This window comes from Paenibacillus sp. 2KB_22, assembly GCF_052115745.1.
Taxonomy (GTDB): Bacteria; Bacillota; Bacilli; order Paenibacillales; family Paenibacillaceae; genus Paenibacillus.
In genome coordinates this window covers 519,043-576,713 of the sequence record NZ_JBFRHG010000003.1, presented here as the reverse complement: position 1 = coordinate 576,713, position 57,671 = coordinate 519,043, and the positions used below count along the sequence as shown (strand labels likewise).

Genomic DNA, 57,671 nt, shown 5'->3' with positions numbered 1-57,671 from the left:
TCCTGCTTCCTGTTCTTCAACAGGCAGATCCGGCAGATGATCTCGGCATTTTCAATCCAGCCACCGGGAACGCCGGTTCCACGCTCATTTTTGTCGGACAACAGATATACCAGATCAAACAACGGTGAAGCGTGATGTGTAACCGGAATGGAGATCCCATCCTCCGTCACCAGCAGATTACCGCTGAACGTGTAGTCCAGCGACTGCATATAATCCAGCTCCCTTAGAAAAGCAAGGCCTGCTGCGCTGGCATAACCGAAGGAATCCACCTGTTCCATCTCGCTGACCAATACATGCAGATCCGTCTGCACCGACTTGAAGGCTTGAGACAAAATGGTCTCCGTCAGCTTGGTGAGCTCTGGCAACAATACATTCAACGGATCATCCGCTCTGGTTACCACCGTAACGTAAATCCGATCAAATGACGAGTACAGCCGACCATATTCGGCAATGCGGTTACTGACCCGACGAAGCGTACGATTCAGGTCAAAGAGCGCCTGATCCGATTCGTGGAAACTGCGGTGTACATCTTTACGCCTTGTTTTGGACGGTCGCTCCGTCTGCCCAGCAGACAGAGGCAAGCGATGACGAGTTACCTGACCATCATCGGACGAGCCACCATTCCTCGTTTCACCTGGACCCGCTTCCTGATCATCAGTCCCAATCTGGATGTAGACCACACCGTCTCCGTTATCCCATTTCAGCCGATTGATCTCCTGCACGGCAGACACGGCAGGTGCAACCAGATCACCCACAAACAGGAACAGCGCCGGGTAATGGATACTGCTGCGTCCATCACCCAGGCTGCCTTGACGCTCCTGCTCTATTGCATACTGTGTTGCATACTTCTCCAGATCACGCTTCAGGGTATTGTTCGAATTGAACTCCATCCCGGCCGCCACCCTTACTTCAGCCTTCTGCGAATGTCGTTCAGCTTGGACGACATCGTTCTGTAGAACTGATAGATGTCTTCTCCGTTAGCCAATTCTACCCGCTCATATTCGAGGCGATCACGTGATTCCATGAACAGCGCAGCCAGATCATCCAGCTTCGTCAGCAATGGAGTGATATCTTCTGAAGCCGTCAGATCATTATCGCGGCGGGAGGCTTTGCGCAGCAATGTACTGCGATCCTTCTCCGCCAGACCGCGGAAGTTGCCAAACACTTCATATTCGGCAAAATTGCGGCTCTTCATCAAGTTCGCGAATGGCTCCCATGCGTCTTCTTCCGGGTCACGGTCATAGACGTAGAGCGCACCTTTTTTGACGATGGTGTCGGTATATAACGCTTCGATGAAGCGGTCGTACCACTGCTCTTCGTCTTGGTACTGGGCAAGAATGCCTTCGAGTTCTGCGACCTTGGCCGAGATGGCATTCATCTTCGCCAGTTCCTCACGTACACGTGCGATCAGCTGCGGAGAGCGTACCAGGTTTTCTTTGGCCATATCTTCATTAATACTGCCGAAAATATCCTTAACCCCTACACGCGGCAACCCTTCGGATTGCAGACGTTTCAGTTCAATCACGGCCCGCTTCACTTCGCCGAGGTTCGGCGTGGTGGACGTCAGACGCATGTCGTAGGCTCCCAGTTTGACGGACAAGTCAAATGCTTCTGTTGTCACAATCGCATACCGGTTGCTTGTATTCTCATCAATGGATTTGGCTATCACGATGTTGTATCCGAGCGCCTGCTCGAACTCGTTACGCACACGAGCATTATACTGCTTCACACGGGCGTTCTCGTACACATCTCCCCATGATTTCTCTGGAATCGGAGACGGCAGATAGGTCCAGTTGTTTTTCTCCGTTTGCACCAAGTGTCGACCAATGCCTTCTTTGTCCAGAATGGTACGTTCATAGCTTTCCTCATATACTTTGAGCGGAGTATACACAAAGAGCGGTACCCCGTTGCGGGTATTCAGCCAGAAGATCCGGTTACGCACTTCACTTTCCTTGACGGTAAAATGGGACTTGCCCACCGCATTGTTCTGATAATTACGTATCCCTTTCAGAATGCCCGGCGCCTGTGCCGGTACCGATACAAATCCCCATGAAGGGAAATGCAGACTGCCCGTACTGTTGCTCAGATTGAACACCGGAACGGCCTCATCATCCAGCTTGCCAGCAATGAAACGTTCCACGAATTTCTCGACCGACTCATCCTGACCGTATTTGATCACCAGGAAATCTTCCATGGAACGGGTAATCAGATCACCGAATTTCTCACTCAGGAAGTCGGAGATGGAGCTGACGATATCAATCTCGTTCTCTTTCACCCACTGGCTGGAGTTTTCCAGCAATTCACGGGAGAAGTCGCGGATCAGATCATCTGTATCACGCTTATCCAACAGCCCATCCACCACGCTGACGATATCCGGTACACTTACGACGTTCCAATAGTATGTCTTGTTGCCTTTGTGATCGGATTGTTCCTCGCCGCGTGTCAGCAGGTCGCCGTTCTTCGCGAATATCGAGCTAAGGGCGTTCAGCGTCTCGGTAAATACGTTATAAATGCGGCTGTTTTCCTGATTCAGCAACTCATACAGATCTTCATAGAACTCGATCATCTGATCGTTGCGTTCCACGTCGGCGTGAAGCCAGTACTCATGAATTTTTGCTTCAATATAAGCATTCTTTTTCTTCTCTTTGGAGACAAAAGCACTCTTAGCATCGCCCAGTTTCTCTTCGGACTGCTCCTGAGCCGCTTCAATATCACGCGGAATACGGAAGGCATTCTCACGCAGGGTTTCGATGTATGACTGAATCATCTTCAGTACACAGAATCCTTTTTCTGTATATATTAGACGGGAGACATAGAACGGACCTTGTTCGGGATGTAAAAACATACGCCGGATCTGTTCGGTGAACTGACCTGCAATCTCACCTGGCAGTTGTTTCTTCGCCTTGATATATTCTTCACGGGCACGTGCCAGGAAGTTCTGTTCCAGTTCGGTGTCCATATTCACAACCTGGGATTTCACCACGTTGCCATAGGATAGGCGCTCGCTGTTCTGATAACCAGGCAGCGGCTCTGGCACGCGCGCTTCAAAGGACTTGACCACACCTTCGAGATCAATACCCAGCTTGCGGGCAAACTTCTCGGTATCCTCCTGGTTCGGTGCTTTGGAGAACATGGTGTTCATTTTGTCGAACATGCGATACGCCAGATACGTGGTCATCTCTTCGATCGGCAGTACAGCCGAAGAGGCACCAATGATGTTGTAATCATAGTTGGCCGGGTACACCTTGTTCATCTGTGCAATATTGGTTCGAATGTTGCTGATATAGTCATGGATCGCGAACTCCTCACCTGACTGCTTCTCCTCACTTGCCATGAAGTTGGTAATGTTCTCGGCCGTGACGTTCATGCAGTAATCGTAGGCGTTCTCCAGCAACTTGCCTTCGGTATTCGTCGCAGAGATCAGATGACACAGGTTAAATGGCGGCAATGGTGAGTTGACGGTTAAAATATTGCCGTACTTCTGCGTAAACCGCTCGCCGCGGCTATCCACGTTCATCCAGTAATCCAGCTCTTTGAGTGCCGCATAACCGTTCTTGCGAATGTATTCGCGCGTGTGTTCGCTCAAGCTTTTGTTGGACAAGTTCACGTCTGGCGTGAACAGGTAGCCCAGCGTATTCACGCGGTCAATCCCGGCAGAGCCGTGATCCCGTTCGATAATGCCGCGCACGATATAGGAAATATCGAGGAAGCAACCGCTGCCTGTACCGCCAGACAGACCTGTCAGCAGGAACACCATCAGTTTTTTGTTGGTGCCTACAGATAAGGTTTTAATCTTTTTGTCGATGGCCTGCACGACCTGATTAATTTTGGTGAACAGGAGCAGACGTCCAGCCTGACGCACACCTGCGGCGCCGTTCATGCCGTCCGTGATGCTCAGTTCCGGAGACAGCCAGTCCGTAATATACGGCTCCAGCACGCTGCGATTCTGAAGAAGTCCGCCAATCTCGGCATTGGACAGCAATACGAATTCATTGATCGGATCGAGTCCGATTCCTTTATACTTTTTAGCGCGATCCTGTTCGTTTGTTTCAAAAGCCAGAAACTCCACATTGTCCGGCTTGTCCATTTTTTTCTTGGACACCGGGTCCTGTGGCAGCTTGAAACGACGGTTGATCTGATATTTCAGTCGCAGCAGTGCATCAATTCCCGTTCCTCCCAGACCAATAATCAGAATGGGGTTATCAATGGTATCGACTCTGATCTTCTCACTGACAATACCTCCGCCAAGTGATACATCCAGTTGCTGAATATGTTCTCTAACAATCGGTTTCATTCCATGTCCTCCTTTGATTAACAAAGTTGGAACTACAACTTCATTACACTTGCCACTCCGATGACAGAATAACCTTCCGATCGCTGTTATCCCCAGATTTTTTCGATTCACTTTTACAAAGTGAAAATCCGGGGATAAAGGCGAACGCTTCCGCTTCTTCACGTTATTTCTGTCCTCTGCGTTCTCGTGTAAACAGTTGGTCCCAAATTTTATTGGCATTCCTTTTAAACCAAACAATCAATTTAAATCAAATAATCCTTCACACCAGATACTCAATTAAAATGGTCTTGTCCGCCTGTTGCAGCGGGATGCTCAGTCGGTCACCGTTCTTCAGTTCAACGCCTGAGCTTGCATCGACTGCACGACCGGATTTCTCCAGGGTACCGCCTGCGGTGTTACGAATTATAATTCGATCCCCATTGCTGGGCGTAAATACATATTTTTCGGTTTCCTTCAGCTCAGGGTCTAGCTGCAATAACTGATGCAGATGGAATCGGCCCCGGAAGGATACCAGCTTTTTATATTGTGGATATGACTTGTCGCCCGTGTTCTCATCACGAATCTCAACGATCATCTGACCGACAAAGCCCCGGTTTTTGCGTTTCAGCCAACCCATCAGGAACCAGACACCAACACCGACCACAATCAGGGCTACAACACCCAGAATGACAGGTAACCATGGGAACTGCTTGTCCTGTTCACCGCCTGGCGTGGTCGGTTGAGCACCACTTCCGGTTGCTCCGCCTGCGTTAATCGTGATTGGCGCACTTTCACGGTAGAAGCTGTCTTCTTCCGCACGGATGACCAATTCATAGTTATGATTGTCCGGTACTTCAAACGTTCCGGCAAAACCAGAACCTGTATTGTCCAAGGGTTGTTCTTCACTCTTGCCTGTATCCAAATCTTTCACGACCAGCGTGGCCTTCATATCTGCATACAGATCATTATCCTGAAGTGGCTGACCGCCATTCTCCAGTTTGGCAGCAAGATCAACCTTGTCCCCTTTGGTATAGGACTTGGTCTTAATCGGGTCCACAACGAGCTGAAGATCATAGTTGAACAGCAGGTTGATATCGATGCTGTCTTTCGGAGCCCCTTTTACCCGAAGTTTCCAGTCTCCCTCTTGGGGTTTCAACAGCTTCACGAGCGAATAACTCTTCGATGTCGAGAGCTTGGCTGCATCCGAGTTCAGGTCCACGGCTTGTCCGGAAGGGTCCGTCAATTGCACTTCCACCGGCTTCGAGGACATGATCGAGATGTTTGCTTCCAGCACACTGTCATTTGGCACGTTCACGGTAACTTCCTGATAACTGCCGTTTCCCGTTACAGAGGGCAGCTTCACCACATTGAGTTTGGCATGATCGGCGAAGATCTCACTCAGAATCTGTGGCAGATCATCCGGCGTATCAGTAATGAATGACTTGCCTCCGGTCTGCTTCGCGAGGTCTGCGAGTGCATCCTTGTTCAGCTTGCCATCCGCGTTCAGTCCAATCGTATACACCGGGATACCCTGATCCTGTGCTTCCTTCACGGATTTCGCCAGATCAGCGTCCGATTGAGCCTGTGTACGGCCTTTGGTTTTGTTAAAGTCATTGTTGCCATCAGCCAGCAGCACGATCATTGGCGAGTGAGACGGGTCTGCACCATGATTCAGTATGTTGACGGCTTCGGCGACACCAACTGAGACGTCCGTATATGGCCCCCGGCCGAGCTGATCAATAAAGTCCTTCAGGCTGCTCTTGTCCGCATCGGACTGAATCGTAAGCATAGCCTTTTCCCGCTCCACCTGATCGGTATAAGCGACAATCCCTACCTTGTCCCCTTGAACGGGCAACATATCAATAAACATTTTCATGGCTTCATTACTGATCTTGTCACGGTCACTTGTATTCATTGAATTACTTACATCGGCTACAAGTACCGCATCGATTCCGCTCGTCTGTGCCTGAGCCGCTGCAGCGTGTGGCAGCAACGCCTGAGGTAGCAGTAGCGTTAGAATGGCCAGCAGAACCATCGTTCCGCTCAGCCAGCGTATTTTGCGTGTCCGCAGCATTGGGTGTACTCCTTCACGTTTGAGATTAAAATGGGAATAGTTTATTATAGGCGTCAAGCCTTAAGGAAATCTTAACAGTCTACTAATAAATTCTGAAAAGCACCCCTATCTTGAGTTACAGTTTTGTAATGACTGACAAAAATCGACGATTTCATGCCTTGAACTGGCACAAAAGTACCAACTATGGAAATATGATATAGTTATTGCCAGCAAACTGCAATATAACAGCGCTTGTTCACCAAGCCATAGAAGGGAACGGATTATGGTTACATACGGATGCCTCGCCATATTGTTTCTTTTTGTCATTATAAAGGTAATTGCACTCCAGCTTCATCGGCGGAAACCGGTCTCCCGCGAAGACACAGATCGTACCCTCTACACTATTCTGAATGGTGAGCGTGATTGAGCATGAGTACTAAACTAGTCGTATCCATAAGACCATTTCATCGAACGACCTATGCCTATGAAAAGTTGCAAGTCTGCACACGTTGTGGACAGTATACCTGCCTGTGGGAAGATGAGTGCACAGCCTGTGGCAGGGGTACCCTGATTTCCGTTCAGGCGAAAGCGACTTCCCGTGTGAAACGTCGAATTGCACGCGACCTGTTCATTACCCTATTGTTCGGTACAGCGGCCACCTATTTTGGTGAGACCATAGATCAGACCATGGCGGCAGCCAGCGTTTCCCTGTTGCTTCTGGCATTACTGATCTTCATGCAGAAACGTTCGTTCGAGGTAGAACAGCAGCGCGAGTTGAAGCGCACGTTGCAACAGGATGAGGAACTCATCCGTCAGGGCATCAACCGCAACTGGGCCCTTGTCGCTGAAGCCCGAAAGCAGGATGAAGCACTGGCCTATGAGATGCTTCGCGAGATCGGCTCACTCGTCTACAATGACCGGATTCGACTGCAACAGGTTGCGCTGTTACAATCCTTTGTCCTGCGCAGTGATATGGATTTGCAGCTCAAGCCCTTGCTGCTGCACAGCTTCGAGCGGCTGCTCGCTGAATATATCGGTGAGATTGCACGGCTCAAACCGGATTTGATCCGAGAAGACGCGATTCGTTATATCGCTACCTATGAAGTGAATATTTTACAGCTACACAATGGAATTCAGATTCTTACAGCCGTTGCTGCTGCTGCCGTGCGTAAGAGCAAATATATTGAGTTATTCCCTAGTCTTATTACCCGCTACGCCCGCTTTATGCCCAAAGATCGATTCATGAGACTTTATCACACGATTGAACGCTATCCGAGCAAAGCACGCGGAGGACTGGCGGAGTCGGTGGGCCGGGTGTATAACGAGAAATATCGAGATCAATACGCAGATGTTCAGCTGTAGGGATGATACATTGAGAACGAAAAACGTAGTTTAGTGCAAACTCATTCCCTGTATATAGACGAGTGCAATTTCATCCACCCCTGCATGCACTCAGCATCACAGATTCGAGGGTTATGATTCTAATGATATAAGAATTCATCCAAAAACACCCCATCCTTAGGTCTAGGATGAGGTGTTTTGTAATTTATGGCAGTCTGCCGAGTGCTGTCCGCCTTACATGGTCAAAAAGAAAAAAGACCCGAATGGCATTTCACATGGAATAAACAGGCGTGCAAACAGGTCCTCGGAGACGACCAAAACAATAAGTGCAAACGATCATCTGTCCTGTTGAAAAAGGGTCGCGACGTGGTTCCGTCGCGACCCTTGATCTTGAGGGTTCGGTACATCTGTACCCGAACCCTCTCCTACGTGCCATGCCAAACGCTGTGGCATGGCATAGTGCCTGCGCAAGTGCGGCTATATCGCCGCTTGCGCCAGAAGCTTTACCGTCCGCGACGAGAATCGCGACGGTCGCCCTTCGCCGGTCCGCGTCCTGCGGATTCCGGACGGCGAGAGCCTTCGCTGCTGCGCCCGGAGGTGCGCTTGTCAGCACTACGGCCTGCCCAGCCGCTGCTGCGCTCATCGCCACTGCGGCCCGCACTGCGTCCGCCTTGGCTCGCACCGCGGCTACTGCTGCGGCCACCTTGGCCTGCTGCACTGCGACTGCTGTCGCTGCTGCGCGCCGAACCACGGCCTGCGCTGCGCTCTTCGCCACTGCGGCCGCCGCTACGACCACCACTGCGTCCGCCTTCACTGCGGCCACCTTCGCCACCGCGGGAACCACGACCCCCACGTCCGCCATCTCTGCGATCGTTACGGCCTGCACCGCGACGGGCGCTGCCTGTTCCAGAAGAGCGTCCGCCTCGTTCGTCATCCCCCTGACTGTTGATGGAACGTCTAGCTGCTCCTGTTGAAGCAATTGGACCTTCGCTCGTCCACTGGATACGGGACAGCTTCTGGTCAATACCTTGTTCAATACGCGCAAGTTCAGGTCTGTCGTGCTCTGTTGCAAACGTTACAGCAAGACCAGTACCGCCTGCACGGCCCGTACGACCAATCCGGTGGATATAACTTTCCGCATCATGCGGCATATCGTAGTTAAATACATGCGTTACGCCTTCAACATCAAGTCCACGTGCAGCTACATCTGTAGCAACCAGCACTTGCAGTTTGGCATCGCGGAACGCTTTCATTACGTTCTCACGCTTGGATTGGGACAGATCTCCATGAAGTTCATCACTTGCATAACCTGCTTCACGCAGATCTTGGTTCAACTTGGATGCACGACGCTTGGTCCGGCAGAAAATAATCGCCAAGTATGGGCGATACGTATCAATCATGCCGCGAAGTGCTTCAAGCTTGCCGCGATCCGTACATTCCAGCACCTGCTGGCGAATTTGTTTGATCGGGATAACCGATTGGGAGGATACTTTTACATCTTCCGGATCTTTCATGTAGGTCTTTGCCAGGTGGCGAATGCCCTTCGGCATCGTTGCTGAGAACAGCATCGTTTGGCGTTTGTGTGGCAGCTCGCTAAGAATCGTCTCCACATCGTCCAGGAAACCCATGTGCAGCATTTGGTCGGCTTCATCCAGCACCAGTTTTTTGACATTATTCAGCTTCAACGTGCCCCGGCGCAGGTGATCCAGGAGACGACCTGGTGTACCAATAACGATCTGGGTGCCGTTCTGCAATTTACGCAGTTGCTTGTCCACATCCTGCCCGCCGTATACGGCAAGCACGTGCAGTTTATCGTCGTTTGCCGTGAGTTTCTTCGCTTCTTCCGTAATTTGCAGCGCAAGCTCACGCGTAGGCGCGATAATCAACGCTTGCGGCGAACGGTCAGATACATTAATTTTCTGAATAATCGGCAGCAAAAAAGCCAGCGTTTTCCCTGTGCCTGTCTGTGCCTCGGCGATAATATCGCGTCCACCCAGCAGTACCGGAATCGAACGCTCCTGTACCGGAGTCGGCACGGCGATGCCCTGATGTTTCAGGATCTCGCACCATTCCGGGCGAATGCCCAGTTGTTCAAAGTTTGCCAATCGTTACACCTCTGTATATTCATTTAGATAAGTCCATTTCATAATGACTTCAGTATCAGTATCTGCCATCAAGACTAGTTTTCCTTATATCAATCATGATTATGAAATGAATTTTTTAAAAAGCAATCCACTCGTTGCTCTTCTTCTCCATACCCTGTAGTTTACACGTTAGTCAAGCAAAACAAAAGGGGATACAGCGTTACCCCCTAACTTGTAGCACAAAATCCCAAGATCAGCGCAACTTGTATCGACCAAGTGACTTTAAGTCGGGTAGTAAGAGACTCTAAGTCTGCCTTCAGGTTGCTGATCTGTGGATATGACCTAGCATGCCTCAGGCTCTAATAAAAAACAGCGATGCCCTCTCCCCGATTTCCGGAAAAAGTGCGCCGCTGATTATAAATTATCTTTTTATGTTATCTATTCGCTGTTTACTTCGTTCCAACCAAGTTACGAACCGTGCCCACTCGCTGTGGCAAACCCACTCCGTTCAAGAATACGGGAGCTTTCCTCGTTTAACCCGCGTAGGTGCACGGTTTTGCCTAGCTTCGCGTATTTAAACTTCACTTTGCCAATAGCCACAACCGCAGTGTTATCCCAGATATGTGAACCTCCGAAATCAATCGTGATCTCCTTCGGGTCAGCCTCTGCATCAAACTCATCCACGAAGCGGGACGAAGAACCGAAGAAGAACGGTCCGTGAACCCGGTACACCTTCTGTCCTTGTTCCTGGCTCGCCTGTACGCGGATTTTGGTCTGTTTCCAGCCAAAATGCAGTACACTGAGCACAACGCCGACCATGACCCCAATCGACAGATCGTGGGTATAGACCACAATTGCCACCGTCACAATCATGACAAAGGCTTCCGCTCGCGGAACACGGGCAATATTTTTGATGGAACTCCAGTCGAACGTTCCGATACACACCATAAACATCACACCGACGAGCGCACCCATCGGTACCTGCTTCACCACACCGCTGAACAGCAGCAACAGGATCGCAAGAAACGCACCCGCAGTGAACGTGGACAATCTTCCACGCCCACCAGACTTCACATTAATGACAGACTGCCCGATCATCGCACAGCCGCCCATACCGCCAAACAAACCGTTCACGAAATTCGCAATACCCTGACCACGCACCTCACGATTCTTGCTGCTCTTGGTCTCAGTCATCTCATCCACGATAGTTGCGGTCAGCAGAGATTCCAGCAAACCAACCAGTGCCATGGTAAATGAATAAGGCAGCAGAATCATTAGCGTATCCCAAGTCCATGCAATATTCGGCAAGTGGAACATCGGCAGAGTGCTCGTTATATTCCCCATGTCGCCGACCGTTCTTACGTCCAGATGAAACACCAGGGTAATAATCGTCATCACGATGATTGCAATCAGCGGAGCTGGAACGCCTTTGAAGAACCGCGGCAAAATATATACGATCGCCAGCGTGCCCGCCACCATCGCATACATAATCCAGTTCGCTCCCGTGAAGTGAGTTAACTGCGCCATAAAGATCAGGATAGCCAGTGCATTCACGAATCCCGTCAGTACCGAATGAGGCACAAACGTAATAAATCGCCCAACCTTAAATATGCCTAGCAGAAACTGGATAATGCCCGTCAAAATCGTAGCGGCAAAAAGATATTCCACCCCATAATCCTTGACGAGTCCAACCATCAGTACCGCCATCGCACCGGTTGCCGCCGAGATCATACCGGGTCTTCCACCTGCAATCGAGATCACAATCGCAATGGTAATCGAAGCGTACAACCCGACCATGGGATCGACTCCTGCAATGATGGAAAAAGCAATGGCTTCCGGAATGAGCGCCAGCGCTACCGTAATCCCTGCTAACACATCTCCGCGAATGTTGCCGAACCATTGTTGTTTTAAAGTATTCATATGTTCTCTGCCGTTCCTCCTACATGTCATTACTCGAATTGGAAGATGACCCTGAAGCGTAACGGAAGCATTCACCACTGATCAATACTCTCAGCAATTAATGAAAGTGTGTGAGACAGCACAAAATAGCGGATTCTTCTCCGCACAATTGTCTATGCATCTAAGTTACATGCTCATTCACCACTCCTATCGTATGGATAGTTGGATGAACCATCATGTCTGTTTTCCGTTCCAGTGTTTTTTGCTTCTGTTCCGTTACAACGATCAGTTATCTTCCTTGTGTGACATCCTGGTCTGCTCCAGATGCCCATGGGTTTCCCTCTCTCAGAAAAACCGGGTCCGTTATTCTACTGACCTATTATTATAGTCAGAGTATGTAATAATCACTAATACAATTTCACTGGGAAAACATTCACTTATCTCTAATTATCTTAATTTTCCTATCATTTACTCTCCCATGCTATACTCATAAAATTTTAACAGCTATACAGCAATATAGTTTTCTATTTTCTCAACAGTGTTATACATGCCTATCTTTAGGTGCACGAGCTTTCTTAATCCAATAAAGCGCCAGATATACCATCGCTACAAAGACTGTTGCCGATAAACTAACGAATACCGCATCCAACGTTATTGTCCGAGTCAGAACATAATAAGCCAATAGACCGGTTAGAAACGTTAAGACCAGGTTGATGATCATTTTTCGCACAGTGAGCCCTCCGATTCTCTTCAATCATTTCGTTTTCTCAAAAAATAACCCGCAAAGATCCTTTGAAGAAAGTCTCTTTACGGGTATTCTCGCGATACTATGCTAGAATCTTCCTGATTTGAATATCGAATAGAGCAGGAAAGCCACCATCAGAATCGCCACCAGGAAACCAATCTCAATGACCGGAATATCCCACAGCATCGTGGACTGATGACTGATCGACGAACCGATAATTAAACCCACCATGATGATACAAAAGGCAAGTAACACAATACTGAAGGACAGCCGATTACTAATCTGGTCCATTCTGCGCATGAGTGCATCCAGTTCAGGGACACTAATCTCCAGCCTCAGCTTGCCTTTGCTAATAATGGATGATAACTGCCTTAACTGCCCTGGCAGACCGATGACACTTTCGGCCATATCAGCCGCACTGCGGAACAACCGATTCTTGATTCTTCCTGCGCTAAAACGTTCCTTGATCAGCTTCCGCCCAAAGGGCTCGGCCATATCTACGATGCTCAGGGAAGGATCGAGATGTTCGATCACACCTTCCATCGTAAGCAACGATTTGCCAAGCAGCAGAATATCGGCAGGCATGACCACCCGGTGCCTCTGGGCTACGCCGAACAAGTCGTTTAACGCCTGACCCACACTAATCTTGGAAAAGGGAATATCGTAATATTTGGTACGCAACTTGTCCAAATCCACATGAAGCCCACGCAGATCCATGTCATCCGGCATCATGCCGAGCTTCTCAATGGCCCGGATCATACTGTCCGTATCTTTGCGCATTAACCCAATAATAAGCGTAGCAAGCTGCTGTTTCATCTCATCGCTCAGACTGCCCACCATGCCGAAGTCTATAAAGGCAAGACGTCCATCCTTCAATACCATCAGGTTACCCGGATGTGGGTCAGCGTGAAAGAAACCATGAATAAAGATCTGATTCAATAATGAGTCCACCAGCCGCTCAGCAATATTGTTCAGATCATGGCCGCGTCTGACCAGTTCTTCACGATCATTGAGTTTGATACCTTCGATATACTCCATAGTCAGCACACGTGACGACGTCTGATCCCAGTAGATTGCCGGAATTTTCACCTTGTTGTCCTGTTGGTATTGCTGTGCAATCTTTTCCGTATTTCGGCCTTCGACCGTATAATCCAGCTCGGCCATCAATGCCTGAGCGTATTCTTCTACCATTTGCGGAATCTGATATTGCTTCACCCAATCCCAGCGCTTCTCGGCCATGGCTGTCAGCTCACGCAAAATATCCAGGTCACGCTGCACAATACGCGATATACCCGGCCGCTGGATCTTGATGGCTACCGATTCACCGCTTCGAAGTTTGCCCAGATGCACCTGTCCAATGCTGGCCGCAGCTACAGGGGTATCCTCGAACCGGGAAAAGATCTCCTCCAGCGGTGTATCCAATTCCTGTTCCAAAATACCCCGTGCCGTCTCGGAAGAGAACGGCGGGACCTGATCCTGCAACTTCACCAGCTCGCGAATGACAGACTCAGGCAATAGATCTGCCCTTGTACTTGCGAGTTGCCCCAGCTTGACGAAAGCTGGCCCCAGCTCCTGCAGCACAAGCCTGATGCGTTCACTCAGCGTTTTGGTGGTATGTGCTTCACGCGACATCCACCGTCTGGGCAGAGCCAGCAACTGGAACAAGCCCAGCTCCTCGACCATATAACCGAAGCCATGACGCACAAGCGCCATGGCAATTTCACGGTATCTGCCGACATGTTTGATTCGCACTGCCATCTACTCGATCTCGTTTCCTTTGAGAGGAGGAGGAACTTCAAGTGGAGCCGGGGATTCATCAGGTTGAAGCTGTGGTGAGTGGCCCAGTTCGGCAAGTTTTTTCTCCAGAACGGCAACGCGCTGTTCCAGACTGGTTACATCGCTTTCGGATGCCACACCCGCTTCCTGAAGCACGCGCTTGACTTGTTCCTGAATCACTCTTTTGAACTGGCCTTGCTCTTCATCGCCCCGTTCCATCAGGCGTGCAACCAAAGCTTTGGATTCACCGGGCGCAAGTTCCCCGCGCTTGACCAAATCATCCACGGTTTTCTCAATTTTTTCTTTGCTTACGACAGTAAGTCCAAGCCCTAACGAGATCGCCTTTTTGAACAAATCGCTCATTTTTGTCATCCTCCTCTTCGTTGATCTCTATATTATACCCCTTATACTCCGCATGCAAAAATGTCAGTCCGATCAGACGTAACGTGCAGCCCATTTACCTGCCTGCAGAAGTAACTTGCGGTACGTTTCGTGTGCAAAAGACGGTACATGGTGACCCGGCATAAGATAAACAATACGTCCAACACCATATCGATGAGCCCAAACCGCAGGCTTCGGTCCATCTTCGGATTGATATTCCAGCAATATCTTCGTTTCGGCAAAAGAACCAAACTCGAACTGATACGGCTCTTCTTCCATTGTGAAATTCGTAATGCCCTCCGTCACTGGATGGCTTTCTCCCGTTACAGTGAATTCAAGTGGTGCATAAGCCGGATGATGCAGGAACTTGGCACCGATCATCTGTTTGAGTTCATAACGATTTTGGAGCGAAATGCCATTATGTATAATGACCAGTCCACCCCCATTACTCACATAGGACAACAAACCTGCTGTCTGCTGTGGAGAGACTTTACCCTTCCAATCGTCCATGTATGAGATACACACATCAAATCCGGTTATATTTTCTTGCAGCAACATATTTCGATTCTCACTGCATTGTACAGTCATCGTATCATGGAAAATCCGGCTGATCTCCGCATCCACACCCTGAAGCGGGTGCCAGTCCGGATGTGTATAATCGCCTAGTAGCAATGCTTTTTTACGTTGATCCATTCAATCAATCTCCTTTCTTGTTCACCTCACTGTATAAAACCAACTACCAGGGGAGTTTCTCTCCCTTGTAGTCCACATATGCGGGTTGATCTCCTTTAAATTGTTCATGGCGGTCGATAAGTACTGCGATATGCTGTGCAGATTGCTCGGGCGTGAGATCCGCAGAAGCATCCAATTCGCCCCGCATATAACTCTGTACCCAACCGGGATGCACAAGCATCACTTGTCCGCCTTCATCCTTCAGACCATTGTGCACAAGACGGGCCTGCATGTTCAAAGCAGCTTTGGACATACAATAGGCATACCACCCATCCCGACTGCATTGCTCTATACTTCCAGCCTCAGAAGAGATATCAACAATCAGCTTGACCTGTCCTTGAAGAAGGAGGGGTAACAGGGAATGAGTCACACGCAGTGTACCTAAGGCATTCACATTAAATACTTCAGCCATCTCCGCCATATTCAACGGCCCGCGGATATGATCCGTAATACTCCCTAGTATAGCCGCATTGTTGATCAGCATATCCAAATGATTCGTATCCAGCTTCAATGTCTCCGTGAACAGAGCCACCGACAGGTCGTCCGCTATATCCAATTCGATGGCGCGCAGATGGCCAGGGTATCCTTCTGCAAGCATGCGAATTCCCTCGGAATCTTCCACGTCCAGACCAGCCGCATACACGAGATACCCTCTCTTCAGCATCTGTGCCGTCAAAGCGAGACCCAATCCCCGAGCAGCTCCCGTTACACATACGGTTCTCATCATGATGTCCCTCCCTCGCAAAATGATTCTGTCTTTTATTCATTCCACATATTCATCTGAAAACCTTTAATTCAGAATGGGATCGCCAACTTCACGACCAAAGACTCATGAGGTAAAAGAAAGATTAGAGCCATTCTGCTTATTGAATTGAGCGGTTTATTGCTCTGTTATTATTCCTGACCCATATCGCTCCTGCCGAAAGGCCACACAATGTTCCACCCACCTTCGAGCGGCTGCCGGGTAAGAGCCCAGATGAACGTGCGTATACCCGGCCACGATGTTGCCTGCGGCATATCCCTCTTGCTTCAGGCCACGTAAACCCTTGGTCTCATACGCATAAGGGATCGTTTCTTCATCACGATAGGTCATCGTGGAATAATGAAATTCATGACCTCGAAGTACTTCACCCTTTTTCAGCAAAAACGAATCCTGAATGCTACTGGCTTCACGGTATCCAAGCGCAGCCCGCTTCTTCTGCATCTGCACCTGTGCGGGGATAATACCCGCCATGTGGAAGGTGGCACCCTCACGGTCGGTTAACGTTTCCCCGAGCACCATGTAACCGCCACACTCGGCAAATAAAGGCATGTTAGATTGTGCCGCCTGTCGAAGTCCTTCCAAGAACCCTTGGTTACCAGCAATCTCTGCTGCAAATTCCTCAGGAAATCCACCACCCAAATAGATGCCATCGACATCCGTTGGAATATCTTCACCAGCGAGCGGACTGAAGTATTGTAATAGAGCCCCGGCTGCTTCGAGCAATTCCAGATTATCGGGATAATAGAAATTAAATGCCGCATCGCGCGCAACGGCAATAACAGGCTTTACTGCATATGATACATGTCGATTATTAACGTTGGTCACTGAAGCGGAATGTGAATCGTAATACAAGCCTGATTCAGCATGATCTGAATTCGTGTAGACAGTGGTTGAAGGGCTCATTTCTTCTGCAATGAGCGGCGGGGCACTTGCTGCCAGATCCAGCAGAAGATCCAGATCCGTGCCTTCCATCAGCACATCGGCAGCCCGTTGGAATAATGGCTCCAGTTCACCGCGTTCAATGGCAGGCACCAGTCCCAGATGTCTCTCCGGGATGGACATGTCCTCGTCCCGCTTCAGCCAGCCAACCACCGGAATGCCGCACATCTGCTCAATGGCTTTTTTCACAATGGTATAATGACCTGCACTTCCACAACGATTGACGATCACTCCGGCAATATTTAATTCAGGCTCCAACTGTTGAAAACCCAGTACAATCGCGGCCGCACTGCGAGCCATGCTGCGTACGTCCACCACCAGGATCACAGGGGTCTGCGTGACCAGAGCAATCTCTGCAGTTGAGCCTGTATTACTGAGCGGATCTTTGCCATCATAGAGGCCCATAACGCCCTCGATAATGGAAATATCATGTCCGGCTGATGCCTTCTCGAACATATCTCTCACATACTCAGGCGAGGTCATCCATGCATCCAGATTACGTGACGGTCTGCCCGTAACGGCGGTATGATAGGTCGGATCAATATAGTCCGGGCCGCATTTGAACCCTTGTACGCTCAATCCACGTTGGGCGAGTGCTCTCATTAGCCCCAAGGTTACTGTCGTTTTCCCTGCACCACTTCCGGTGCCTGCAATGATCAGTCGGGGTCTGGCGTTACGATTTGCAATGCTCATTGTCATCTCCACCTTTATGTCTTTTCTTCTATATAACAAAAGCTTCTAATCGAAGCACTATCAAGGATGAACCATTCGTGTTTTAGTTGTTGCTTTTCTTGCGATTATCGAATCCTTCAGCTCCGCTGAAAACGAATAAATTCTATAATCTAAACAAAACCGCATCATATAGCGATGCGGTCAAGATTAATGTGCACTCTTTATTCATGAAATGAACGTTGACACAATAATGGAGAGGACAGAAATAACCTGAAGAAGCAACGCCAAAAGCTTGCTGAAAGAAAGCTGCTTCGTAAGCATCATCTCGCCTAAAAACTTTCTGAAAGAAAGCCACATCGGAAGCATACGCTTATCACCGGATTTTACCCTTTGAAAAGGGAATCAAAAAAATCCGGGGATAACCGTGATCGAAAGGTTGTTCTGTCATCGCAGTACCTGTGTAAAGTAAATTTACTTCATACTTATGTCTATTCGAATGAAACGCGAGCTACGGAGATCGTCAGATTACCGCTCTTTTTCTTCTCTAGCAGCCAATGGTCGGCTCCCGAGGAGAGCAATGCCGCAGGTTCACTCACGCCATAGGCTCCGGTATATTTGAATACCGTCTCGGATGGATTGGCAAGCTTCACTGTATTCAGTTCCGCAGGGGTGTAGGTCACGAGTTCCCAGCCGTATTTGGCGCAAAGGGCCAACAGGCCTTCTTCATCTTTTTTCAGATCGATCGTGGCAATGTTGCGCACGCTCTTTACGGAAAGGGATAACTCTTCCAAGGTAGCAAGAACTTCCTGCTCCAATTCCTCGATAGATGTGCCGCGATTACAGCCTATGCCGAGCACGAGGCTTTTCGGACGATACAATACACCATTGGTGAGAAAACGTTCCTCTTCTTCTGCCGAAAGCAGGCGGTCGCTGACGACCAGCGCAGCATTGAACGGGAAGGATTCCGTTTCCTCCAGGCTGTTGAAGACACGGATATGATCCGGCACGGGCTTGTTATATCTCCACCAGTTTCGCTCCCCCGTCTCCTGAATAAGAGCTACAGGCTCTTCATTCACAACAGCCGCACTGACAGGTGTCGCCTTGTCGAAGCTGTCTACGATCCAGCCCAACTCCCGGCCAAACATGTCCACAGGGATAGTGCCTTGCACGTCTGAAGCTGTCGTGATGACAGCACGTGCGCCGAGTACTTCTGCGACCTGACGAGTTAACTCGTTCGCACCGCCGAGGTGACCAGAGAGCACGCTAATGACATTTTCGCCGCGGTCATCAATGACCAGGACGGCAGGATCGACTTTTTTGTCCACCAGGATCGGAGCAATCATCCGCACAACTGCACCCAGTGAGATAAACAGAATGATGCCATTATATCGTTTGAACAAATCAGGCAAAATCAGCTTCACCGAGCCTTCAAACAGCTCATAACCCAACTGCTCTTCATCGCCACGAGCAAACTTGCTCATATAATACACGTCCGTGCCCTGGAACTGCCCTGCCAGATTACGCACCATCTCCACACCATGCTTCGTGATGGCAACGGCTGCAAACGGATTACTCACCAGACTTCACTCCCTTGCGATAGCCATGGGTGAAGGATTTATCGTACAACTTGGAACGGTGGGCATCCCGGTTCACAAGATCCGGGTCTAGCGCCCAGCCTGCCAGAATCATTGCATGCATTGTAATGCCGGCGGCACGCAGATCCGCTGCCAGATTGGCAAGCGTGGTCCGTACAATCTTCTGATCAGGCCATGTCGCCCGCTGCACGACTGCCACAGGTGTATCTTCGCTCCAGCCTGCGGCGAGGAATTCAACCACGACTTTTTTTGCCAAAGTTGCACTCAGGAAGAGCGCCACCGTACAGTGATGGGATGCCAGATCACGCAGTTTCTCCCGTTCAGGCACTGGGGTACGGCCTTCTGCACGTGTCAGAATAACGGTCTGTGTGAGTTCCGGTACAGTCAATTCAGCTCCTAACGCAGCGGCCGAAGCAAAGACCGAACTCACACCCGGAATGATCTCATATTCCACGCCCTGCTGTTTCAGCAGTACCATTTGTTCCAAAATTGCGCCGTACATCGCAGGATCACCCGTGTGCACACGAGCTACACTACGACCCGCACGAGTCGCTTCACACATCAGCTCAACCTGACGTTCCAGATCCATGCCAGAGCTTTGCAGTACTTCTGCTTCGGGCTTCGCGGTTGCAATCAGTTCATCATTCACAAGGGAATCCGTATACAACACCAGATCCGCACTTCTAAGAATGTTGGAACCCTTCACCGTAATCAGTTCCGGGTCACCCGGACCTGCACCTACGATATAGACTTTCGCTTCCAATGTCTTCATTTGCTCACCACCATCAGGCTTAGATATTCCAGCTCCTGCCCCTTCAGTTCACGGGCATCGCGCCAGACCAGTTCATATGGAGAAGTGACCTTGGTGACAACCGACGCTTTGCCGCCGAGTCCCATCTCGTCCAACAGTTCCAGCATCGGGTCAAGCACCTTTGCCACTTTGATAAATACAATCGTATCGTGATGTTCAATTGCCTGTCGCATCGCTTCTTTATCTGCCGTAGCCGGGATAATGCCTACCTGCTCATCTCCATCTGCCAAATGTATATCCAGCGCTGCCGCTGCACCCAATACGGATGAGATGCCCGGGATCGAACTAATCGGCACTTCAGGATGCAGCTCTCGCATCAGCCGGGCCAGATGAATAAATGTGCTGTAGAGGTTCGGGTCACCCTCGGTTACAAAGGCAACATCTTTGCCTTCCTTGAGTGCACCCCAGCACGCTTCAACGGTCTTGCCCCATTCGCGTTCAAGCACAACCGGGTCCTTGGTCATCGGGAAGATCAGGCCAAGCATCTCTTTTTCTTCCGGGTTCACATACAGTTCCACGATCTCATGGGCGTATGATTTGCCACCTTTACGTTTCTTTGGATAAGCGACTACGGGACATTCCCGGATCATCCGGAACGCTTTCACGGTAATCAGTTCCGGGTCTCCCGGCCCGACACCCACGCCATACAGCGTGCCTACTGTTTTACCGCTCAACGACACATCTGTATCTGTGATTTCCCCTGTCATACTTCCTGTTGTTGTACTGATGCTATTCTCCCCCTTGTTCGTTCATTGAAAAATCACTCTGCTCCGTCTGCGGATTCCGCTTCTTCGGTTACTGTGTGCTGTCCTGTGATCACGTAAATCGGATTTAATCCGTCAAAACGCGTCATGTTCAGGATCGGCTTGCTGCGCGCCGTCTGAAGTAACGTCACAGAGGCCATCAGGCCCGCTTCGCGCATGGCCTTCATGCTGTCATGCAGCGTCTCGATGGTCGCTGCATTCACCACAATGCGTCCCTCCGGGCGTAGCCGGGACGCACACAAAGCGATCAGTTGGGCGAGTTCACCGCCGCTGCCGCCAATGAACACCGCATCCGGATTCGGTAGTTCGTCCAGCCCTGCTGGAGCTTTGGCATGAAGGACGGTAAAGTCTGTCCGGAATTTGATCCGGTTGGCCTCGATGTTCACGAGGTCCCCTTCGTTTTTTTCAATGGCGAAGACCTGACCCCGCGGCGCCAGCCGCGTGCACTCCACCGCCACCGAGCCTGAACCTGCACCGATATCCCACACAATGCTGTCCTCGCCCAGTTTCAGCTCAGACAAGCTGAACACGCGGACTTCACGCTTGGTGATGAGGCCTTTTTCGGGTTTGCGCTGATGGAATTCCTCATCTGCAAACCCGAAGCCTTTGCGCGGCGCAGGTGCATCCTTGCGGCGCAGCAAAATCACGACGTTCAGCGGGCTGCATTCTGCTGCCGCCAGCTCGTCGAGGGTGTAATGGCGGGCACGTTCGTCTGCCCCGCCCAGGTTCTCTGCAACGTAGGCATCATACTCGGTCATGCCGAATTGTTGCAGATAAGCCCCGATCGCAGCGGGGCTGTTGTGCTCGTCCGTGAGCAGCGCCACTTTGGCTTTGCCATCGATGCGCTGTGCGAGGCCCTTGAGCGGGCGACCGTGCACGCTTTCGAGCACGGCATCATGCCAGCTCTCGCCAAGTTGGGCAAATGCCAGCTGCAGCGAACTGAGATTAGGCCGGATCTCCAGTTGATCCGGGCCGAGTTTGCGCGCTAAATACCCGGCGATGCCGTAGAACAGCGGGTCACCCGAGGCAAGCACAACAACGTTGTGTGTGGCCTGTAACGCTTTTATTTTCACAACGAGATCGCTTAAACCGCTCTTAATCGCTAACCGTTCACCTACAAATGCAGGGAAATACTCTAGCTGGCGCTCTCCGCCAACGAGTACATCTGCCTCCTGAATGAGATTCAGGCTATCTGTTGTTAATCCTGCCGCGCCTTCTTCACCTACGCCGATAATGCGGATTTTACGATTGTTTGCTCCAGTTGCTGTCTTCGAGTTCACTGATTTCCGCCCTCCCCAGTTCCATTCCTTTCATCGTTACCAATACCACTTCTACCGTCACGCCGCCTCCAGCATGTTCCAAACAGTGCCGACAGGCGTATGTACATAACTTTTCAAAATAGGGCAAATAGCCCGCTTCAGTCATCATATCCGCCACCTGAGTCGCCGTGTTGGCTTCCTCGATCGCTTGCGCCAGTTCATCTCCAGCTCCGGTCTCGCGGGCAACGGACGCAAGAAATCCAAAATCCACCGGCGCACTCTTGGAGTGCACCATCATGACGCCTTGAGCCACTTTGGCAAATTTGCCTGGCATCCCAACCAGAGTGATGCGTTTCATGCCCAACCGTTTACCGTGTTTGATCGCAAAGCCGACAAAGTCCCCCATCTGGATAAAAGCTTCCTCCGGCAGTTCGGGCATCATCTTCATGGCATATTTCTCACTGCTGCCACCCGTTGTCAGCACAATATGTTCACAGCCGGATGCCTGAGCAACTGAGATGGCCTGCACCACACTGGCTCTATAAGCAGAGGTGGAGAACGGAACGACCACGCCTCGTGTACCTAAAATGGAGATGCCGCCCAGAATACCGAGACGGGAATTCAGTGTCTTCTTCGCCATCTCTTCGCCGTCCGGCACGCTGATCACAACCCGTACCCCTCTGGCTGTGCCGTGTTCGGCGAGCACCTGGGTGACCGCCTCGGTAATCATGCGGCGCGGAACGGGATTGATTGCCGCTTCGCCTACAGGCACGGGCAGTCCAGGCTTAGTGACTCGGCCTACGCCGATGCCCCCATCCAGTTCCATGCCCGGCTCGTCCCGCCAGGACACATGTGCGATGATCTTCGCCCGATGTGTGGCGTCCGGGTCATCCCCGGCGTCTTTGATGGTGGCACAGGTCGCTACGCCATCGGTCAGTTCCTGCTCGATCAGTTCGAACGAGTGGTCAAAGCCCGCGGGCAATGAAACCACGGCCTGCTCAGGGACATGGCCCGTTAACAGGAGTTGCGTCGCTCCTTTGGCAACGGCTGTGGCACACGCTCCTGTGGTGAAACCGGAACGCATTGGTTTGTCGGGGTCTGGTGTATTGCCGCCTATCATGGGTTTTGAACCTCCCGTCCTTGGTTAGTTAGATGGCATTACGCTGTGTGCGGGGTGGTGGCTTTGGCGCTTGGGTGGCCGCTACGGGTACGGATCGTTCTTATGATCGCTGTTGTCTCCAGATTTCCTTGATTCCCTTTTGTAAAGGGAGAAATCCAGAGACAAAGGCGACCGCTCCGCTTCTTCAGAATCGATTCCGTCCCCTTCGCTGCTACCTGCTTCTGCATCCACCTGGCACAGTGCATAATGCCGCCTCTTGGGCTAAACAATGCCCTGAGGTTTTTTTTGTGGTAACTGATCATTCCATGCCAGTAGGACTTGGCATGGAATGTAGTTACGCGCTTTTGCCCTTGTGTAGATTTCTATTGATTATCTACATGGCTTCGCTTGAACTCATGGCATCAGTGTGCGCCACTGACAAAGGGTTAGTGCCACCTCTTGGGCTAAACAATGCCCTGAGGTTTGTTTGTGGTAACTGGGCATTCCATGCAGTAGGACTTGGCATGGATTGTAGTTACGCGGTTTTGCGTCTATGAATGGATGCCTTTTGATAACATCTACCTTTTAACAAACCGAGGACGCGTTATTGCGGCTACATTCCACAAATGAAAATGGTAACGAATCGTAGAGACGTTCTTTCGTTATACAGATGCTGTTTTCACTACTTTTTGGCGTGTTTTACCGGAATAGCGTTACTTAGGTTCGTTAAAATGTGAAACGGATGATACTCGGCAATATAAGGCCTGTAAGGTTCGTTAAGTTTCGTTAACGCTTGTTTCCGTCACGATTGCCTTTACTAACCTCTGCTCGTTTATCCAAACGACTACGCCTTCACTGCCATCAGGGAGATGGCGTTCAGGGCGGCTACGACGATGGTACTTCCGCCTTTGCGGCCGATGTTGGTGATAAACGGGATGTCGAGTTTGCGCAGCTCGTCTTTGGATTCTGCTGCGGATACGAATCCGACCGGCATACCGATGATCAGGCCTGGTTTCGCTTCGCCTTCTTTGACCAGACGGATCAGTTCCAGCAGTGCTGTTGGTGCGTTACCAATGGCGTAGATTCCGCCTTCGTATAATTGATTAGCTTTACGCGTCGAGATGATGGCCCGAGTGGTGTTCAGGCGTTTGGCTTCTTCCATCACATCGGGATCGGAAATATGTACATGTACATCTCCGCCAAAACCGCGAATGCGATCCTTGCTTACCCCAGCCTGAATCATCTGTACGTCAGCGATGACGGATTGGCCGGCGCGAAGCGCTGCAATTCCCGCTTGAATGGCATCCGGGTGGAACACCATGCTCCGGCCCAGTTCGAAGTCAGCCGAGGCGTGAATGACCCGCTGTACCACGGGATATTGCTCAGCCGTGAACGGATGCTCACCCAGTTCCTCCGTGATCATCTCAAAGCTCTTACCCTCAATCTCCTGTGGTTGTACGGTCAACGGTTTAAATTCCGTTTTGAAATCCATGTGCATTTCACTCCTTCTACTAGTGGTGTCATTCAAAAATTCATTATTCAAATTAAAACTATTGGGGTGCTCTACTGCACCAATACACGATTCAACTCATCCAACACACCTTCAAAATGGTCAAACACCGTTCCAAATTCAGCCTCGGGGCGTGAAATCAACACGACATGAATGCCCAGCTCCAGTGCAGATTGGATTTTCTCATCCACCGCTCCGGTCTTGCCGCTCTCCTTGGTCACCATTACTGTCGTCGCATAGTGCTTGTACAAGGCTTCATTCATTTCACGGGAAAAAGGTCCCTGTATCGCAATAATATTGCGCTGTTCAACGCCAAGCTCACCGCATTTCTCCATATTATCGAGACGTGGAAGCATGCGGGCAACGAGACGAATATCCGGATCACCGAGCAGGTGCTTGGTGAAAATCTGTAACGTTTTACTACCTGTCGTCAGCATGACCGAGCCCTTCAGTTCTTTGGCCTTGAGTGCCGCTTCATCGTAAGAAGACACGACATGCAGCAACGCATGATCATCGTACGCGAGACCCGTTCGCTCGTAACGAATGTATGGAATACCCGCCTGTTTGGCTGCTTCCATCGCATTGGCATGTGCTTCTTCGGCAAACGGATGACTTGCATCCACGATGGCACGGCTACCTTTTTCACGCACAAGTTCCACCATCGCTTCCACAGTCAAACGGCCTGTCCGAACAGGTAATCCGGCCTCTGTCAGGCTATGGGCAGCACTGTCGGTTACAACAGAAGTCAGTACGTCTGTACCTTGCTGCTGGATCTGTAGAGCCAGTTCCCTGGCATCACTTGTACCACACAACATGAAGATCATGGACGATTCACCTGCTCCGAAGTTGCTGCAACCTGTGACTGATCGGGAGAAGCCACTTCTTGTACGATTTCTTCTGCGTCATCTGAGTTGTTCCGATGAACTTCTTGCTCGTGATGCGTATGATGCAACTCTTCGTCGTGATCATGATGATAATCGAGTGATGTTTGACGATCGACGGCAGTATGCGTGTGATCATGATCGTGTTCATGCTTATGCTGGTCATCGTGTGCATGTACGTGCTGATGATCATGCTCGTCATGATGATGCGAGTGATCATGGTCCGAATGATCGTGGTCGTGATCGTGGTGATGATCGTGGTCATGCCCATGGTCGTGATCATGATGGTGGTGATGGTGTTTGGCTGCTTCAAGTCTGAATTGGCAGTTATCACAGTTGGCTGTTACACGTCCATATAACCCCTCATGAGCCCGCTCCAGTACCAGTTCAACTAGCTTCGGGTGGAAGCCAAAATATCCGCCAACCTCGACCTGAATGTCTGGATGTGCCGCTGCAAATTCTGCGGTCATTTCATCAATACGCTTGATCAGTACACCTGTGAACAGGAAATAAGGCATGATGATGATTTTCTTCGCGCCAAGCAATAGACAACGCTCCAATCCATCCGGGAAAGAGGGCTGAGTCACGCCAATAAAGCTGCTTTCCGTCCACTTGTACGGCAGTTTCTCCCATAACATCCGGGTCATTTTGAAAAAGTCACTGTTGGCATCCGGGTCACTGCTTCCCCGTCCAAGCACCAGTACGGCGGTCTCTTCATCCGTCACCGGAGCAGGTGGAGCCGCTACGGCTGTACCGCCTTGGGATGCGACAAGTACAGGTTGTGCTTCTTGCAGACGGGTCTGCATGATCTGAACAACTTTCTCATGAACACCGATGGGACGACCATATACGAATTCCACCTGCGGATAACGTGCCTTGGCGCGGTCAATGGCGTTAGGAATATCAATCTTGGCATGACCGGCAGCAAACAGAATGATCGGCACCAACACAACACGTGTTGCACCTCGGTCCACACAAGCGGTAACACCTTCAGCAATACTTGGTCTCGTTAATTCCAGAAAACAGGTCTCCACCAACGTATTCTCTGGTGCCTTCGCTGCTACCTCATGTGCAAACTCCTTCAATTCCCGGTTCCCCTCAGGGTCACGGCTCCCGTGTCCCACCAACAATATTGCATCCATCTTTCGTTATTCCTCCCCCGTCTGACCCACAGATCAGACTTTTCATATTCATTTGGCATTCCAGTTCATCCGGCTAAAACTACGCCAAACCAGTCATTCCATCCATTCACCGCATTAATCGTAAAAATTAATTCATCTATGTCAGCTGAAATCCAGCGAATATTGCGAAATATTAGATAGGTCCTGACAGGCTACACCATCACGTCTCCACGAAAGAAGCCATGCAGGCAAGGACTCAATTAATACTTACTCAAGGCTTAGTTAGGTATTTAGTAAGGAATTAAGTATGGAATTAGTCACCACATATCGGGTTTACTTCCACAGTGACTGGTGCATCCACATGGCGGAAGCCCTGAATTACACCAACTCGTTTGAAGAACTTGTGGAATCGCTCATTCGGATGGCCTTTTTCCTTGTAATCGGCCACAATTCGTTCCACAATTCCACCAATCTGATCACCCGGGATTCCCTCCGCTACGGGCTGGGCAGGGTGAGCATTGCGGCCGAATTTCTTGCCACCGAGGAACAGGTCATATGCACCTTTGCGATACACGATGCCGATATCCTCCAGCACTGCCCCGTAACATGCCATACCGCAGCCATTCAGCGCCACACTTGTTTCTTTCGGTGCACCCAGTCCGCCTATCACGGCCTGTAAATGGTTAGCCATCGGGACAGCATCGTCCTTCTCCATATTGCAGAAGTCACAAGCCTTCACTTTGATGACATCGCCAATCGGTACAACGATAAAATTCGCTGCACGCAGCTCTTTAACCAGCGAGTCCGGTTCAAATGTCGGCACTCTCAGAATAATCTGGTGCTCCGGCGTGTACTCCAGTTCGCCGTCTTCACTTGCACACTGCGCCAGCAGCGCCATCTGGGCTGCGGTGAATTTTTTGTTGCCCACGCCGGGCGACACGCCGACTTCAAACAGCGGCGCCTTACGCCCAGGCTCGGGCACGGTGCGTACCGCCGTTGCGGTCGCAGCCTGCGGTGCACTTGCCTCTCGGCTCGGCGCTGCTGCATCCAGCCAGCGGCTCGCCGATTCGCCCGCTAGCGCGCCACCTGCCGCGAGCCGTGTCAGCGCCTCGGCGGCAAGCGCAGCTGCTCCGGCGCGTGGCGCTTCGGCGACTCCGCCCGGAGCGGCCTCTGCCGCAACGGGCGCAGGTCGCTCGCCAGCAAGCACGGCGGTGCCAGCGCTGCTCGCCGGGCTTGCCGCAGGCGTAGCGGCAGCTGCCCCTGCGACAGCGGGCGGCTGCCCTTGCGGAGCCGTGCCCGCTCCGGCGCTTGCGCCGCGCAGGGCTGGCTCCGCCTGTGGCTGCGCGGCCGATGCATCGCTGGCCGGGCTCTCGCCCGCTGCCTCGCCGGAGGCGGCAGAGCGGGCTTCCCTTGCGCCGAGCGACCATGGCTCGGCTTCTGTGCGTAGTCGCTCATGAGGTCTGAGCGACTGTTCCGCGGTGTTCAGCGTATATTTCCGCTGATACCCGCGCGGGGTGACCATGAGTCCTTCGTACATCATGGTCGAAGAGTTGCCGATAATCACGGTCGTCAGCATGCCGATATCATGATTCAGCATATCCTCCAGTGTGGTCATGACAACATCCTGACGCTCACGGTATGCACTTTTCACCAGACCTACCGGGGTCTGTGGGTCACGATAACGCAGAATCATTTCCTGTGTCTCCACGATCTGGCGTGTGCGCCGTCCACTGCGTGGATTGTACAGGGCAATGACAAAATCAGCGGACGCTGCGGCTTCGACCCGGCGAATAATGGTCTCCCACGGCGTAAGGTGATCACTAAGGCTGATCGTACATGCATCATGCATAACGGGGGCACCAAGCAGTGATGCACAGGACTGAATGGCCGATACGCCCGGAATAACTTCGACGGCAACACCCGTATCCGGCTTCCAGCCTTGCTCCATCAGCACCTCGTACACCAGTCCAGCCATACCATATACGCCTGCGTCACCGCTGGAAATTACGGCAACAATTTTGCCCATCTCCGCTTGTCTGACTGCTTCTTGTGCACGGCTTACTTCCTCCGTCATACCTGTGCGCACAATCGCTTGCCCGTTCAACAGAGGGCGAATAAGATCCACATAAGTGTTGTATCCGATAATTACCTCGCTCTCCTGAAGTGCTTCGAGTGCCCGCTTGGTGATATGTTCCATTGCTCCTGGACCGAACCCGATAATCAGCAGCTTGCCTTGATCTTGCATTACTTCTCCTCCTTCATCACACTTGTCGTACTGATCTAAACAGTGAAGAAGGGCGGCTATGCCGACCTTCTCCCCCACTGTACTGCATGTCCAACTCGTCAGCTCTGTTTACTCAGACTATCAACAAGGCTCTTACATCACCTGTTATGATCCAACTAATCTATTCTTCTACCTGCAATTTCCCTACATAGGGCAGGTATCACAAGGATGTACATTTATCTATAAAAACAAAAAAATCCCATCCTTGTAACGGATGGGATACGCATGTACGTACACTCAAGAACATAGTCCAGACTCCCTGAGGGTAGTCCTGTGACTATGTGGCCCAAGGGGGGCCAGCCAGGCGAACCGCTTGTTCGCCCATTTCCTGATTCTTCGTACACCACTCCTTTCCGCGAAGGGTTCGGTGACACATGCAAGGTAGGTCTCCTGGCTTTGGATCATCAGCTTCCTTTTCTGTCTTCCCCGGCTTTCCGAGTGACTTGGATCAAAAAGGGCTTCACCATTACAGTGGCGGGACCGCTCGGGACTTTCACCCGATTCCCTGTTACCTCTTGCTGCACGCAAGAGCACCTTGCTTGTTTTCATTCAATATTGTTTTCATAATAACACCGCGCAGGAAATAATGTCCATGCTTATGATACTTGTCCGTTCTTCTATTTTCAGACAAAACAGAAAAAAGTCCTGATCCAAAAAAACGGATCAGAACCTGATGTAACATATACATATAAGATTCGTTTTAAACCATGCATCTACCTAATGATTAAATACATCCATAGTCATTGATAACTATGATTGCAGGCCACTACTCTTGGCCGCACGCCCCGCAGCGAAGTAACGTCCAAGCTCAACGATGAGTGCTCCCATCTTCTCTTCCTCCGGAATGACCAGCGCCTCAATGCCTTCTTCACGCATGGAGTTTGCTGTAACTTTACCTACAGATGCAGGAATTACGCCTTGTCTGAAGGCAGCAAGCATCTGCTCAAGCTTGTCCTGGGAGGCCGCGTATTGCGTCAGGAATCTGACCTGAGGGCCACTTGTGAACGCAACGGCATCTACCTCGAACTTTAGAATTTCATTCAACAGCTGTTCCAGCTCTGCCTCTTCCGGCGGTACATGCCGGTAAGGGAGCACTTGTCTGACGATTGCACCTTGTTCTTCCAACCATGCGACGAGTTTGGGAGCTGTCTCCCCATGAAGCTGCAATATGACCTTTTTCCCTGCGAGATCATGTGGGGCGAATTCTCGAATGAGCCCGTCCGTGCTACCATCATCATCTCGTACCAGTGGTGTTAACTTGCGCTTTTTGAGCGCATTCACCGTCTTGTATCCCCTCGCTGCAATGGAGGATTCCGATAATACATCCAACAATTGTCCTGCGACTTCCATATCCTCAGCCATTTCAAACAATGCATCCAATCCCATACCCGTCGTCAACACCGCCCAGTCTGGCGGGTCTGAGATCCAGGATACCAACCCATCCCTGATACTCCGATCATCCAGGAATACAGTCCCTTGTGCCGGTCGCACAAGTGGGATTCCCCCCATTTTTTCAACCAGTATGGACATTTCTTTCGATTTTCGTGGTCCTGTCAATGCTACACGCACACCTGCCAAATGTTGAGCCATTCATGTTCCCCCCGTTAGTCCAGCCGAATGTTCATCAGTCTGACTACAGTATACAGGGTACTTCTGTGTAGGGAAACTGTGCTTACCCTATTTTTGCCCGTTCAGCTATAAGGATTTTTGATGAAATGTATCAGGAAGGCTGGAGTTCCCCACCATGAGAATCCTGCCTTCTTTTCTCTCCGTTCTTCTCCGAATCAGTGGATTCTTGTCCCTGTTCATGCTTCTCTTTCTTGGACTGCTCTCCCGACCTCTGGTGGGCAGATTCTTTTTTATCCTTTTTGCGAGGACGAAGGAAAAGAAACAGCACAATCGGGAACAGTACTTCAAAAACAATGGCAATCCATGTCCATTCCCGGGTAAAACGATACAACTGAATGGCGTTTCTGAAAAACCAGAATGCACAAACAAAGCCTAACAGTGCCACCGGACCAGTCAGGACCTTTCCGGAAACGTTTGGAATCATTCGCTTCAGTCCCCAACAGACAAAGTACAGATCAAATGCAATTTTGGTAATCATGGTAGGCAAGGTTGCCGCTGCCAGCGCCAGGTCAAACCGATCCAGGAAATCACTAATTTGCAGCTGCCTTGCAAGTTCATACGAAGGGTATACCAGTCTGGAGGCAATGGGCACACCAATCGACGTGATGGTTTCCACAAGAATCAACATCATCAGCAATCCCGAGATTATTATGCCCCATAACACAGACTTGAAGCGAAAATCACTGCCCTTGACGACAAAAGGCAAGGCGATCATCTCGCCGTAAAAAGAAAATATGTACCAACTCCCTTTGCCTACACCTGCCGTATCGACATGAAAATAGGGCATCAGATTGTCCATATTGATCTGCTTGATAAGCATGAAAGGCACAATGATAGAGTTCAACAGGAACAGGGTAACATAGAGTTCCGACATTCCGATCAACGAACCAAGCCCACCTCGGACGATAAATACCGCCATAATCATGAGGGACAATACCACAATGGATATCGGTGTTGTCTCCAGCAAGGTTATACTTACATAATCGCCAATTAATCGGATATCTCTTGCGAATATGAAGAAAAAAAACAAAATGTACATTACACCTGCGAGTCTTCCCATAAAGGGGAACCGGTCAGCAAGGGCCTCAAATAGATCCTGATTCGGAAATCTCCGCTGGATTCGGCTTACCATCCACATGGATATAATCATCACGAGAATAACTGGCACATACGAGAGATAAGCGTGCTGTTCCGCATAATAAATAGCCTGCGCATGGGGTTGAATCAACGTGCCCGTAATACTGAGCAGTAGCACGAGTAGTACAATCTGTCGAGAAGTCACACTTTGATTCATACCATACCTCCCTTCCATCATTCAATCTGTACTTCGCACCACCCCCAGTCCCCATCTACGGTAACGGTAAGAATCGCTGGATGAAATGACTGATCCATACCGATACAAAAAAGGTTTTACTTAAATGGGTTACATAGAGCCAAAGGCCTGTTCCTAATGCAATCAGACCGTAGGATAACCAGCGATTAATGGCTGCGGCCTGCTTCAGATGTCTAAAGTCCATCACAATGACAATGATGACCATCCCCAGATAGGTGAATAAAAGTGGTTTAATCATGTACGATATCCTCCTCAACGACACCGATCGGTTTATTGATTACCCCTACATTTTCAATAATGACGTGGGGAATAACGTTTACCTCAACATCAGGATAGATATCATCCCATCGATCTTTCATTTTGTCCCACTCTTTAGGCAATTGTTGATGGATCGACCGGCCGATCCCGAGAATATCGGCATGATATTTTTGCTGTATTAACCGAACTCCTTCAACGATATCCTCTTTTATTTTTTTGTGGATCGCGTCACTTAATTTCAGAATCTCTTTTTCACGCAGATCACCGTAATTCGATTCGTTATCTACTATCACGCCTTTGGCGTACAATTGAACGGTCACAGTAACCTTGTCATTCTTGACACTGGGGTGCAGTGAAGAATTGTTCTCGTTCAGCTTGATGAATATATCTCCTTCTCCGCGTGGAGCCTTGACCATAACTTCGGGCGCATTGGCTTCCCCCATAGCGAGAATTAAGGCATCGGCGGGAGCCTTGTCAATCATGCCAACCAGCTTGTCTTTCTTGAACACGGCCAATCCATCCAGCTTGATGTTTGTTTTCGCGTCCTTCCAATTTTTTGGAACATTTTCCACTTTTGAAGCAACAGGCAGGAATGGATCTACCCCATCACTAAGGATGGAATCGATGAACGTTTTAAGGGAACGTGGATTACGCATATTTAGAAAGCACAACTCTCTCACCATCTCAGATGGAAACTTCTCTATAGGTGCATCCGTATCCATGACTTCATATGCTGCGCCTTTCGTAACAACTGGTAATGCAGAGAATCGGTTGAGCGGGTACCGTGTGAACAGATCGAGCATCGGAGCCACGCCATCCCGGGCAAGTTCCTCTCCAATAAGCATGGTACGACGGTGCGCATAATAAATCTTGCGAGATAGTGCTTTTTGGCCTTCAAGTGTTGTCCCCCTCAGTGTCTTTGCGGTATTGGATAACATGAACCAGGATTTGTCCCCGCTTGTACCCCCACCACCTCCCGAACTGCCGGTAGAACCGGATTGTCCAGGCAGAGCGATCTGGAGACTGGATCTGTAGTTGTCCTCCTCCTTATCAACAGCTATGCCAATCACAAAGGCAATATCATTAATTTCCTTACGATCCCAACATCCTGCTATGAAGATGGTACACAGTAGTAACATCAACGCAGCACGGAATTTACGAATAAGAAACATCTGTTCACCATCCTTCCTCAGCTTCAGGCGAACCATTGATATTGCCTTTCATCCGTTTCTGGTTATCCAGAACCGTAGAAGGACGATTGATCATCTTCCACCACGGCACACGAATAAGAATATCCTTGGTGTCTGTCTTACTGTAAGGGCTAAGACCTGACAGATAAGGTACACCAAACGAAGTCATCTGTGTCAGATGCACCGAGATCAGGACCAAGCCAATGACAATGCCATACAGTCCAAGCATACCCGCCAATAACATGATCGGAAATCGCAATAGACGCACAGTAATTGCAAAGTTAAACCGCGGAATTGTAAAGGAAGCTATACCTGTCATGGATACGATAATAACCATCGGTGCAGACACAATCCCTGCCTGAACTGCGGCCTGCCCGATCACAAGTGCGCCGAGAATACTGACCGCTTGACCCACTGTTTTGGGTAACCTGACCCCGGCTTCCCGAAGGGCTTCGAACGATAGCTCCATGATGAGGGCTTCCACCAAAGCCGGAAAAGGGATGGCTTCCCGTGCACCAGCAATACTCAGAATTAGCGTGGTAGGTAACATATCCTGATGAAATGTCGTGATTGAGATATACAATGCTGGTAGAAATAGAGCAATAGCTACGAATAAAAAGCGAATCCAGCGTACCAGATTACTGATGAAGAAACGTTCATAATAATCCTCACTAGCCTGAAGCATCTGCCACATCGTGACTGGCGCAATTAACGCAAAGGGAGTGCCGTCTACCAAAATGGCAAATCGCCCTTCCAACAGGTTGCCTGCTACTGTATCCGGGCGCTCCGAATAGTGCATCTGCGGGAATGGAGAAAACGGGTGGTCTTCAATCAGTTCCTCGATATAACCCGTCTCCAGAATGCCATCGATCTTTATTTTTTCCAGACGTTTCTTCACGTCCCGTATCAACTTCGGATCAGCAATATCGTCCAGATAGGTCAGAACGATATCGGTCTTGGTTTCGGTGCCTAGTGTCATACTCACCATCTTGAGAGAGGGAGTTTTCAGCTTGAACCGCAGTAAAGCCGTATTCACACGGAGTGTTTCGGTAAATCCCTCCCGCGGTCCCCGAATCACGGATTCTGTCTGCGGTTCCTCCACACCACGTCTGACACCGCCTTTGACATTGAACATCCAGGCTTCGCGACTCCCATCGACAACCAAAAGAGCAGAGGATGCCAGCACCCCTTCTGTCGCAGCAGCCCAAGTATCCACTCGCTTCACCTGTGTCAGTTCAACACGTGTATCATCCAGTGGAACATCTGGTTCATCTGTACGCTGCTGCACCAGCCCTCGAATAATTGGGCGCAGCATATGCTCCTGGATGTCAGCCGAGTTAACAATGCCTTCAATATAGACCAGAAGCCCTTTCACTTCCGGCGTAATCATGACGTTGCGAAAAACCACATCCGAGCATTCGGAGAAGATCTCCTTTACCGCTTGAACCTGAGTTTCATGTACTGCACTAATCGGCTGCCGTAGAAAAGGCGGGGATGGCAGTCCCAAAGGGATATGTTTTTTCTCTTCTGAAGCTCGTCCCGGTTGTTGGGACTTGTCTTTCCCAGATGTTTTGTCCGCCATATGCCGCCCCTCCGTTCTTGTTTTTTATACAAGGTAGCTTGTGCCAGACAGCCGGGAATTATGTGATCTTTTTTGCAAAATTACGATTAAATTCTCTGAGTTCAGACAGCAAAAAGGCCTCTGTATTTAACAGAGACCTTTTTATCTATTCCAGATCCTATTTAACTATTTAACCTATTATTCAGTTAATCCGCAAAATAATCTTCAGGCACATAGCGAATCTCCGACTTCGCATAGATGCTTAGCGTGTGACTCTCCTCGTCGTACACGACCCGTTCACCATCTACGTAGTACCAGTGTTTCAAAAGGGGCTGATCTTTGCGTTGGACGAAGCGAAATACGTTCAGTTCCTGTCTAAGCTCCACAATCTGTTCCACAATCTGCTCGTCCAGACCCGTCACGGTAAATATGAAGCCTGTACCCTCCTGTTGGAATCGATAGGACAGGGAATCTGTTTTGCTATTAGCCAGTCCTCGCCCGGTCACCGCATGTTTGACCATAAACCATTCCTGTTGCGCCATACGTGTATATCCTCCTTCATCTTGGAGTTCATTTCATCAGCCATCTATGGCAAATCAATAATCATATAGAACGTATCTTCGTTTGCTTGCAGTTCAATTGAATTTCGCTGTTCCACACGAGCCGTGTCGCCTTCGCTCAACAGGTACTCTCCATCCAATCCCAGCTTGCCTTCGATGGAGAAAATATACATCCGACGGCCCGAATCCTGATTGAAGGTTAACGTTTCGTCTTTTGCTAATCGGCCAAGATAGATCGTCATATCCTGATGAATGCTCGCAACTCTTGGTCCCCCATCTGGGGATACAATCGGCACGAGTGCTCCTGCCAGTGCCGCTGGATCAAATGATGTGGTCTCATACGAGGGTTGCAGCCCTTTCGTATGCGGCATGAACCAGAGCTGAAGCAGACGTACTTCTTCGGTATCGGATGCATTATGCTCGGTATGAATCATGCCACTGCCTGCTGACATTCGCTGAATACCGCCAAAACCTGTAACGGCGACATTACCCAGATTATCTTCATGTCGTAGCTTGCCTCTGAGTACGATGGACACAATCTCCATATCACTATGTGGGTGAGCTCCAAAACCGCGACCAGGCGCAATTACATCGTCGTTCGCTACCCGCATTGGTCCAAACGCCGTATTCTCCGGCTCTTGGTATTCTCCGAAAGAAAAGCTGTGACTACCCCGGAGCCAGCCTCGATCAAAGCTGGAGCGGGCATCGGATGGAATGACGTTAATCATAAAATGCATCCTCCTTATTTTTTCTTAGTAGCATACTTATTCTCATTGTAACAAACCACAGGCATGTCGTCCAAACTAAAAAAGTTCTCTACCGATCAGGCCGGTTCGCAAATACAATTTCCGAACCGGCCTGGCCAATAAAGAACCTCGTTACATGACTAATCCTGCACTTTATTATTTTTTAGCAATCGTTAGTCGCTTCAAGCACTCACATTCTGACGAGCGTTACCCTGTCTGGAGAAAAGATAATCCACAGCCAGGAAGCGGCTTCCTGTGAAGAGCAGTGTAAGGGAACCCGCCAACAGCAGGTAATCGAACTCGGTACCACTCAAGAATGGCTGACCCACTTTGGCTGTAAGCAGAACACCACCCATAACGATAACAAACAGGGCAGCAAACACACGTGTTCCGAGACCCAGAATCATCGCTGCACCACCTACCAACTCAATAATCGCTACAACGGATGCGAGAAATCCGGGAATACCGATACTTTCAAAAAATCCTACCGTACCGCTAATTCCACCTTCGAATTTACTCCAACCATGCAATACAAAGATCAAACCAATCATAATCCTGGAGAAAAGCAGTCCAATCTCTACACTTTTATTATTCATGTTCATCTTCCTTCCTCGTTATATTCGACCTCACATTTAGCCAGATTAATCTATCCGATGGACCAAACAAACAAGATAGACAGCAATAGGAAAACAGTAGCCGACATCAGAACAGCATAACGTGGCAATCTCAGCGTCACGTCCTGTTCCGGGTCCAGCAGACGTGAAATTCGGACATTCACCGACGTATCTGCAAATGAGGATTGAACGGTCAGTTCTTTTGCTCCCCAAGGTTCAGGACAAGCACGGAGCAACTTGAGCAAAGCACTGCCAATGCCTGCCACATTGCCTGTACGCTCAATGGCCTCATTGTCTGCCAGAATTTCTCTAACGATATGATATTGCTTTGAAGTGTGCTTCAAAACGGGGATATACGGCATCATGATTGCAAATACCGATAGTAGTGTCGTCTTCAGAGGGTCACGGTGCCACAGATGGTGTACTTCATGATAGACAACCGCTACTTCCTCTTCCGCATCAAGCATGTCCAGTAGCCCAGTGGAAAGTACAATATAGGGCCTCCATAGACCAATGGTAAATGCGACGGGTGAAAGCTTGTCCACCACAATGAAACTTGGCTGTCCCAGATCATGATATGTGGACTCCAACTCACGGGATAGCGCCCGAATCTCCATGGAGCGGAGCTTGTGGATCGCTGCCCGTGTTTTCATCATACGTACCGTTAGCAACCAACCTGTTCCCGCAAAGGTCAGCAATACCAGTGCCAGCAGGAAATGTCCCACGGATAACCAACCCAGTCGACTCATCCAATGATTGCAGAGCCAGAGCAGATTAAACGGGATATCCCAGCCAAAGATTTTGTACATCGCGTACATGAACATCTGCATGAACACGAGTAACGGAATGCCAAACCCGACGGTAAACAAAAGTTTCGAGCGGGTCTTCCACATATTAATCGCTATCCTTTTTCCACTGCTTGATCTTCTGTTCCAGGCGTTCAATCAGACCTGCATCTGCTTCGTCCAGCGCATCCAGCATATGATTCAATGCCAAAGCTCCGAATTCATCCACCAACTCATGTGACAGTTCCTTGGATTGGTCGTTCATAAACTCCTCCTTGCTCTGTACCGGTTGGTACAAAGATGTTCGGCCCTTTTGTGACTTTCCGAGAAGTCCCTTATCCACGAGCCGGTTCATCACTGTCATGACTGTATTAAAATTGACGTCTTTGTCTTGTTCAAGTGCGGTCTGCACTTCACGGATGCTACTGCCAGGACGAGCCCATAAAATGTCCATGATCTTGGCCTCCAGCGGACCGAAAAATCGGTTGAGCCCACGCTCACCCACTTTGAAATTGTGTATTCTCATGTTCTGACACCCCTCACACTACCCATTGTAGTGCCATCAAATGAGAAGTCAACCTCTATGTCAGCTATTTTATGTAAATGATTTGTAAATTTGTTTTCCATTTCAGCAAAAAAAAGCGAAAGACCGGGAAATTCCGTACGTTCACGGTTTGCCCGGTCTTCACCGAATATCAGTCCATATGATGTTGTGAGAACATGGTTTTACTGTGCTTTATTTTCCATCCTGTGACGGCATATGTGCAGATATATCCACACCAAGTCCATGAGCCAGACGTCCGCCTAGCTGTCCATCCGCCCGGAAGAAGTGGCATAAAGCACGCATTTGAATATCAACTGATACTCCCTTGAGGTCATTAATCAGATTATCCAGCAAATGCTGTTGCTCTACAGGGGTAAATGATCGGAAAAGCTCTCCTGCTTGCGTGTAATCATCCGTTTTCTCGATTTTCTCGCGTGTAACATGCCCTTGCAATGGAACCTGACTGTCCCGGTATGCCGGATCTTCCTGCGGGCTACCGGAACTGTTCGGTTCATAGTTCACCGGAGATGGGTCCTGATTCACATTCATGAGTCCATCACGCTGGTGATTACGAACCGGTGCGTACGGGCAATTCACCGGAATTTGCAAATAGTTCGGTCCAAGCCGGTGCCGCTGTGTATCTGGATAGGAGAATAGGCGTCCTTGCAGCAATTTATCTTCGGAAGGCTCAATTCCAGGTACAAGCGCACTAGGAGAAAAGGCCGCCTGTTCCACTTCAGCAAAGAAGTTTTGCGGATTCCGATTCAGGGTCATGGTGCCTACCGTATGGAACGGCAGTACATCTTCAGGCCATGTTTTGGTTGGGTCGAGTGGATCAAAAGCAAAATCATCCATTTGCTCCGGCTTCAAGAGCTGTACCTGTAACTTCCACTGCGGGTATTGCCCGTTCTTGATATGTTCATGCAGGTCCCGGGTAGCATGATTAAAGTCCTGTCCCTGTACCTCGGCAGCTTCCTGACGAGAGAAGCCCCGAACCCCTTGTGCAGACTCCCATTTGTATTTCACATAATGGACCTGCCCCTGTGCATTAATCCATTTGAAAGCATGTACGCCGAATCCATCCATCTCACGATAACTTGCCGGTGTGCCCAAATCTGAGAACAACCAGGTCATCATATGCGTTGATTCTGGTGAGAGGGTCATAAAGTCCCAATATCGGGCGGGTTCCTGAATGTTCGTATTCGGAGCCGGCTTCAGAGAGTGAACCATATCCGGAAACTTCATCGCATCACGAATGAAGAACACAGGCAGATGGTTACCGACGATATCATAGTTACCTTCCCGGGTGTAGAATTTGACGGCAAATCCACGCGGATCTCGCGCAGTCTCCGGTGATCCTGTACCGTGAATAACGGTCGAAAAACGAACCAGCACATCCGTCTCCATACCCGGATCTTGCAGGAAGTCCGCTGTTGTATAAGCCTTCATACTCTGCTCCAACGTGAATATACCATGAGCTCCGGCACCTCTCGCATGTACGACTCTTTCGGGAATACGTTCACGGTCAAAGTGGGCAATTTTCTCAATGAGATGGTAGTCTTCAAGTAGTGTCGGCCCTCTTCTGCCTGCTGTGCGGGAATTCTGGTTGTCACCTACAGGTGCTCCCTGATTCGTTGTCATACGTTCTGTCATCCTGTCATCCTCCTCTAATGGGTCTCACGGCTGCTATATATCTACTATTAAAATCATATTCGGCTTCGATATAAATATACATTTAGACTTGATCTAACTGTTAAATTGATTCTAACATGTCCTACTCTGCTCTTGCATGAGGTTCACATGAGATTAAGATGAGATTCTTCAACACTTCATGAATGAACGATGAACATGTTCCAAAGAACGTGATTGCGTTCTAAGGTCTGTAGTAGGTTGTACCCGAAAAAGCATGATGTGAACGATATTGATGGCAACAAAAAAAAGCGGACTAATCCGCCAGACGGTAGCCCACTCCTCTTACTGTTACGATATATTGCGGCGAAGACGCGTTATCGCCCAATTTTTTACGTAAGCTTTTGATATGAACATCGACCACATTACTTCCACCCGTAAAGTCTGTCTCCCAGATATCGCTGAGCATCTCCTCACGGGAAATGACTGCACCTTTGGCATCAATCAGCTTGAGTAACAGATCATATTCGGTCTTGGTTAGATGAATCCGGTTATTATCACGCTGCACACTCATCCGTTCACGATCGAGCCACAGATCTTTGAATCCGACACGCTGCCCTTCCTCAGGCAAAAATCCACGTTTGGGCAGAGCAGGACTGTTGCCAATCATACGCTGCACCCGGTAAAGTGCCTCCTGCGGGCGTGCAGGCCACACCAGCAATTCCTCCTGAAGCATCGGTCCACTCGCGCTGCCGATCATCTTCTCACCGACCAGATACAAACAAGGGGTTGTATGCTCAGCCTCACGATTCAATCGGCTGCTAATACCGGCAAATGCATCGATCGTTCCGGCAACAGACAGATCATAGATCAACAGATCGAAGACAAGACGCTCATGCAGATCCGGTTCCCAGCGATGAAAGACCAGTACATCGAAGCAGCTATCCGTTAAGGCCTTTACCAGTTCATGAACCTGCCCTGGCATCGGGCTAATCAGAATTACACGCCGTGTAACAGGACAATTGTCCACAAGGGGTGCTGCATCGGACAAAGCGGGTTTAACCCTAAGCGGTAAGCGGCGGCCAGGAACTTTTATTTTTACTTGATCCGTTTGTTTCTGCATTCCCCGCAGACACCTCCAAAGACCACATGAGCATGATCGATTGCATATCCGGTTTCTTCAGCTACCTGTTTCATCCATTGTGGAGGAACCTCTGTCATCACCTCGTCCACTTTGCCGCACACCTCACACATAATGTGCTGATGATCATCCATACGGGCATCGTACCGGCTTGCTGTCTCTCCGAGTTTAAGCTCCCGTATCAATTCTTTGTCCGTCAGATAACGAAGAGAATTATACACCGTACCATAGGCCAGATTATATCCTTGTTCCACAAGTCGATTCATAACATCAGCAGCTGTCGGGTGATCCTCCGAATGGCGCACCACATCATATACCGCTTGCCGTTGTATCGTCAGATTTAAAGTTCTCACAACCATTTCTCCTTTATCATTGATCCGTTTTATATGAAATCAGACACTGATCTTCTACTTATGATGGTCTTCCCAAAAAAGAAGGAATGCATTTTGATTTAGATTAAGTATAAATCTTATTGTATATTGAAGTCAATATGCACGCCAACATCCTGTATATGCAAATAAAACACCTTTCCCAGCAATCTCCTCATAATTTTGGGATAATATGGTTCGCTACAGCACCACTTTTCAGATAAAATATAGGGATGTGCGTAAAAAGGGGGAATGTCGGTTGTTTAGCACTTTTTTCATTAATATCTGTGTCATGATTACGTTTATGTATGTGTCCGGGATCATCGCGAAGTTCTATAGTATCCGATTGCCTTTTCCCTCATTACGTGTTCAGTTGATCGGCGGCTTATTATTCGGTATATATGGTACGGTACTCATGAACTATTCTTTCCCTCTAAACGAGACTACGATTGTAGATCTACGACATCTGGCCATCGTTACCGCAGCGGTATATATGGGAGGATTGGCTTCGGTCGTTACGGGACTTGTGATCTCGGTCCTGCGTATTCTGATGTTCGGTATATCATCCTCTGCCATAGATGCAGGATTTGTCATGACTCTGATCGGGCTGTCCGGTGTATACTTCGCCTATGCTTCCTGGTCCAGACTGACCAAAATTATTACGATGAATCTGCTCGGCATAACGTTAATCTTTATCATCCTTATGTTGAATACGGACAGCATGAATTCATTAATGAAGGTATATCCGTTACAAATGACCATTTCCTTTGTCGGTGGAATATTTATCTATATCATCGCAGAATTCATCAATAAATCGAATGAGATGTTATTTCTATTGGAGAGAAGAGCATCTACCGATCATCTTACCAATCTTAGCAATCGACGACAGTTTGAAAAATCACTTCAACTGGAACTTCAGCGTGCGCGTGATTACCAACAAAAGCTGTCCTTGCTTGTCATTGATATTGACCGGTTCAAAAAAGTAAACGACACCTATGGTCATTCCGCTGGCGATGCGGTCCTGAAGCAACTTGGACAACTGCTCGTTGAGCATGCACGGTCTGCCGATATTGTTTCACGAAACGGCGGGGAAGAATTCGCCATTCTCTTGCTCGACTGTGGAAACCGCCAGGCAATGGCTACTGCTGAATCTATCCGGCAGGCGGTAGAGAAATACCATTTTGCTCTGCCCGACGGCCACACGACACGTCTGACCATCTCCATTGGTGTTGCCGTTTATCCGGATCATTGTGATGATCATGACGATAACGACTTCTTCGAACAGGCTGACCGTGCACTATACGAAGCCAAGAATACAGGGCGTAACCGCGTATGTATCTTACCTTTACGGTCCTTCCCTCTTACACTTTAAAGCTGGCATGCTCCACTTCAAAAAGGGATGTCCTGCACGCCCAATCAGGCGTACAGGACATCCCTTGATTTATACCTCAATACACATCATCTCAGACGAATACCTGACTGGAATCAGGCAAGTATACCCTCAATCTCCTCGATAATGGAAGCATCCAGCTTCACGCCAGATGCAGCCGCGTTTTCTTTTACCTGCTCAGGACGACTCGCCCCTACAAGTGCACTGGATACATTGTTCTGGCGCAGAATCCAGGCCAAGGCCAGTTGTCCCACCTTCAGATCCAGCTTGTCCGCCACTTCAATCAATTGGCGAACTTTCCCGATGCGATCCGCATTGATCTTTCCTTCGTCCCATCCTAGCTTAGCTGCACGACTATTCTCGGGGATATCTGAAACGGACGTATATTTCCCGGTTAATAGACCTTGAGCAAGCGGAGAGTATACCACTTGTCCGATACCCTTACGCTCACCCAGCGGAATAATTTCATTTTCGATATAGCGGTCAAACATATTGTACACCGGCTGATTCACCACGATATGATCCAAGAGCAAGCGATCTGCTGTACCCAAGGCAGCTTCCATCTGAGCCGCAGTCCACTGGCTGACACCAACATACAACACCTTGCCTTGACGCACCAGATCATCGAGCGCGCGGAGTGTTTCTTCAATTGGTGTCTCGGTATGATAGCGATGGCAGTAATAAATATCCACATATTCAACGCCTAGGCGTTTCAAGCTGGCTTCACATTGTTCCTTAATATGTTTACGAGACAGCCCTTGGTCATTCGGACCATCCCCCATTTTGCCAAATACTTTCGTTGCAAGCACGTAGGAGTCACGAGAATACGCTTTGAGCGTTTGCCCAAGCAGTTCTTCTGCTGCACCCCGTTCGTACACATTGGCTGTATCAAAAAAGTTGATGCCTTCATCGAATGCAGTTTCAATTGATTTCACCGCATTTTCACGTTCCACATACCCTCCGTACGTCAGCCAGCTTCCAAGGCTGATCTCGCTTACTTTCAGTCCGCTTCCACCCAATCTGCGATAATCCATTGATTGCATATCCTCCTCTATGGTTATAAAGATGAAGTTCACATTCTATTGTAACGTAACCAGCTCGGATTAAAAGGGCTTTGACGCAGAAATTGGAAAAATGCAAAGGGAAAAACAAAGAAGCGCACCCGTAGCAGGTGCGCCAACTGAGATAACTCTCCATCCGGCTGCTCGTTTAAGGCAGAGTAATACTCAATGCATTCAACAGATCAGCTTGTCTGACCGGCTTCGTCAGAACAGCATCAAAGGTTTCCGCTTCATGCGGGTCAATGTGCATACCATATGGAACCAGAACAATGACGGGCAGGTTCTCCAGCCGCTGTTTCATTTCATGTACAAAATCAACTGCGCCGCCTTCCTGAAGTCCCATATCTACAACGGCCACATCCGGCTTGAAGCCATCCTTGATCCACTCATGCGCTACACTCGAACCTGAGGTCATATGCACATCCATTTCCCACCTGCGCATCAGGGAAGAAACACCTTGCAATATATCAGGGTCCTTGGCAAGCAGCACCTTTTTCCCTTTTAACCGCTGCTGAATACTTGCCAGTTGAGGTAACTCCCAGTATCTGCGTAAGGGAAGGGCAATATGGAATTCCGTCTCATTCTCCCCCGCACTACTCACCTGAATACGGCCATGCATGAGAATGGCAAGATTTTGGCTTACTGCCAAACCCAGATTGCTTCCGATCAGTTTTTGGATATCCAAATTTTCATCTTGGCCGTTCAAGGTACGCAACCTCTTATCGGATACCATCTGACCGGTGTACTTCACCTTGAGCAGAAGTGTACCCGTCTCCTCTGTATCTTCTCCGTTCACCACTGCCGTGATGAGAACTGAGCCTTCACGCGTTGAATCAAGAGCATATTGAATGACATGCGCAAGCATCTGTCCGATCTTGGTCTCATCACCCACAAATACTTGCGACACATTCAATTCAAGATTCAATCCCAGTTCAACATTTTTGCCCGTTGCCATTCCGGCATAGAGATAAACGGTATTTTCAATGGTGCCGACCAGATCGAACGGATCATCATGGATAACCGTTTTGCCTGCCTCATTAATATTGAAGTTCATCATATTGTTCAACAACGAGAGTAATATATTGCCACTCGTCTCGATCATATTTACATACTCCGACTGCTCCTCAGACATATCCGGTGTACGCATCAGATCCGTCAGTCCCAAAATGCCGTTTAACGGATTGCGAATCTCATGACTCATCAGCTTTAACATCTGCGATTTGGTCATGGCCTCGGATTCGGCTCGTTCTTTCTCTGCCTGGAGCTGCTCTTTCATTTGCTCCGAATCACTCAATTTTCGTTCCTGGACATGCAAGGTGCTCTCCAGATCCACAACATATCCCAGAAAGACAGCCATCGCGTTCAGCGTCTTCATGTCCGTTTCACTGATCACATAACCAGCGTTGTCCATTAGACATATCGTTCCAAATGTTTCGCCAGATCTTCGCATGATAGGTACCCCCACGAAGAAACGACTCCCAAGCCCACTCGTGACGTCCATGGAGCGTGTCATTGGGTTCTCACATGTATTCTGGACGGTAAGAACGCTACCCTTATCTCTTAATACCAGACTGCAATATGATTCGTTAAATGAAAGCTCACTGCCTTTAACAATCAACTCTTCCGTACGGTTAAAGGCCTCCAAAATGACATTCGTCACCCCATCATTCGTGGCAACGAAGATGGTATTGACCTTCAATATCCCGCTTAATACGTCCACGATATGGGCCGCAGCTTCCTTTATGTTTTCATAGAAGCCTCTCGTAATGCCTTCTGCCGTCCCCATGATTCACCCCTCTTGTCTTAGCTGCACTTTCAAATCTGTATATCAGAATGTTTAATCACGTACAAGGGTTCATCAAGAATCCGAATATCTGTCACAATCTATACTTATATGATTAACACCGTAGAAGTAAAAGAGAATCATACTCCCTGCCAATAGCCCCTTTTTGGACAAAAGCAGGTCTTGAACTGATGATTTAACAAACCTAAATGTATTGCAAATTGCCTTTTCAGATGTTCAAAGTTCATCTTGTCCAACTTCGGTTATTTTACATGCAGAATAACTAGAAATTATACGCTTCTACTCAGACTTTGGAAACCTTTATCCGCAGTAATTAAAGGAAAGTCCACTTTGTCCAGTAAGTTGTGTGACCATTATCACACCCAAAAAACCACATATAGTTTATAAATGGATAATACAAATCTACATATAGTATTTAACGTGAATTAAATGATCATCAAATCATTTTAGGAGGAACCTTACATGAACTTGCTTGAGTATGCCACTCCACCGGCATCCGATCTATTATCCGACCTGGGAAGACGAATTATTGGCGCTGAAGACGCTGATACGCTGAGGGAAAATGCGAATCTGAACGGGGACTCCTTCAGCGGCAAGATGAGCAGGCTCGGTTCAGAGACCGCCAAGTGGCATGCTCTGCGTCATGTGTTGCCGGAAGAGCTTGCTCAAGCTGTGGAGAATGGGGATCTGTATGTACACGATCTGGATCAGTTTGCACTTGGTACAACCAACTGCATCTTTATCCCGTTTGACCGTCTGCTGGCTGCTGGTTTCAATACAGGTAACGGTTCGGTTCGCACACCTCAGACGATCATGTCTGCAATGGCACTGGTTGCAATCATCTTCCAATCCCAGCAGAACAGTCAATATGGCGGCGTATCGGCTAACAAGATTGACTGGGATTTGGCCCCTTATGTACAGCGATCGTTCCGCAAACATTATCGTAAAGGACAACGACTTTTTGGTGAGAATGTCCTGCTTGAAGATGAACAACTTCATCTGGACAGCATTGAAGCGAAGAATCAGTGTCCGCGGGCATATGCCTTCGCCTACGAAGAGACTGAACTGGAGACAGGACAAGCTGCCGAATCACTGATCCATAACCTGAATACGATGAGCAGTCGGGCAGGTGGTCAGATTCCGTTCACTTCTCTGAACTATGGTTTATGCACATCAGCGGAAGGACGGTTGGTATCACGTTCATTGCTGGAAGCAACCATCCGTGGCCTTGGCAACGGGGAGACTCCCGTGTTCCCTCAGCATATTTTCCAATGTAAACAAGGGATCAATCAAGCTCAAGGCGAGCCAAACTATGATTTGTTCCGCCTCGCGGTCACGTGTTCATCCCGGCGGATGTATCCTAACTTTGTCAATGTGGATGCCTCGTTCAATCTGCCTTTCTATCGTCCGGAAGATCCGGATACGATCATCGCAACCATGGGATGCCGCACACGTACTCTGGCTGACCGGTTTGGTCGTAATCGCCAAAGTGGTAAAGGTAATCTGTCTTTTAATACCATTAACCTGGTCAAGCTCGGCATTCGGTTTGGCATCTGCCAAGGCAACAGAGCGGTTGCCGATCGGGCGGGATTCTACACTGCACTGGAATCCGTGATGCAAAATGCTGCGGATGGTCTGTTGCATCGGTATCGTATCCAGACCGTGCAACCTGCGAAGGCGTCAGACTTCATGATGCGGGAGGGGGTATGGGAAGGCGGAGAGCAACTTGCTCCGAATGAACCCGTTGGGGATCTGCTCAAACATGGTACGTTATCCCTGGGTTTTATCGGTCTCGCGGAATGTATGACAGCTCTCTATGGACGCCATCATGGACAGGACCCTCATGTACACCGCGAAGCGCTCAACATTATTCGGACCATGAGAGAGTTCTGTGATCGGATGAGCGAGCAGCATAACTTGAATATCACCCTGTTTGCCACACCTGCTGAAGGGTTGTCCGGCAAATTCACGAAGATTGACAGAGAACGATACGGCCTCATTGCCGGGGTTAATGATCGTGAGTATTATACGAACTCATTCCATATCCCGGTATACCACACTCTTCCAGCTTATCGGAAGATTGAACTGGAGGCCCCATTCCACACTTTATGTAACGCGGGTGCGATCTCCTATGTGGAGCTTGACGGAAACGTTCGGGCCAACACCACAGCTTTCCTGCGAATTGTGCAGTATGCACTGGCGCAGGATATCGGTTATTTCTCCATTAATCATCCGATTGATCGCTGCCCTGCTTGTGGTTATGAAGGCGTCATTGGGGATGTATGCCCAGGCTGTGAAGCCCACGAGAACCATGTACACTTCCAGCGGTTACGCCGCGTAACTGGCTATCTGACCGGAGATTACAAAGTACGCTTCAATGCTGCGAAGCAGGCAGAAGTGCGGGATCGGGTGAAGCACCGGTGAATCTATATGGTTACATCCCGGAATCGGTGAATGAAGGGACGGGCCTGCGTGCCGTGTTGTTCATCAGCGGATGTCGTCACGCCTGTCCGGGCTGCTTCAGTCCGGATTCATGGAGCTTTCGAGCGGGTGAGCCCTTTACAGAGGAGCGGCAGCAGCAGATTCTGCATGAAGTGACGACCCATCCGTTGCTGGATGGCGTGACGTTGTGTGGTGGTGATCCCTTTTTCTCGGCAGCAGAATGTGCGAACTGGGTTCAGCAGCTCCGCACGGCACGTCCTGATATGACAGTATGGGCTTATACCGGATTCGAATATGAAGAACTGGTGACTGACCCTGCGAGAGCGGAGCTTGCCCAACTATGCGACGTCATTATCGACGGTCGATATATTCAAGCTGAGCGTGACGTCTCTCTTCCCTTCCGTGGCAGTCGGAATCAACGTTTGATTGATGTGCCTGCAACACTAGCCACTCAAACCATCGTTACGATGCAGTTCAGTATGCTGTAAGGCACGGGTCCCCGCGGACTCGTGTCTTTTTGACGTGCAGCCAATTCATCTCTAAAGAATTATGTTTTATCCATTCTCTCTATTTCCTTCTCTATTGCATGACGATATATTATATAGGTAGTTATTATATTTAGCATTTAAAATTTAACCGTTTACATAAGGTAACCAGGGAGGAATCATCTTTTATATGGATATTGTTCAAGCATTGATTACATGTATGCCTTTCTTTCGAGATACGATTCGTCAGGATGTAACCCTCTCCGTTATTGATCATGAGAAATTCTTATATTTCTCAGCAGGAGAATCGTTAAAGCAACTGAATTATCAACCCGGTGACCCTCTATTGGATGGAAATCGAAATTTTGCTGATCTCAACGGCGGTACAGTCAAACGATTCGATCACTATCCTAAAGATTTATTCGGTGTTCCTTTTGATGTAGCTTTTATTCCCATTAAAAATGAACAAGGTGAAGTCATCGCCCTGTTTAATCTGCTCTACAGTATGGATGACCAGGACCAGCTGCAACAACTCATGGATGTTACCGAAAATCTGACCAACCAATTAATTGACAGTGTACAGCATGTAGCTGCTCACTCCGAGGAACTCAGTGCCACAACCGAAGAGATCCGGAACAACTCCAAACAAGCCGTACAGAAATCAGGAAATGTAACTCAGGTCGCCAGTTTCATACGTGAAATCTCCGAACAGACCAATCTGCTCGGCTTGAATGCAGCCATTGAAGCGGCTCGTGTAGGTGAAGCAGGTGCAGGTTTTGGCGTTGTTGCCAAAGAAATTCGCAAACTGTCTGTGGATACCAAGGAAGCGACGGCACGTATTGAAGATTCTCTTCTATCCGTTCGGCAATCCATTCAGGGCATGGAGAATGAACTGGGTGAGATCACTGCAAGCTCCCAAGAGCAGGCTGAACTCGTAAACAATTTCATGAGCACAATTGAGCAGCTTAATGAAACCAACAAACAATTGAAACACTTTGTGCAAAAAATGATTACGTTTGACGGAAAATAAAATACGCATAATTCTAATGTTACCGCTCAGGATAAAAGAGTTGGACAGGAAGAAGCATCCTGATCCAACCAGCGTATAGACGAATAAAAGCCTCCGAATGCAATCGGAGGCTTTTTCATTAGCTATTCAACTTAACGAATCTCGAAGTGACTAATACGTACACCTGCCGACAGCACAATGTATACATCCTGCGCGCCTGATGCACCTGTGAGTTCTGTCTTCACGGTAGACCACCGCTGGGCTTCGCCTTGTACCAGTTCCACACGTCCTGCGAGTGTACCATCTGGTGAGCCGAGTCGCACTTCCAACACAGCACCAGCTTGTTCTGCGGAGACACGTGCTTCCATTGCTGCTGCCCCACTACCCAGATCGGCATCTTTGAAGGCAATCCATCCTTGCTCTCCAACGACACGGACAGCACTTCCGCCCTCTTTGCTCTCATCCAGGTCAACACCCAGGTAAGCATCATAATTCTCGGCACGGGTGGCGATACCCAAATTACGAGCAGGGATCGTCTCTCCTTCTACCGTCAGGTCTGCAACCAGCTGGACATCAGAGGATGACTTGGCAACCATGATGGAGTAAGTTCCACTTTCCACGACATACCGATCACGAGTTACATCCCAGATTGCCAGTTCCTGAACAGGCAAGGTGAAGCTGACTTTAGCTGTACCTCCCGCTTCAATATGAAGACGACGGAATCCTTTTAACGTTTTGAGTGGACGTTTCACGCGGGATTTGCCTGCACGAACGTACAACTGTACAACCTCGTCACTGGCAATTGAACTGGTATTGTTCACATCTACGGTTACCGTAACGTTGCCCTCTGTATGCACTTGAGCTGGGCTAAGTTCCAAATTACTGTATTTAAACGTTGCATACGTCAGACCATGTCCAAACGGATACAGTACATTGCCTTCAAAATATTGATATGTCCGACCGGATTGAATGATATCGTAATCCTTAATGTCAGTCAGTTGATCTGCCGATTGTACCCATGTCATGTTCAGACGGCCTGCCGGCGCATAGTCGCCATACAATACGTCAGCTACTGCGTTACCCAGTTCCTGTCCTGCGTGTGAAGTATATAATACCGCCGGGATGTTGTCCTGGACCCAGTTGGATGTGAACGGATAACTACCTACGATGACAACTACCGTGTTCGGGTTCGCGGCATAGACCGCTTCAACCAAACGTTGCTGGGATTCAGCCAGATCCAGACTTGGACGGTCAATCTCTTCTTTTCCATTGACAAGCGGATTATTACCTACAAAGACAATCGCCGTATCCGCAGCCTTGGCAGCTGTTACTGCTTCTTCGAGTCCATTCACAATCACATCTTGCTTGAACGTCTCTGTGGTACCGAAGGTCTTCAGATCTTCAGACACTGCGAATGCATCGTTCCCGCCATTAGGCGCAGTCACCGTTTTGCCATTCCATGTGGTTAGACCTACAGTGCCATCCTCTTGTGGTAACAGGTGAAATACTTCCTTCACGAACCAGCCATACACTTCATCTGCTGAAGCCGTTACGGTCTCTTCATCTGTCGTCAGATATTTCCCGTTGCTTTCTGCCTGCAAGGTATAACTTCCGAAGCCCCAGTCGGACACCATGAACGTCTCTGCTTCTCCCGATGCAATGATAGGTGATTTCTCACCTGCCGCCAGTCCAATCTTCTTCCCATTCGCCACGGAAGTTAACGTAATGCGGTCATTTCCATCCTGGAACACCACTTGCTCGCTGCCTACTTTGCCACGGATTGCTTCAAGTGGGGTTACGTTATACGGCATGGTGCCTGCATACCAGTCACGATAGACGGTTCCGCCCAATTGACCAATGACAGCCACTTTACCTGCCTTCGTTTTGTCCAGCGGGAGCGTGCCTTTGTCGTTTTTGAGCAATACCACTTGTTCTCTTGCGGCTCTGAGCGACAACTCTTTCGCTTTCTCTGTCATCATGGACTCTTCACCAATAGCAGCGTACGGGTTGCCTTCTTCCGGATCGAACTCTCCCAGACGGAAACGCACACGGAACGTATTAAACAACGCCTTGTCGATGTCATCCATCGTGAGTGTACCTTGTTCCAACCCTTCACGCAGCGCCTGTTTGGACAGCTCAGCATCATCGGTGATACTATCAATTCCTGCCTTTACGGACTCTACCGTACCCGGTGTGTGGGAATCATAGTATTTATGATCGTTCTTGATGCCCATTACGTCGCCTGCATCACTGACAATGAAACCATCCATGCCCCATTCGCCTTTAACAATCTCGTTTACAAAAGGATGCAACAACGCTGGCGTACCATTAATGGAGTTGTACGCAGTCATCATGGACTGTGCACCGCCTTCTTTGAACGGCTTCTCGAATGCTTTCAGATAATATTCACGCATGTTGCGCGGATCAATGCTGGACGAACCACTGCCACGATCGACTTCGTTATTATTCGCAAGAAAATGCTTCAACGTAGCTACCGCTTTGTAGTACTTCGGATGGTCGCCCTGAATTCCTTTGACCAATGCTGTCGTCAGCTCCGCTGTCAGTTCCGGATCTTCCCCATACGCCTCTTCATTCCGTCCCCAGCGCGGGTCACGTTCCATATCCACTGTAGGTGCCCACAGCGTAAGACCGTTCACTGCCGGATTGCGTTTATAAAATACACGTGCCTCGTCTCCGAGAACGGAGCCAATCTCCTTCATCAGATCGGCATCCCATGTGCATGCCAGCCCCACCGGTTGTGGGAAAGATGTTGCTTCTCCAAGCCAGGCCAGGCCGTGTGCTGCTTCTGTACCATGTTTGTATGCGGGCACACCCAGGCGGTCTACTGCTGGCTGATATTGCAGCATGGATTCAATTTTTTCATCTTCAGTCAAGCGGGATACAAGATCTTTCACGCGGGAATCTAACTCTAGTGCTGTATCTTGAAACGGATATTTCGTTTGGTTGGTAGTCATATGGAATCTCCTTTGGTATCGGTAATTAGGACGTGTCTCAAAACTCACTGAAGTTAAAATGATAGCGAATACATATCTCAAGAAAAAACGGGGGTTAATTCAGATGAATTTGTTCTTCCAATGGTTAGATTAATCCTTTTATAATCAACGTTCACAGGTGTATACCTCTATTTTTTTTCAAAACCTAAAACGGTTTCGGTAATCTTATCATATAGCATGTTTAACAAAAAAAACAGAGGTTCTGCGCAGGAAATTGTGAACATCTCCTCTGCAAAATCTGAACCGCACCGTTTTTTCCTGGCATAGTCTGGCAATCATGAATAAGAGTACAACGATGTGCGCTGAACGACAACCCATTCGATAGATTGAAGATAATCAAGGAGGAAAAGAAATGAGCGACAATCAGCAGCCCAAGACGGGTCTGCCCCCCGTCCCCGAATCACTGTGGCGTGCTACGCATGAATTCGATGCCTATCCTAAACTGACCGAAGATATCACCGCCGATGTAGCAATTATCGGTGCCGGTATTGCAGGGATTACCACCGCTTATCTGCTGGCGCAGACGGGTATGCGTGTGGTCGTACTGGAGGCTGGAAAAGTGTTGGATGGCACGACCGGTCATACCACTGCCAAGGTGTCTGCGCAGCACGGCGTCATATTTGATGAGATTATGCATCACTTCGGACAAGAACAGGCCCGTATGTATTACGAAGGCAATGCCGAAGCCGCCAAATGGATGCGCAATCTGGTGAAGGAAAAACAGATTGATTGCCAGTGGGCAGAGGAAGATGCCTACGTCTACATTCAATCGGAGGAAAACATCAAAAAACTGGAGATCGAGCTGACCGCCTATGGCAAACTCAATATTCCTGGCGAATGGGTAGACCCACTCCCTATTCCTGTTCCCGCCAGGGCAGGTATTCGCATGCCGGGTCAGGCACGCTTTGATCCGTTGGCCTACCTGCACTACTTGCTCGATTCCGCTGTGAAACAAGGGGTACAGATCTACGAGCATACGACAGTTACGGATGTAGAGGAAGATGCTTCACTGCATGTCAGAACTTATGGAGATGGCCCATCCGTAACAGCGGAACATATTATCGTGGCTTCTCATTTTCCCGTCTATGATCCCGGATTTTATTTCACACGATTACACGCCGAGCGATCCTACGCCGTATTAGTCGAACCGGAAAAAACATATGCTGGTGGCATGTACATCTCGGATGATACACCGTACCGATCTCTGCGTACTGTCCTTCATGAGGGAAAAGAACTCATTCTCTTCGGGGGAGAAAATCACAAAACCGGACAAGGCATCTGTACCTTCGGTCATTATGAACGCCTGGAGCAGTTCGCGGCGGAGACATTTGGCATTCGCAACATTCCATATCGCTGGTCAGCCCAGGATCTGATCTCCATTGACAAGGTGCCTTACATTGGACCGATTACCGGAAGACATGAACGTGTCTACGTGGCGACCGGTTTTGCCAAATGGGGAATGACGACTGGCACAATGGCCGGACACCTTCTCGCAGATCGCATCACCGGACGTGACAATCCTCATGCCGCTGTATTCGATCCGGCAAGATTCAAAGCTGATCCTGGCATGAAGCACTTTATTGTGGAAAATGTGAATGTAGCTAAGGAATTGATCTCCGGTAAAGTAGGTATTGTGCACAAAAGCGTTAGCGATATTGGCGAAGATGAAGGAGCTGTCGTTCGTCATAATGGTAAACGGGCTGGCGCCTACAAGGACACCAGTGGCAAGCTGTTTCTGGTGGATACCACCTGCACTCATCTGGGGTGCGAAGTCGAATGGAACAAAGGCGAGCGTTCATGGGATTGCCCATGCCATGGTTCCCGCTTCAATTATGCAGGCCATGTGATTGAGGGCCCTGCTGTGGAAGACCTTAAAGTTCTGGATGCACAGGATTAACCAACATGTAGTGATTAATGTGTAAATAGAAGAAATAAAAGTTCATCTCACAGACCGGATCGGAATCCGCCTCCAGACGGAAGCAACCGATCCGGTTTTTGCGTATGCTGAATTATAGCTAAACAGACAGCTTCAGCTGAGCATCAGTATTAATCCAACTTATTATTGATGAATCGTGATACGGAACTATTTTAAAGTCACTACCTTGCATTAAACAGTACCGAAATGCTATGATAACTTCACCACTACTGAACAATATACACTAGCGATAAATGAAGCTATTAAGGAGGAACCTGTGTGAATGTGAACATCCAGTTCAAAAAAGGAGTATTGGAGCTGTGCGTCCTGGTATTAATTAACCGCCAGGATCGGTATGGCTACGAACTGGCTCAGGCGGTCTCCAAACATATCGAAGTTGCTGAGGGCGCACTGTATCCCTTGCTTCGCCGGCTTGTAAATGACGGTTACTGCACCACCTATCTGCAAGAATCAAGCGAAGGACCGCCGCGTAAGTATTACCGACTGTCCGATACAGGTCGCGACTATATGACGGCACTGACGACAGAGTGGAATGAATTTGTGCGCAATGTCGCAAATCTGATTGAGGAAGGAACTCATAATGAATAGACAACAATTTATGCAGGCCATGGAAATTCATCTACGGCCGATGGAACCGCAGGAACGGGCCGAATTGCTCGCAGATTATGATCAACATTTCGAGCTTGGACTCAGAGAAGGCAGGTTGGAAGAAGAGATCGCTCGGGAACTGGGACAGCCGGAAGAGATCGCGAAGGAAGCACTCGGTGATCGTTATGACATGCATACGCCGGGTTCAGATGCATTCTATGCACCGACGTATCGCGAAATGCGATCCCCCAGAAACAGCACGAGAGCCACTCGCAACTTCTTCACAGCCGTTGGCCTGTTATTCCTGAATCTGATGCTTGGCATTCCACTTGGTCTTACTCTATGGTCAGTATGGCTTACGCTCGCGAGCCTTTCCTTGCTGGTATTGGCTCCTGTGGCAGCAGTTGTGGACTTCGTATTCCTTGGCCAACTCGATAAAGCAGAGATTTTCGTTGCGATTGGTGCATTCGGTGTCGGCATTTGTTTTACCATTGCATCCAAGTACGTTTTTAGAGGCTTCAAAAATATCACTCTTCAATACATTCAATGGAATAAAAACACGATGAAAGGAGATGTTTCCGCATGAGCACCAAGAAATGGCTTGCGCTCGCCGTGATATGTATCGGAATAGGTTTGCTCGGAACATCCATCTATGGCGTTCAGTTCGGGGATGAACGAGAGCATTATTCCAAACGATGGGATTTCAAAGCGGATGAATTGCAGAACATTATCATGAATGCTAATTTCAGTGCAGATATTGAATTTGTTGTAAGCCCGGATTCGAATGGTTATATCGAAGTGGATGGAAAATGGGATACTGCCGTAGTCAAAAGCTTCGAACAAGCCACTTTATCCAACGGCACATTCCATCTGTCTCAGACAGAACGTGAACGATTGCAATTTTTCACCCTGTATTGGAATGATCAAGACTCCACAATAACCGTTGCCCTGCCTGAAGGACACCAGTTAAATGAGGTTAAGCTGGACTCCTCTTCAAGTGACTGGGATCTGACAGGTCTAAATGCCAAACAGCTTGAGCTGAATAATACCTCAGGTTCCATACGTCTGGAAAACATCAAGGCGCCCAATATTGAATTGGTTCTAACTTCTGGCGACATTAACGCTTCCATGATTGATGGAGACATAACCGTGAAACAGACATCCGGAAGCTTCACGGCAGATCAGATTGCCGGTCATGTAAACAGTAAGATTGAATCAGGAGATATTGAGATCACTGAATTAAATGGTGCGGCCGATGTTCAATTCACTTCGGGAAGCATTCATATTGAACAGTCCCATTCCGCCCCGATTAATGCGTCTGGAACATCAGGAGATATTTTCATTCAAGCTGCACCTGATTTCGACGGAATTTACGACGCTAAAGCTACTTCCGGAAGTGTCGATGTACCTGAATCCCCAATGGTGAGCCGGGAAGTGATCAAAGCCCGTACTTCTTCAGGTAGCATTGAGATTACCAAATAGATTACCAAATAGCGACGAAGCAAATTTCCGAACTGTGGGTAATATAGTATAATCAAATGCCAGTCCAATTCTAAGGAGGAATTACCCACATGGAACTTAAAAATAAAACAGCTATCATCACAGGTGCCGGTAAAGGCATCGGTCGTGCCATCGCTGAAGCACTTGCCAAGGAAGGAGTGCACATCGGCCTTATCGCTCGCACCGCTTCCGATCTTCAGGCTCTTCAGCAGTCTCTTAGTCAAGAATACGGTGTGAAAGTAACCAGTGCTGTAGCAGATATCTCGGATCGCACACAGGCGGAAGCCGCTGTAGCAGCCATTGAGATGGAACTCGGTGCAGTGGATATTCTGATCAATAATGCAGGTATCGCAAGCTTCGGCACACTGCTGGATATGGAGCCAGAAGAGTGGGAACGCATTCTGCATGTTAACGTTATGGGTACATATTACGTCACACGCGCTGTCCTTCCAAGCATGATCAAGGAAAGTAGCGGCAGTATCATCAATATTGCTTCCACTGCAGGTGAGCGCGGATTCGCTACAGGTTCGGCTTACTGTGCATCCAAGTTTGCGCTACTCGGCATGACCGAATCTCTGATGCAGGAAGTGCGCAAGTCCAACATTCGTGTGACCGCACTGACACCAAGCACAGTTAATACGGAGCTTGCGACCATTGCCGGACTTAAAATTGGCGACGAAGATCGCATGATGCAAGCGGAAGATGTAGCTGAACTTGCACTCGCAACGCTCAAGCTGTCTGACCGTGTCTTCGTTAAAGCAGCAGGCATCTGGACGACGAATCCACAATAGACAGTGTGCTTCTGACCTTTCCAACGAATCTCTCACACCTTATTGTGCTCTTTTGCAGGAAATGAGAAACGTAACGAATCTCAGCGACGTTACTTCGCCAGAAGTATGTGTAATGTAGCCAAATTACACACACAGCAGTGAAATAAAGCGTCTGAGATTCGTTACATCCCAATGTCTGCTTAAAATCATCTAATAAGGCTCACTCAGTTCGTTAGAAATATTAAAAAGGACGTCTCCCATTGTACATGTATGCATGTTCGCATGTTCATGACTAGGGAGTCGTCCTTTTTTTATTCTACAAATGATCCAAA

Annotated in this window: 49 protein-coding genes and 1 riboswitch (2 of these 50 only partly in view); of the genes, 11 read left to right on the top strand and 38 right to left on the bottom strand. The window is 49.1% G+C overall.

Annotation, left to right across the window (positions count from 1 at the left end; genetic code table 11):
* The 3 genes from AB4111_RS21410 to AB4111_RS21400 all read right to left on the bottom strand — a co-directional run.
* A protein-coding gene (locus AB4111_RS21410) for a transcription initiation factor TFIID (protein WP_442033141.1) crosses the window boundary here: on the bottom strand, positions 1-890 show its 5' portion. Its footprint begins 1,546 nt before the window's first position; the window shows 890 of its 2,436 coding nt (coding positions 1-890); it begins with the start codon at positions 888-890; its stop codon lies beyond the left edge, outside the window.
* 14 nt (positions 891-904) lie between these two features.
* Complete coding sequence (locus AB4111_RS21405) at positions 905-4,294, bottom strand: tubulin-like doman-containing protein (protein WP_442033140.1); 3,390 nt, start codon at positions 4,292-4,294, stop codon at positions 905-907.
* A 259-nt stretch (positions 4,295-4,553) separates the two neighbouring features.
* Positions 4,554-6,347: a vWA domain-containing protein gene (locus AB4111_RS21400; protein ID WP_442033139.1), complete on the bottom strand. Its 1,794-nt coding sequence runs from the start codon at positions 6,345-6,347 to the stop codon at positions 4,554-4,556.
* Between the two features lie 262 nt (positions 6,348-6,609).
* Between AB4111_RS21400 and AB4111_RS21395 the strand changes: the two genes are divergently transcribed.
* Both AB4111_RS21395 and AB4111_RS21390 read left to right on the top strand, forming a co-directional pair.
* Positions 6,610-6,753, top strand: a complete 144-nt coding sequence (locus AB4111_RS21395; protein ID WP_165980303.1) for a hypothetical protein — start codon at positions 6,610-6,612, stop codon at positions 6,751-6,753.
* Positions 6,754-6,755: 2 nt separating this feature from the next.
* Positions 6,756-7,688 (top strand): hypothetical protein, encoded by a 933-nt coding sequence (locus AB4111_RS21390; protein ID WP_442033138.1) that lies wholly within the window; start codon positions 6,756-6,758, stop codon positions 7,686-7,688.
* Between the two features lie 482 nt (positions 7,689-8,170).
* Here AB4111_RS21390 and AB4111_RS21385 read toward each other — a convergent pair whose 3' ends face one another.
* The 31 genes from AB4111_RS21385 to AB4111_RS21235 all read right to left on the bottom strand — a co-directional run bounded on the left by AB4111_RS21385 (position 8,171) and on the right by AB4111_RS21235 (position 41,325).
* Positions 8,171-9,772 carry a DEAD/DEAH box helicase gene (locus AB4111_RS21385; RefSeq protein ID WP_442033137.1) on the bottom strand — a complete coding sequence of 534 codons (1,602 nt, stop codon included), beginning with the start codon at positions 9,770-9,772 and terminating at the stop codon, positions 8,171-8,173.
* A 447-nt stretch (positions 9,773-10,219) separates the two neighbouring features.
* Positions 10,220-11,671, bottom strand: coding sequence for a SulP family inorganic anion transporter (locus AB4111_RS21380; RefSeq protein ID WP_442033136.1), 1,452 nt, complete (start codon positions 11,669-11,671; stop codon positions 10,220-10,222).
* A gap of 520 nt (positions 11,672-12,191) precedes the next feature.
* Positions 12,192-12,380, bottom strand: coding sequence for a hypothetical protein (locus tag AB4111_RS21375; protein ID WP_442033135.1), 189 nt, complete (start codon positions 12,378-12,380; stop codon positions 12,192-12,194).
* A gap of 102 nt (positions 12,381-12,482) precedes the next feature.
* Complete coding sequence (locus AB4111_RS21370; RefSeq protein WP_442033134.1) at positions 12,483-14,153, bottom strand: ABC1 kinase family protein; 1,671 nt, start codon at positions 14,151-14,153, stop codon at positions 12,483-12,485.
* Positions 14,154-14,534, bottom strand: a complete 381-nt coding sequence (locus AB4111_RS21365; RefSeq protein WP_442033133.1) for a phasin family protein — start codon at positions 14,532-14,534, stop codon at positions 14,154-14,156.
* A gap of 72 nt (positions 14,535-14,606) precedes the next feature.
* Positions 14,607-15,245: a ThuA domain-containing protein gene (locus AB4111_RS21360; protein ID WP_253441472.1), complete on the bottom strand. Its 639-nt coding sequence runs from the start codon at positions 15,243-15,245 to the stop codon at positions 14,607-14,609.
* Between the two features lie 43 nt (positions 15,246-15,288).
* On the bottom strand, positions 15,289-16,011 hold the full coding sequence (locus tag AB4111_RS21355) for an SDR family oxidoreductase (RefSeq protein WP_442033132.1): 723 nt from the start codon (positions 16,009-16,011) through the stop codon (positions 15,289-15,291).
* Between the two features lie 153 nt (positions 16,012-16,164).
* Positions 16,165-17,679 carry a cobyrinate a,c-diamide synthase gene (locus AB4111_RS21350; RefSeq protein WP_442033131.1) on the bottom strand — a complete coding sequence of 505 codons (1,515 nt, stop codon included), beginning with the start codon at positions 17,677-17,679 and terminating at the stop codon, positions 16,165-16,167.
* A 467-nt stretch (positions 17,680-18,146) separates the two neighbouring features.
* A complete protein-coding gene (locus AB4111_RS21345) occupies positions 18,147-19,235 on the bottom strand; it encodes a cobalt-precorrin 5A hydrolase (protein WP_442033130.1) in 1,089 nt (362 codons plus the stop codon).
* A complete protein-coding gene (gene cobM / locus AB4111_RS21340) occupies positions 19,228-20,025 on the bottom strand; it encodes a precorrin-4 C(11)-methyltransferase (RefSeq protein ID WP_076332461.1) in 798 nt (265 codons plus the stop codon). The genes AB4111_RS21345 and cobM overlap by 8 nt, the downstream gene beginning before the upstream one ends.
* Positions 20,022-20,771 (bottom strand): precorrin-2 C(20)-methyltransferase, encoded by a 750-nt coding sequence (gene cobI, locus AB4111_RS21335; protein WP_442033129.1) that lies wholly within the window; start codon positions 20,769-20,771, stop codon positions 20,022-20,024. Before cobI ends, cobM begins: the two co-directional genes overlap by 4 nt.
* A gap of 53 nt (positions 20,772-20,824) precedes the next feature.
* Positions 20,825-22,108: a precorrin-6y C5,15-methyltransferase (decarboxylating) subunit CbiE gene (gene cbiE, locus AB4111_RS21330; protein ID WP_442033128.1), complete on the bottom strand. Its 1,284-nt coding sequence runs from the start codon at positions 22,106-22,108 to the stop codon at positions 20,825-20,827.
* Entirely contained in the window at positions 22,071-23,207 is a 1,137-nt protein-coding gene (locus tag AB4111_RS21325; RefSeq protein ID WP_442033127.1) for a cobalt-precorrin-5B (C(1))-methyltransferase, read from the bottom strand. The genes cbiE and AB4111_RS21325 overlap by 38 nt, the downstream gene beginning before the upstream one ends.
* 38 nt (positions 23,208-23,245) lie before the next feature.
* A complete protein-coding gene (locus tag AB4111_RS21320; RefSeq protein WP_442033126.1) occupies positions 23,246-23,452 on the bottom strand; it encodes a hypothetical protein in 207 nt (68 codons plus the stop codon).
* 578 nt (positions 23,453-24,030) lie between these two features.
* A complete protein-coding gene (locus AB4111_RS21315) occupies positions 24,031-24,678 on the bottom strand; it encodes a precorrin-8X methylmutase (RefSeq protein ID WP_278297837.1) in 648 nt (215 codons plus the stop codon).
* Between the two features lie 71 nt (positions 24,679-24,749).
* Complete coding sequence (gene cobK, locus AB4111_RS21310; RefSeq protein ID WP_442033125.1) at positions 24,750-25,520, bottom strand: precorrin-6A reductase; 771 nt, start codon at positions 25,518-25,520, stop codon at positions 24,750-24,752.
* Positions 25,517-26,719: a sirohydrochlorin chelatase gene (locus tag AB4111_RS21305; RefSeq protein WP_442033124.1), complete on the bottom strand. Its 1,203-nt coding sequence runs from the start codon at positions 26,717-26,719 to the stop codon at positions 25,517-25,519. The genes cobK and AB4111_RS21305 overlap by 4 nt, the downstream gene beginning before the upstream one ends.
* Positions 26,720-27,011: 292 nt before the next feature.
* On the bottom strand, positions 27,012-28,943 hold the full coding sequence (gene cobJ / locus AB4111_RS21300; protein ID WP_442033123.1) for a precorrin-3B C(17)-methyltransferase: 1,932 nt from the start codon (positions 28,941-28,943) through the stop codon (positions 27,012-27,014).
* A gap of 402 nt (positions 28,944-29,345) precedes the next feature.
* Positions 29,346-29,535, bottom strand: a riboswitch (cobalamin riboswitch).
* Positions 29,536-29,732: 197 nt separating this feature from the next.
* A complete protein-coding gene (locus AB4111_RS21295; protein ID WP_442033122.1) occupies positions 29,733-30,572 on the bottom strand; it encodes a uroporphyrinogen-III synthase in 840 nt (279 codons plus the stop codon).
* Positions 30,573-30,702: 130 nt separating this feature from the next.
* Complete coding sequence (locus AB4111_RS21290) at positions 30,703-31,905, bottom strand: GerAB/ArcD/ProY family transporter (RefSeq protein ID WP_442033121.1); 1,203 nt, start codon at positions 31,903-31,905, stop codon at positions 30,703-30,705.
* A gap of 55 nt (positions 31,906-31,960) precedes the next feature.
* Complete coding sequence (locus AB4111_RS21285) at positions 31,961-32,182, bottom strand: hypothetical protein (RefSeq protein ID WP_442033120.1); 222 nt, start codon at positions 32,180-32,182, stop codon at positions 31,961-31,963.
* Positions 32,175-33,374, bottom strand: coding sequence for a Ger(x)C family spore germination protein (locus tag AB4111_RS21280; RefSeq protein WP_442033119.1), 1,200 nt, complete (start codon positions 33,372-33,374; stop codon positions 32,175-32,177). The genes AB4111_RS21285 and AB4111_RS21280 overlap by 8 nt, the downstream gene beginning before the upstream one ends.
* A gap of 4 nt (positions 33,375-33,378) precedes the next feature.
* The gene (locus AB4111_RS21275; RefSeq protein WP_442033118.1) at positions 33,379-34,974 is read right to left on the bottom strand and encodes a spore germination protein; all 1,596 of its coding nucleotides are present in this window, start codon (positions 34,972-34,974) and stop codon (positions 33,379-33,381) included.
* 185 nt (positions 34,975-35,159) lie between these two features.
* A complete protein-coding gene (locus tag AB4111_RS21270; RefSeq protein ID WP_442033117.1) occupies positions 35,160-35,495 on the bottom strand; it encodes a hypothetical protein in 336 nt (111 codons plus the stop codon).
* 44 nt (positions 35,496-35,539) lie between these two features.
* Positions 35,540-36,241 carry a pirin family protein gene (locus AB4111_RS21265; protein WP_442033116.1) on the bottom strand — a complete coding sequence of 234 codons (702 nt, stop codon included), beginning with the start codon at positions 36,239-36,241 and terminating at the stop codon, positions 35,540-35,542.
* 200 nt (positions 36,242-36,441) lie between these two features.
* Positions 36,442-36,855 (bottom strand): DoxX family protein, encoded by a 414-nt coding sequence (locus AB4111_RS21260; RefSeq protein WP_442033115.1) that lies wholly within the window; start codon positions 36,853-36,855, stop codon positions 36,442-36,444.
* A 50-nt stretch (positions 36,856-36,905) separates the two neighbouring features.
* A complete protein-coding gene (locus AB4111_RS21255; RefSeq protein WP_339305157.1) occupies positions 36,906-37,766 on the bottom strand; it encodes a M56 family metallopeptidase in 861 nt (286 codons plus the stop codon).
* Position 37,767: 1 nt separating this feature from the next.
* Positions 37,768-38,184, bottom strand: coding sequence for a BlaI/MecI/CopY family transcriptional regulator (locus tag AB4111_RS21250; RefSeq protein ID WP_017691824.1), 417 nt, complete (start codon positions 38,182-38,184; stop codon positions 37,768-37,770).
* A 210-nt stretch (positions 38,185-38,394) separates the two neighbouring features.
* Positions 38,395-39,855: a catalase gene (locus tag AB4111_RS21245; protein WP_442033114.1), complete on the bottom strand. Its 1,461-nt coding sequence runs from the start codon at positions 39,853-39,855 to the stop codon at positions 38,395-38,397.
* 292 nt (positions 39,856-40,147) lie between these two features.
* On the bottom strand, positions 40,148-40,954 hold the full coding sequence (locus tag AB4111_RS21240; protein WP_253441518.1) for a winged helix-turn-helix transcriptional regulator: 807 nt from the start codon (positions 40,952-40,954) through the stop codon (positions 40,148-40,150).
* On the bottom strand, positions 40,930-41,325 hold the full coding sequence (locus AB4111_RS21235; RefSeq protein WP_036612807.1) for a Fur family transcriptional regulator: 396 nt from the start codon (positions 41,323-41,325) through the stop codon (positions 40,930-40,932). Before AB4111_RS21235 ends, AB4111_RS21240 begins: the two co-directional genes overlap by 25 nt.
* A 274-nt stretch (positions 41,326-41,599) precedes the next feature.
* Between AB4111_RS21235 and AB4111_RS21230 the strand changes: the two genes are divergently transcribed.
* Complete coding sequence (locus AB4111_RS21230; RefSeq protein WP_442033113.1) at positions 41,600-42,712, top strand: GGDEF domain-containing protein; 1,113 nt, start codon at positions 41,600-41,602, stop codon at positions 42,710-42,712.
* 113 nt (positions 42,713-42,825) lie between these two features.
* Here AB4111_RS21230 and AB4111_RS21225 read toward each other — a convergent pair whose 3' ends face one another.
* On the bottom strand, positions 42,826-43,764 hold the full coding sequence (locus AB4111_RS21225; protein WP_062836849.1) for an aldo/keto reductase family protein: 939 nt from the start codon (positions 43,762-43,764) through the stop codon (positions 42,826-42,828).
* A 175-nt stretch (positions 43,765-43,939) separates the two neighbouring features.
* A complete protein-coding gene (locus tag AB4111_RS21220) occupies positions 43,940-45,577 on the bottom strand; it encodes an ATP-binding response regulator (RefSeq protein WP_442033112.1) in 1,638 nt (545 codons plus the stop codon).
* Positions 45,578-46,057: 480 nt separating this feature from the next.
* Here AB4111_RS21220 and AB4111_RS21215 point away from each other — a divergent pair, with 480 nt between their 5' ends.
* The 3 genes from AB4111_RS21215 to AB4111_RS21205 all read left to right on the top strand — a co-directional run bounded on the left by AB4111_RS21215 (position 46,058) and on the right by AB4111_RS21205 (position 49,552).
* The gene (locus tag AB4111_RS21215; protein WP_442033111.1) at positions 46,058-48,019 is read left to right on the top strand and encodes an anaerobic ribonucleoside triphosphate reductase; all 1,962 of its coding nucleotides are present in this window, start codon (positions 46,058-46,060) and stop codon (positions 48,017-48,019) included.
* Positions 48,016-48,525, top strand: a complete 510-nt coding sequence (nrdG, locus tag AB4111_RS21210) for an anaerobic ribonucleoside-triphosphate reductase activating protein (protein WP_442033110.1) — start codon at positions 48,016-48,018, stop codon at positions 48,523-48,525. Before AB4111_RS21215 ends, nrdG begins: the two co-directional genes overlap by 4 nt.
* 187 nt (positions 48,526-48,712) lie before the next feature.
* Positions 48,713-49,552, top strand: a complete 840-nt coding sequence (locus AB4111_RS21205) for a methyl-accepting chemotaxis protein (RefSeq protein WP_091012735.1) — start codon at positions 48,713-48,715, stop codon at positions 49,550-49,552.
* Positions 49,553-49,683: 131 nt separating this feature from the next.
* Here the strand turns inward: AB4111_RS21205 and AB4111_RS21200 are convergent, their stop codons facing one another.
* Positions 49,684-52,506 carry a glycoside hydrolase family 3 C-terminal domain-containing protein gene (locus AB4111_RS21200; RefSeq protein WP_442033109.1) on the bottom strand — a complete coding sequence of 941 codons (2,823 nt, stop codon included), beginning with the start codon at positions 52,504-52,506 and terminating at the stop codon, positions 49,684-49,686.
* Between the two features lie 391 nt (positions 52,507-52,897).
* Here AB4111_RS21200 and AB4111_RS21195 point away from each other — a divergent pair, with 391 nt between their 5' ends.
* The 5 genes from AB4111_RS21195 (at position 52,898) to AB4111_RS21175 (ending at position 57,360) form a co-directional block, all read left to right on the top strand.
* On the top strand, positions 52,898-54,442 hold the full coding sequence (locus AB4111_RS21195; protein WP_442033108.1) for an FAD-dependent oxidoreductase: 1,545 nt from the start codon (positions 52,898-52,900) through the stop codon (positions 54,440-54,442).
* A gap of 297 nt (positions 54,443-54,739) precedes the next feature.
* Complete coding sequence (locus tag AB4111_RS21190; protein WP_253441539.1) at positions 54,740-55,069, top strand: PadR family transcriptional regulator; 330 nt, start codon at positions 54,740-54,742, stop codon at positions 55,067-55,069.
* On the top strand, positions 55,062-55,655 hold the full coding sequence (locus AB4111_RS21185) for a DUF1700 domain-containing protein (protein ID WP_442033107.1): 594 nt from the start codon (positions 55,062-55,064) through the stop codon (positions 55,653-55,655). The genes AB4111_RS21190 and AB4111_RS21185 overlap by 8 nt, the downstream gene beginning before the upstream one ends.
* A complete protein-coding gene (locus tag AB4111_RS21180) occupies positions 55,652-56,551 on the top strand; it encodes a DUF4097 family beta strand repeat-containing protein (protein WP_442033106.1) in 900 nt (299 codons plus the stop codon). Before AB4111_RS21185 ends, AB4111_RS21180 begins: the two co-directional genes overlap by 4 nt.
* Before the next feature lie 89 nt (positions 56,552-56,640).
* Positions 56,641-57,360, top strand: coding sequence for a 3-ketoacyl-ACP reductase (locus AB4111_RS21175; RefSeq protein ID WP_442033105.1), 720 nt, complete (start codon positions 56,641-56,643; stop codon positions 57,358-57,360).
* 295 nt (positions 57,361-57,655) lie between these two features.
* Here the strand turns inward: AB4111_RS21175 and AB4111_RS21170 are convergent, their stop codons facing one another.
* Positions 57,656-57,671 carry the final stretch of a helix-turn-helix domain-containing protein gene (locus AB4111_RS21170; protein ID WP_339243225.1) on the bottom strand. 524 nt of this gene lie beyond the right edge of the window, so only the last 16 of its 540 coding nucleotides appear in the window; the start codon falls outside the window, past its right edge; its stop codon occupies positions 57,656-57,658.

Coding starts and splice junctions, on each gene's coding strand:
- AB4111_RS21195 (WP_442033108.1), top strand. CDS start 52,898: ATGAGCGACAATCAGCAGCCCAAGACGGGTCTGCCCCCCGTCCCCGAA.
- cobK (WP_442033125.1), bottom strand. CDS start 25,520: ATGATCTTCATGTTGTGTGGTACAAGTGATGCCAGGGAACTGGCTCTA.
- AB4111_RS21295 (WP_442033122.1), bottom strand. CDS start 30,572: ATGGCTCAACATTTGGCAGGTGTGCGTGTAGCATTGACAGGACCACGA.
- AB4111_RS21405 (WP_442033140.1), bottom strand. CDS start 4,294: ATGAAACCGATTGTTAGAGAACATATTCAGCAACTGGATGTATCACTT.
- AB4111_RS21350 (WP_442033131.1), bottom strand. CDS start 17,679: ATGAGCATTGCAAATCGTAACGCCAGACCCCGACTGATCATTGCAGGC.
- cobM (WP_076332461.1), bottom strand. CDS start 20,025: ATGAAGACATTGGAAGCGAAAGTCTATATCGTAGGTGCAGGTCCGGGT.
- AB4111_RS21360 (WP_253441472.1), bottom strand. CDS start 15,245: ATGGATCAACGTAAAAAAGCATTGCTACTAGGCGATTATACACATCCG.
- AB4111_RS21395 (WP_165980303.1), top strand. CDS start 6,610: ATGGTTACATACGGATGCCTCGCCATATTGTTTCTTTTTGTCATTATA.
- cobJ (WP_442033123.1), bottom strand. CDS start 28,943: ATGCAAGATCAAGGCAAGCTGCTGATTATCGGGTTCGGTCCAGGAGCA.
- AB4111_RS21175 (WP_442033105.1), top strand. CDS start 56,641: ATGGAACTTAAAAATAAAACAGCTATCATCACAGGTGCCGGTAAAGGC.
- AB4111_RS21275 (WP_442033118.1), bottom strand. CDS start 34,974: ATGGCGGACAAAACATCTGGGAAAGACAAGTCCCAACAACCGGGACGA.
- AB4111_RS21240 (WP_253441518.1), bottom strand. CDS start 40,954: ATGCAGAAACAAACGGATCAAGTAAAAATAAAAGTTCCTGGCCGCCGC.
- AB4111_RS21305 (WP_442033124.1), bottom strand. CDS start 26,719: ATGGATGCAATATTGTTGGTGGGACACGGGAGCCGTGACCCTGAGGGG.
- AB4111_RS21255 (WP_339305157.1), bottom strand. CDS start 37,766: ATGTGGAAGACCCGCTCGAAACTTTTGTTTACCGTCGGGTTTGGCATT.
- AB4111_RS21245 (WP_442033114.1), bottom strand. CDS start 39,855: ATGACAGAACGTATGACAACGAATCAGGGAGCACCTGTAGGTGACAAC.
- AB4111_RS21250 (WP_017691824.1), bottom strand. CDS start 38,184: ATGAGAATACACAATTTCAAAGTGGGTGAGCGTGGGCTCAACCGATTT.
- AB4111_RS21205 (WP_091012735.1), top strand. CDS start 48,713: ATGGATATTGTTCAAGCATTGATTACATGTATGCCTTTCTTTCGAGAT.
- AB4111_RS21390 (WP_442033138.1), top strand. CDS start 6,756: ATGAGTACTAAACTAGTCGTATCCATAAGACCATTTCATCGAACGACC.
- AB4111_RS21225 (WP_062836849.1), bottom strand. CDS start 43,764: ATGGATTATCGCAGATTGGGTGGAAGCGGACTGAAAGTAAGCGAGATC.
- AB4111_RS21380 (WP_442033136.1), bottom strand. CDS start 11,671: ATGAATACTTTAAAACAACAATGGTTCGGCAACATTCGCGGAGATGTG.
- AB4111_RS21365 (WP_442033133.1), bottom strand. CDS start 14,534: ATGAGCGATTTGTTCAAAAAGGCGATCTCGTTAGGGCTTGGACTTACT.
- AB4111_RS21355 (WP_442033132.1), bottom strand. CDS start 16,011: ATGATGAGAACCGTATGTGTAACGGGAGCTGCTCGGGGATTGGGTCTC.
- AB4111_RS21290 (WP_442033121.1), bottom strand. CDS start 31,905: ATGAATCAAAGTGTGACTTCTCGACAGATTGTACTACTCGTGCTACTG.
- AB4111_RS21400 (WP_442033139.1), bottom strand. CDS start 6,347: ATGCTGCGGACACGCAAAATACGCTGGCTGAGCGGAACGATGGTTCTG.
- AB4111_RS21185 (WP_442033107.1), top strand. CDS start 55,062: ATGAATAGACAACAATTTATGCAGGCCATGGAAATTCATCTACGGCCG.
- AB4111_RS21200 (WP_442033109.1), bottom strand. CDS start 52,506: ATGACTACCAACCAAACGAAATATCCGTTTCAAGATACAGCACTAGAG.
- AB4111_RS21325 (WP_442033127.1), bottom strand. CDS start 23,207: ATGATAGGCGGCAATACACCAGACCCCGACAAACCAATGCGTTCCGGT.
- AB4111_RS21285 (WP_442033120.1), bottom strand. CDS start 32,182: ATGATTAAACCACTTTTATTCACCTATCTGGGGATGGTCATCATTGTC.
- AB4111_RS21320 (WP_442033126.1), bottom strand. CDS start 23,452: ATGCACTGTGCCAGGTGGATGCAGAAGCAGGTAGCAGCGAAGGGGACG.
- AB4111_RS21280 (WP_442033119.1), bottom strand. CDS start 33,374: ATGTTTCTTATTCGTAAATTCCGTGCTGCGTTGATGTTACTACTGTGT.
- AB4111_RS21270 (WP_442033117.1), bottom strand. CDS start 35,495: ATGGCGCAACAGGAATGGTTTATGGTCAAACATGCGGTGACCGGGCGA.
- AB4111_RS21215 (WP_442033111.1), top strand. CDS start 46,058: ATGAACTTGCTTGAGTATGCCACTCCACCGGCATCCGATCTATTATCC.
- AB4111_RS21180 (WP_442033106.1), top strand. CDS start 55,652: ATGAGCACCAAGAAATGGCTTGCGCTCGCCGTGATATGTATCGGAATA.
- AB4111_RS21260 (WP_442033115.1), bottom strand. CDS start 36,855: ATGAATAATAAAAGTGTAGAGATTGGACTGCTTTTCTCCAGGATTATG.
- AB4111_RS21315 (WP_278297837.1), bottom strand. CDS start 24,678: ATGGATTTCAAAACGGAATTTAAACCGTTGACCGTACAACCACAGGAG.
- AB4111_RS21265 (WP_442033116.1), bottom strand. CDS start 36,241: ATGATTAACGTCATTCCATCCGATGCCCGCTCCAGCTTTGATCGAGGC.
- AB4111_RS21220 (WP_442033112.1), bottom strand. CDS start 45,577: ATGGGGACGGCAGAAGGCATTACGAGAGGCTTCTATGAAAACATAAAG.
- AB4111_RS21370 (WP_442033134.1), bottom strand. CDS start 14,153: ATGGCAGTGCGAATCAAACATGTCGGCAGATACCGTGAAATTGCCATG.
- cobI (WP_442033129.1), bottom strand. CDS start 20,771: ATGACAGGGGAAATCACAGATACAGATGTGTCGTTGAGCGGTAAAACA.